At 37.0% G+C, this 57671-nt stretch carries 47 protein-coding genes, 4 tRNA genes, 1 rRNA gene and 4 pseudogenes (1 of these 56 running past the window's edge); 13 read left to right on the top strand and 43 right to left on the bottom strand.

All coding sequences use genetic code 11. The features are described from left to right. From ACFFIX_RS16965 to ACFFIX_RS16950, 4 genes and pseudogenes are all read right to left on the bottom strand, one after another. A protein-coding gene (locus tag ACFFIX_RS16965; protein ID WP_378936062.1) for an Alp7A family actin-like protein crosses the window boundary here: on the bottom strand, positions 1–87 show its beginning. 1098 nt of this gene lie to the left of the window's left edge; the window shows 87 of its 1185 coding nt (coding positions 1–87); its start codon is at positions 85–87; the stop codon falls past the left edge of the window. Between the two features lie 431 nt (positions 88–518). Then, a pseudogene (locus ACFFIX_RS16960) lies at positions 519–752 on the bottom strand (substrate-binding domain-containing protein); the annotation flags it as partial. Beyond that, positions 738–935 (bottom strand): annotated as a pseudogene (locus ACFFIX_RS16955) (terminase large subunit); the annotation flags it as partial. The pseudogenes ACFFIX_RS16955 and ACFFIX_RS16960, both read right to left, overlap by 15 nt. Positions 936–1007: 72 nt before the next feature. Further along, positions 1008–1130, bottom strand: coding sequence for a hypothetical protein (locus ACFFIX_RS16950; RefSeq protein WP_378936060.1), 123 nt, complete (start codon positions 1128–1130; stop codon positions 1008–1010). 305 nt (positions 1131–1435) lie between these two features. Between ACFFIX_RS16950 and ACFFIX_RS16945 the strand changes: the two are divergent. Continuing rightward, positions 1436–2743 (top strand): annotated as a pseudogene (locus ACFFIX_RS16945) (alkaline phosphatase family protein). A gap of 88 nt (positions 2744–2831) precedes the next feature. Continuing rightward, positions 2832–4112: an MFS transporter gene (locus ACFFIX_RS16940; protein WP_378936058.1), complete on the top strand. Its 1281-nt coding sequence runs from the start codon at positions 2832–2834 to the stop codon at positions 4110–4112. 36 nt (positions 4113–4148) lie between these two features. On the opposite strand, the gene cydC is transcribed toward ACFFIX_RS16940, so the two are convergent. Both cydC and cydD read right to left on the bottom strand, forming a co-directional pair. Beyond that, positions 4149–5867, bottom strand: coding sequence for a thiol reductant ABC exporter subunit CydC (cydC, locus tag ACFFIX_RS16935; RefSeq protein WP_378936056.1), 1719 nt, complete (start codon positions 5865–5867; stop codon positions 4149–4151). Continuing rightward, on the bottom strand, positions 5864–7597 hold the full coding sequence (gene cydD / locus ACFFIX_RS16930) for a thiol reductant ABC exporter subunit CydD (RefSeq protein WP_378936156.1): 1734 nt from the start codon (positions 7595–7597) through the stop codon (positions 5864–5866). Before cydD ends, cydC begins: the two co-directional genes overlap by 4 nt. Positions 7598–7924: 327 nt before the next feature. On the opposite strand from cydD, the gene ACFFIX_RS16925 reads away from it, so the two are divergent. After that, the gene (locus ACFFIX_RS16925; RefSeq protein ID WP_378936054.1) at positions 7925–9409 is read left to right on the top strand and encodes a peptide MFS transporter; all 1485 of its coding nucleotides are present in this window, start codon (positions 7925–7927) and stop codon (positions 9407–9409) included. A 111-nt stretch (positions 9410–9520) separates the two neighbouring features. On the opposite strand, the gene rlmH is transcribed toward ACFFIX_RS16925, so the two are convergent. The 26 genes and pseudogenes from rlmH to ACFFIX_RS16795 form a co-directional block, all read right to left on the bottom strand. Then, complete coding sequence (rlmH, locus tag ACFFIX_RS16920; RefSeq protein ID WP_378936052.1) at positions 9521–10000, bottom strand: 23S rRNA (pseudouridine(1915)-N(3))-methyltransferase RlmH; 480 nt, start codon at positions 9998–10000, stop codon at positions 9521–9523. Positions 10001–10150: 150 nt separating this feature from the next. After that, complete coding sequence (locus ACFFIX_RS16915) at positions 10151–10306, bottom strand: CxxH/CxxC protein (RefSeq protein WP_378936050.1); 156 nt, start codon at positions 10304–10306, stop codon at positions 10151–10153. Positions 10307–10397: 91 nt separating this feature from the next. Further along, positions 10398–11627: a S1C family serine protease gene (locus ACFFIX_RS16910; RefSeq protein WP_378936048.1), complete on the bottom strand. Its 1230-nt coding sequence runs from the start codon at positions 11625–11627 to the stop codon at positions 10398–10400. Positions 11628–11739: 112 nt separating this feature from the next. Next, complete coding sequence (gene yycJ, locus ACFFIX_RS16905) at positions 11740–12534, bottom strand: exodeoxyribonuclease YycJ (protein ID WP_378936046.1); 795 nt, start codon at positions 12532–12534, stop codon at positions 11740–11742. A 22-nt stretch (positions 12535–12556) separates the two neighbouring features. Next, positions 12557–13372, bottom strand: a complete 816-nt coding sequence (locus ACFFIX_RS16900; protein WP_378936044.1) for a two-component system regulatory protein YycI — start codon at positions 13370–13372, stop codon at positions 12557–12559. After that, positions 13359–14708 (bottom strand): YycH family regulatory protein, encoded by a 1350-nt coding sequence (locus tag ACFFIX_RS16895; protein ID WP_378936042.1) that lies wholly within the window; start codon positions 14706–14708, stop codon positions 13359–13361. The genes ACFFIX_RS16900 and ACFFIX_RS16895 overlap by 14 nt, the downstream gene beginning before the upstream one ends. Further along, positions 14705–16534, bottom strand: coding sequence for a cell wall metabolism sensor histidine kinase WalK (gene walK / locus ACFFIX_RS16890; protein ID WP_378936040.1), 1830 nt, complete (start codon positions 16532–16534; stop codon positions 14705–14707). Before walK ends, ACFFIX_RS16895 begins: the two co-directional genes overlap by 4 nt. A gap of 5 nt (positions 16535–16539) precedes the next feature. Further along, positions 16540–17247 carry a response regulator YycF gene (yycF, locus tag ACFFIX_RS16885; RefSeq protein ID WP_378936154.1) on the bottom strand — a complete coding sequence of 236 codons (708 nt, stop codon included), beginning with the start codon at positions 17245–17247 and terminating at the stop codon, positions 16540–16542. A gap of 179 nt (positions 17248–17426) precedes the next feature. Next, the gene (locus ACFFIX_RS16880; RefSeq protein ID WP_378936038.1) at positions 17427–18872 is read right to left on the bottom strand and encodes a peptidoglycan DD-metalloendopeptidase family protein; all 1446 of its coding nucleotides are present in this window, start codon (positions 18870–18872) and stop codon (positions 17427–17429) included. A 296-nt stretch (positions 18873–19168) separates the two neighbouring features. Further along, positions 19169–19241 (bottom strand) — tRNA-Phe (locus ACFFIX_RS16875). Positions 19242–19411: 170 nt separating this feature from the next. Then, positions 19412–19488 (bottom strand) — tRNA-Asp (locus tag ACFFIX_RS16870). A gap of 14 nt (positions 19489–19502) precedes the next feature. Continuing rightward, positions 19503–19574, bottom strand: a tRNA-Glu gene (locus ACFFIX_RS16865). Between the two features lie 15 nt (positions 19575–19589). Beyond that, positions 19590–19665 (bottom strand) — tRNA-Lys (locus ACFFIX_RS16860). A gap of 179 nt (positions 19666–19844) precedes the next feature. After that, entirely contained in the window at positions 19845–21131 is a 1287-nt protein-coding gene (locus ACFFIX_RS16855; RefSeq protein WP_378936036.1) for an adenylosuccinate synthase, read from the bottom strand. A 627-nt stretch (positions 21132–21758) separates the two neighbouring features. Further along, the gene (gene dnaB / locus ACFFIX_RS16850; protein WP_378936034.1) at positions 21759–23114 is read right to left on the bottom strand and encodes a replicative DNA helicase; all 1356 of its coding nucleotides are present in this window, start codon (positions 23112–23114) and stop codon (positions 21759–21761) included. Between the two features lie 338 nt (positions 23115–23452). After that, positions 23453–23899, bottom strand: coding sequence for a 50S ribosomal protein L9 (gene rplI, locus ACFFIX_RS16845; protein WP_378936032.1), 447 nt, complete (start codon positions 23897–23899; stop codon positions 23453–23455). Beyond that, on the bottom strand, positions 23896–25875 hold the full coding sequence (locus ACFFIX_RS16840) for a DHH family phosphoesterase (protein WP_378936030.1): 1980 nt from the start codon (positions 25873–25875) through the stop codon (positions 23896–23898). The genes rplI and ACFFIX_RS16840 overlap by 4 nt, the downstream gene beginning before the upstream one ends. A gap of 36 nt (positions 25876–25911) precedes the next feature. Then, positions 25912–26844 (bottom strand): YybS family protein, encoded by a 933-nt coding sequence (locus ACFFIX_RS16835; protein WP_378936028.1) that lies wholly within the window; start codon positions 26842–26844, stop codon positions 25912–25914. 189 nt (positions 26845–27033) lie between these two features. Beyond that, the gene (gene rpsR, locus ACFFIX_RS16830; protein WP_378936026.1) at positions 27034–27273 is read right to left on the bottom strand and encodes a 30S ribosomal protein S18; all 240 of its coding nucleotides are present in this window, start codon (positions 27271–27273) and stop codon (positions 27034–27036) included. Between the two features lie 99 nt (positions 27274–27372). Next, the gene (gene ssb, locus ACFFIX_RS16825; RefSeq protein ID WP_378936024.1) at positions 27373–27912 is read right to left on the bottom strand and encodes a single-stranded DNA-binding protein; all 540 of its coding nucleotides are present in this window, start codon (positions 27910–27912) and stop codon (positions 27373–27375) included. 40 nt (positions 27913–27952) lie between these two features. Continuing rightward, positions 27953–28240, bottom strand: a complete 288-nt coding sequence (gene rpsF / locus ACFFIX_RS16820; RefSeq protein ID WP_378936022.1) for a 30S ribosomal protein S6 — start codon at positions 28238–28240, stop codon at positions 27953–27955. 109 nt (positions 28241–28349) lie between these two features. Continuing rightward, on the bottom strand, positions 28350–29450 hold the full coding sequence (gene ychF, locus ACFFIX_RS16815) for a redox-regulated ATPase YchF (protein ID WP_378936020.1): 1101 nt from the start codon (positions 29448–29450) through the stop codon (positions 28350–28352). A gap of 224 nt (positions 29451–29674) precedes the next feature. Next, a pseudogene (locus tag ACFFIX_RS16810) lies at positions 29675–31684 on the bottom strand (molybdopterin-dependent oxidoreductase). A gap of 31 nt (positions 31685–31715) precedes the next feature. Continuing rightward, positions 31716–31916, bottom strand: a complete 201-nt coding sequence (locus ACFFIX_RS16805) for a DUF951 domain-containing protein (RefSeq protein ID WP_378936018.1) — start codon at positions 31914–31916, stop codon at positions 31716–31718. Between the two features lie 14 nt (positions 31917–31930). Beyond that, positions 31931–32800: a mechanosensitive ion channel family protein gene (locus ACFFIX_RS16800; RefSeq protein ID WP_378936016.1), complete on the bottom strand. Its 870-nt coding sequence runs from the start codon at positions 32798–32800 to the stop codon at positions 31931–31933. A 120-nt stretch (positions 32801–32920) separates the two neighbouring features. Beyond that, positions 32921–33937 (bottom strand): YkvI family membrane protein, encoded by a 1017-nt coding sequence (locus ACFFIX_RS16795; RefSeq protein ID WP_378936014.1) that lies wholly within the window; start codon positions 33935–33937, stop codon positions 32921–32923. Positions 33938–34033: 96 nt separating this feature from the next. Here ACFFIX_RS16795 and yyaC point away from each other — a divergent pair, with 96 nt between their 5' ends. Next, entirely contained in the window at positions 34034–34654 is a 621-nt protein-coding gene (yyaC, locus tag ACFFIX_RS16790; RefSeq protein WP_378936012.1) for a spore protease YyaC, read from the top strand. Between the two features lie 215 nt (positions 34655–34869). Here yyaC and ACFFIX_RS16785 read toward each other — a convergent pair whose 3' ends face one another. From ACFFIX_RS16785 to rpmH, 11 genes are all read right to left on the bottom strand, one after another. Then, positions 34870–35571, bottom strand: coding sequence for a DUF554 domain-containing protein (locus ACFFIX_RS16785; RefSeq protein ID WP_378936010.1), 702 nt, complete (start codon positions 35569–35571; stop codon positions 34870–34872). A gap of 85 nt (positions 35572–35656) precedes the next feature. Continuing rightward, positions 35657–36493 (bottom strand): ParB/RepB/Spo0J family partition protein, encoded by an 837-nt coding sequence (locus ACFFIX_RS16780; protein ID WP_378936008.1) that lies wholly within the window; start codon positions 36491–36493, stop codon positions 35657–35659. Then, positions 36486–37247 (bottom strand): ParA family protein, encoded by a 762-nt coding sequence (locus tag ACFFIX_RS16775; RefSeq protein WP_378936006.1) that lies wholly within the window; start codon positions 37245–37247, stop codon positions 36486–36488. The genes ACFFIX_RS16780 and ACFFIX_RS16775 overlap by 8 nt, the downstream gene beginning before the upstream one ends. A gap of 471 nt (positions 37248–37718) precedes the next feature. Further along, complete coding sequence (gene noc, locus ACFFIX_RS16770) at positions 37719–38597, bottom strand: nucleoid occlusion protein (RefSeq protein ID WP_378936004.1); 879 nt, start codon at positions 38595–38597, stop codon at positions 37719–37721. A gap of 104 nt (positions 38598–38701) precedes the next feature. Continuing rightward, positions 38702–39418 carry a 16S rRNA (guanine(527)-N(7))-methyltransferase RsmG gene (rsmG, locus tag ACFFIX_RS16765; protein WP_378936002.1) on the bottom strand — a complete coding sequence of 239 codons (717 nt, stop codon included), beginning with the start codon at positions 39416–39418 and terminating at the stop codon, positions 38702–38704. Between the two features lie 65 nt (positions 39419–39483). Beyond that, complete coding sequence (mnmG, locus tag ACFFIX_RS16760; RefSeq protein WP_378936000.1) at positions 39484–41373, bottom strand: tRNA uridine-5-carboxymethylaminomethyl(34) synthesis enzyme MnmG; 1890 nt, start codon at positions 41371–41373, stop codon at positions 39484–39486. A gap of 18 nt (positions 41374–41391) precedes the next feature. Beyond that, positions 41392–42777, bottom strand: a complete 1386-nt coding sequence (gene mnmE, locus ACFFIX_RS16755) for a tRNA uridine-5-carboxymethylaminomethyl(34) synthesis GTPase MnmE (protein ID WP_378935998.1) — start codon at positions 42775–42777, stop codon at positions 41392–41394. A 373-nt stretch (positions 42778–43150) separates the two neighbouring features. Further along, positions 43151–43768 (bottom strand): RNA-binding cell elongation regulator Jag/EloR, encoded by a 618-nt coding sequence (gene jag / locus ACFFIX_RS16750; protein ID WP_378935996.1) that lies wholly within the window; start codon positions 43766–43768, stop codon positions 43151–43153. Then, on the bottom strand, positions 43765–44544 hold the full coding sequence (gene spoIIIJ, locus ACFFIX_RS16745; RefSeq protein WP_378935994.1) for a YidC family membrane integrase SpoIIIJ: 780 nt from the start codon (positions 44542–44544) through the stop codon (positions 43765–43767). The genes jag and spoIIIJ overlap by 4 nt, the downstream gene beginning before the upstream one ends. Before the next feature lie 140 nt (positions 44545–44684). Beyond that, a complete protein-coding gene (gene rnpA / locus ACFFIX_RS16740; RefSeq protein WP_378935992.1) occupies positions 44685–45032 on the bottom strand; it encodes a ribonuclease P protein component in 348 nt (115 codons plus the stop codon). A gap of 304 nt (positions 45033–45336) precedes the next feature. After that, the gene (gene rpmH, locus ACFFIX_RS16735) at positions 45337–45471 is read right to left on the bottom strand and encodes a 50S ribosomal protein L34 (protein ID WP_378935990.1); all 135 of its coding nucleotides are present in this window, start codon (positions 45469–45471) and stop codon (positions 45337–45339) included. 839 nt (positions 45472–46310) lie between these two features. Between rpmH and dnaA the strand changes: the two genes are divergently transcribed. From dnaA to ACFFIX_RS16690, 9 genes are all read left to right on the top strand, one after another. Beyond that, positions 46311–47660 (top strand): chromosomal replication initiator protein DnaA, encoded by a 1350-nt coding sequence (gene dnaA / locus ACFFIX_RS16730; protein WP_378935988.1) that lies wholly within the window; start codon positions 46311–46313, stop codon positions 47658–47660. A 215-nt stretch (positions 47661–47875) separates the two neighbouring features. Beyond that, on the top strand, positions 47876–49012 hold the full coding sequence (gene dnaN / locus ACFFIX_RS16725) for a DNA polymerase III subunit beta (RefSeq protein WP_378935986.1): 1137 nt from the start codon (positions 47876–47878) through the stop codon (positions 49010–49012). Between the two features lie 274 nt (positions 49013–49286). Then, positions 49287–49502 carry a ribosome maturation protein RlbA gene (rlbA, locus tag ACFFIX_RS16720; RefSeq protein ID WP_378936152.1) on the top strand — a complete coding sequence of 72 codons (216 nt, stop codon included), beginning with the start codon at positions 49287–49289 and terminating at the stop codon, positions 49500–49502. A 15-nt stretch (positions 49503–49517) separates the two neighbouring features. After that, positions 49518–50636: a DNA replication/repair protein RecF gene (gene recF, locus ACFFIX_RS16715; RefSeq protein ID WP_378935984.1), complete on the top strand. Its 1119-nt coding sequence runs from the start codon at positions 49518–49520 to the stop codon at positions 50634–50636. A gap of 10 nt (positions 50637–50646) precedes the next feature. Further along, entirely contained in the window at positions 50647–50895 is a 249-nt protein-coding gene (remB, locus tag ACFFIX_RS16710) for an extracellular matrix regulator RemB (RefSeq protein ID WP_378935982.1), read from the top strand. Positions 50896–50960: 65 nt separating this feature from the next. Continuing rightward, the gene (gene gyrB / locus ACFFIX_RS16705; protein ID WP_378935980.1) at positions 50961–52889 is read left to right on the top strand and encodes a DNA topoisomerase (ATP-hydrolyzing) subunit B; all 1929 of its coding nucleotides are present in this window, start codon (positions 50961–50963) and stop codon (positions 52887–52889) included. Between the two features lie 323 nt (positions 52890–53212). Next, a complete protein-coding gene (gene gyrA, locus ACFFIX_RS16700; RefSeq protein ID WP_378935978.1) occupies positions 53213–55753 on the top strand; it encodes a DNA gyrase subunit A in 2541 nt (846 codons plus the stop codon). A gap of 215 nt (positions 55754–55968) precedes the next feature. Next, on the top strand, positions 55969–57072 hold the full coding sequence (locus ACFFIX_RS16695; RefSeq protein WP_378935976.1) for an HD-GYP domain-containing protein: 1104 nt from the start codon (positions 55969–55971) through the stop codon (positions 57070–57072). 283 nt (positions 57073–57355) lie between these two features. Further along, positions 57356–57671, top strand: a 16S ribosomal RNA gene (locus ACFFIX_RS16690); the annotation flags it as partial.

The following is a 57671-nucleotide window of genomic DNA, read 5'->3' as shown; positions in this document are numbered from 1 at the left end:
TATGTATAACTCATGATCTAACTTTCCAAATAAAGCCTTAATCGAATCGTTTCCTACATCAATAGCAGCAATTCTAGAATTATTCATCAAAACAACCCCTCACATTAATTTAATATATTCAATATATAATATTACCACTTAAGGAAAGATTATAGAAGTTTGATAGATACGTCAATGAGACCATAGTTGTGTTCAAAAGCGTAAACATGTCTGCATATTTGTGTACAATTATACAAAAGTGTACACATGTTGATATTAAGGGATGCACACACGATTGTACACTTGTATACACTTTTGTAAACTTAATGTATACAACTTGTTTACTTGCACACATTTTGAAAACATAGGGAAAATGTAGTGTGAAGTTCTTCTATTGTGTTGGGAAAGTCTATTAATTCATAACAAGCAAATAGAAATACAAAAAAAATACCCCTACGCAAATAAGTAGAGGCTCTGGGGACAAAAGTAAAAAACTTAGTCCTTTATTTCTTTACACATTGGAAAAAGAGGTGTTCCTTTTATATATCACGAACTGATTCCCCATCTACAAGACTTACATTAATTCGTTCGTGCTCAACTTCTTGTTTTCGTATCAGTTTTAGCAAAAGTTCCGAAGCAAGTGCACCCCACTTATGCTTGGAATAATTGATTGTTGCAAGTCGAGGCTGAATATACTGCGAAATTTCGATATTATCGAATCCTATCACGTGAATATGCTCACCTACCGATAGATTAGTTCTTTTTAAGTCGTTGATAGATATAAATTCTATATTACCCTCATCCTTAGGTTTGGTTAAAATTTTCATTACCTCTGTATGAGAATTCAAAAAGACCGCAAACCCATCTATTTTTCTATAACGGTTCTGTTTCTGTGGAAGCCAGCTACCGTTTTCGTGCTTTTTAAGCTATACATTATTGATATACCATCTTAATAATGTAACTTTTCATTGGCCGTTGTAAACCGATTGATCATCGTGTTATACGATTTTTGCGATGGGTTTTTACATTCATTCTTCTGAGAAATATCTATTTTCTTCTAGGCTTTCATTAACACCAGACACATAATCCTTGGCAGCATCAATACCTTTACCTAATTTAAAATGGTAGAGTGCCCTTTGAGTGAAATTCATATTTTTAGTATATCTTTCATACTCTCTTTTTTTTACGTCCTCTGGAATTAATTCGGGCTTCCTTGAATGCCTCTTAAATAAACAATATTGCTATCAGAGGAATCTTTTTGAAGAGCAATCTCAATGTACTTGTCTCTCAATTCGTAAATACCAAGTGAATCATATAGAGAAATCAACAAAGAATATTGTTCTCTTTCTCTATAACTTTCTGCAACAGTTGTTACGTAAAGTTCAGCTTTTGTTCCTTAAAGATCAATATCAATTTACTTTACTTTACGAATACAATCTCAAGACTGGAGGTCGCGATGAACCGTTTAACAAACTATTTACTTGTAATTTCCTTTGATTGTCTCTCTTCGTTAGATTTCCCTATGCTTCAAGAGCTTCCAAATTTTCATGAGCTTTTGCAACGTGGCTCATATTGCAAGAATGTAAAGACAATTTATCCTTCTGTTACATACCCTTGTCACGCCACGATTGTAACGGGGAAATATCCTAAGAATCATGGTGTGATTAACAACACGTTTCTTCAGCCAGGTAGGCCTTCTCCAGATTGGTTTTGGCACCGTCTTCATGTGATGGGAACTACTTTATATGATGAGGCGAAAAAAAAGGGAATGACAACGGCTGCACTTTTATGGCCTGTAACAGCGAAAGCTGCAATAGACTATAATATGCCTGAGATTTTTGCTAATCGCCCCTGGCATCATCTAGTTGCCGTTTCCCTTTGGAATGGCAGTCCACTTTACCAACTAGACATGAATCGTCGGTTTGGTCATATTCGAAAAGGACTTAATCAGCCTGAGCTCGACGACTTCGTGTTAGAGTCAACTGTTTCAACGATTAACACAAAGCAACCTAACCTGTTACTTGTTCATTTCACAGATCTTGACACACAGCGTCATTACCATGGCTTTTCATCTGAACAAGCACTTGACGCCCTCCGGCGACATGACAAGCGACTCGGGCGAATTATGCTTGCATTGAAGGAACGTAACATTTTTGATCAGACCACAGTTGTTGTACTAGGTGAGCACAGTGCGCTTGATGAATCAAAAGCAGTTAAGCTAAATGTTTTACTAAAGGAACGTGGACTAATTCATGTAAACGATCGCGGCAAGGTAGTTGATTGGAAAGCATACTGCAAAAGCTGTGATGGATCAGCTTATATTTACTTGAAAGATAAAGCTGACAGTGCAACGAAAAAAGTCGTCCAAGAGTTGCTTCTGGAACTATCCCGCGATAAACAGAATGGCATTGAAAGAATTCTCTCTTCTGAAGAAATTGGAGCCATGGGTGCAGATGAGAATGCTGCCTTTATGATTGAGGCTCGTCTAGGATACTAGTTGAAGGAGAACTTAGAAGGAGAGTTTATTGATTCGATAACAGCTGAAGATGTTAAGGAAAAGCGCTACACACTAGCGTCCCATGGGTATTCACATGAAAAAGAAAACTATACAACCATACTCATGGCGGCGGGTAAAGGAATTAGTGAAAAAGTTGTCATCCCTTCTATGAATCTCGTGGATGAAGGCCCGACGTTCGCTCGGTTATTAGGTCTTGATCTTGGAGGTACAGATGGGAAGGTAATCGATGAATTGTTAAAAATGTAAAGCTAATGTTAAATTTTGGAACCCTCAATTTTTATAAACTATTTTTCTTGTACAATGAAAGAGAGCATTTACTAGGGAGGCCACATTCATGAAACGTCTTACAAAGGAAGAAAATAGCTGGATTTTCTATGATTGGGCAAATTCTGCTTATTCTATCATTATTTCAACAGCTGTTTTTCCACTATTTTATAAAGCAGCTGCAACGGATGCTGGAGTCAGCGCATCCAATTCGACTGCCTATTTAGGCTACACCATTGCGATTGCAACGTTTATTCTAGCAATGCTTGGTCCTATTTTAGGTACGATAGCAGATTATCAAGGGTTTAAAAAGCGCTTTTTCACATTCTTCTTTGGATTAGGTGTGACATTTACTGCTTTATTAGCATTTATACCTAGTGATAATTGGTTGCTCTTATTGGTAGTTTATACAGTAGCCGCAGTAGGATCTGCAGGAGCAAATGTGTTCTACGATGCGTTTCTCGTTGATGTTACTACAGAGGAACGGATGAATCGAATTTCCGCTCGTGGCTACGGATTTGGTTATATAGGTAGTACGATCCCATTTATTATTAGCATAGCCATTATTATTTTGGCTCAAAGTGAGATCATTCCAATTACGACTGCAATTGCAAGTAAAACTGCCTTTCTTATAACAGCGGTTTGGTGGGGACTTTTCACCATTCCTATGTTTAGAAATGTTCAGCAGCGTCATTATATTGAACGTGAGCCCAAGCCTATTTCTAATAGTTTCAAACGTCTTGGCAACACACTAAAAGAAATTCGGAAATATCGTGCATTATTTTTATTTCTACTAGCCTATTTTTTCTATATCGATGGCGTAGGAACAATTATCACAATGTCGACTGCCTATGGAACTGACTTAGGAATCAGTTCTACTAATCTGTTAATCATTTTGTTTGTAACGCAAGTTGTTGCAGGACCGTTTGCTATTCTATACGGTAGACTTGCAGAGAAATTCACCGGGAAAAAGATGCTTTATGTTGGAATTATCGTTTATATCATTGTTTGTATTTATGCCTATTTCTTGGAAACAACGATGAATTTCTGGATACTAGCCATGCTCGTCGCCACCTCACAAGGTGGAATACAAGCCTTAAGTCGTGCCTATTTTGCCAAGCTTGTTCCAAAAAAAAAGGCGAACGAATTTTTTGGATTTTACAACATATTTGGGAAGTTCGCCTCGATTATGGGTCCTCTATTAGTAGCTGTCACAGCTCAACTAACTGGCAATTCAAGCAGTGGTGTGTTTAGTTTAATTGTCCTGTTTATTATTGGTATTGTCATCCTCGCATTCGTTCCAGAACCAAAAGGAGAATTACCTGATTCTGAAGGACTGAAAACGGTATAAGGAAAAAGGCTTGGCTGACCGCCAAGCTTTTTTAAGTTACACCATTATACTCTTTTCAATTTGCTTTAATTCATAGAAGTAGCCCTTCATATCCATCAGTTCATTGAAAGTACCAGATTCAATAATTGTTCCGTTTTCCATTACTAGTATTTGATCCACTTTTTCGAGACCCGTTAAACGATGACTGACAAGAATGAGTGTGTCGTCCTTAGCTTGCTGAAATAGCTGGTCATAAATTTCCTTCTCCGTTAATGCATCAATCGAAGATGTTGGTTCATCTAGTAACCAGACTCTTTCATCTTTTAGCATCGCTCTCGCTATTGCTAAGCGTTGTTTTTCCCCACCTGATAGGTTTTCACCTTTTTCTAAAACGAGATCGGATAAAGAAAAGTGAGAGAGCTTTACTTTTTCAAGCATATCATTCATTTCAGCGTCACTCAGTTCATCTTTTGAAAGCAAAAGATTTTCTCGAATCGTACCATAGAAGAAATGATTTTCTTGTAATACGACATTGGTTTTATTCCAAAGATCTTCCTGAGTTATTCCATCAATTGAATGTCCATCTATGCTGATTTTACCCTGATAACCTTCATGAACTTTAAGCAATAACTGTAGCAAAGTAGATTTTCCTGAACCACTTGGACCTACGATCGCCGTTTTTGTACCAGAAGGGATACGCAAGTTAAGTTTGTCGAGTGCTAGTCTCTTTTCTTCTGGAAATGCGAAGGTCACATCCTCCACGTCAAAGGACAGCGCCTGCTGAGGAAGAAGTCGAAAAGTAGGCTCTAAATCATCATTCTTTTTCTTATCTTCTACGACAGCGTAGAGGCGCGAGGCAGCTTGTCGACTATCCTCTAAATGATATGGTAAAACCGCCATTGGGGTTGCATTTTCAAAAACAGTCAGTGAAATCATTACAAGCATTGCTAGAAAAAGACCATCGAATTGGTTTTGCACCACTAAATACGAGCCTAATGTGAGCACAAACCAAGAAATAATAAGTGAAACCATTGTGTTAAGTGATTGATTAAAAATTGCCTGAATTCCTTCTCGTTCTTGCTCTTGAATGTAAGCATTTGATGAAGCGGTCAACAAACGCTCCTTCTCTTCTAACTTCTGGTAGATTTTCAGATCACGGAAGCCATATAGAAGTTCGGTCACCTCTATGGATAAAGCGCCCCTTCCCTCTCTCACCGTGCTATCAATCTTCTTTTGTCTCACTGCAAAAAAAGCAGGAACAACAAATCCCGTTAATATGAGACCCGTTAGTAGAATGAGCGCAACATAAATTGAATAAAAAGACGTGAAGACAATCGTACTTAAAAACACAATAACAAGCACAATCGGCGGATAATACACACGTAAAAAGAAATTCTGTAAACTTTCTACATCACCAACAATTCTTGCAAGAAGGTCGCCACTTCGATATTTGGTATAAATTCGTGGTGCTAGTGGTTCAAGTTTCTCATAAAATGAGACACGTAAATTGCTTAGTATTGTAAATGTCGCACGGTGTGAAAAATATCGTTCTGCATAGCGGCTCAACGCTCTAGCAAATCCTATTAGCTTTAACAATGCAATCAACACAGTCAGCGCATATAAAGGTGTGGCAAGCGCAGCTTTCGAAATAATATACCCGCTTGACGCAAAAAGACCGACTGCTGATATACCCGCAAGAAATCCAAAAAGAATTGAATAAAACACATCTTTTTTTTCATTCATCATCAGCTTAAGAACTGGACCTAAGACTCTCATAATGTCACCCCTCTTTGTTGCACATAAATCATTTCACGATAATCTGGCACGGTTGCAAGCAAGTCATGATGTGTGCCTGATGCTACCAGCTCCCCATCTGCTAGAAACAGTATTTTGTCTGCATTTTTTATTGTATGAAGACGATGTGCAACTGTAATAACAGTTGAAGTTTGCGACAACTCTTTAATGGATGACTGCAATACTCTTTCTGTGTGAAGATCAAGCCCTGTTGTCGGCTCATCAAATAATATGATCGAAGGCTGCTTTAAGAAGGCTCTCGCAATCGCAATACGCTGCTTCTCTCCACCTGAAAGACCTCTTCCCGCTTCACCAACTGGAGTATCATAACCGTTCTCAAGAGAGTTAATTAGTTCATCAATCCCTGCCTTCTTTGCCGCAACTTCCACTTCTGTTGAAAGTGGATCAGTTGTTCCACCAATCGCAATATTTTCCGCAAGCGTTCCAGAGAAAAGATAAGGATTTTGAGAAATATAGCTTAATTGATCAAACCAATCACTTTCTTTGTGATCAAACAATGAGGTTCCATTAATGAAGATCTTCCCTTCGGTTGGACTCAGAAGTCCCGCAATTAAGTGTAAGAGCGTCGTTTTTCCTGAGCCACTTTTCCCGACAATTGCAACCTGTTCGTAAGGTTCAATGACTGCTTTAATATTCCGTAATGAAAAACCTTCTTGCGAATAATGAAAGCTAGTTCCATTCAGTTCAATAGTTGGCGGTGATCCTTTACCATTTAGGCTTTTCGCTCCCCACTGAATTGCTTTATCTTTTTCCGCTAATTCCTCTGTGACTTTATTCGCTGCACCCATACTCCCTCTTCCCGTGTGAAATGCACTGCCTAGATCTTTTAGTGATAAGTAAAATTCCGGTGCAAGAACGAGAATAAAGAAAGCTGTAAAGAACGTAATGCTTTCAAATACGACTAAACGAATGCTCGCTTCGAGAGCAATTAAACCCATACTGAGCATTGAAATGAACTCTAGCATTAAGGACGACATAAAGGCAATTTTCAATATTTCCATTGTAGCATCCCTAAAATTGAGGCTGTTTTTTTGAATCAATTCCTTCTGATGAGAGGATCGACCGAACAATTTAAGAGTTGTTAGCCCTTGTAGAGTGTCTAGGAATTGACCAGAGAAAGCAGACAACTTCTCCACTTGTTCTTCTGACTTTTTTTGAGTCTTCATTCCTATAATCGCCATGAATAATGGAATAAACGGAGCTGTAATCACCATGATAAGCCCTGAATAAATATGCTGTGTAAAAACAACCACTAAAATCATTAGCGGCACGATCGATGTTTGAATTACCTGGGGAATAAATCGACTAAAGTAGCTATCAATACCATCCACCGCATCCATCATGACACTTACCTTTTGACCTGACTGTCCCTGCAAAGCAGACTGCATCGGATTACTTGAGATTTTATTTAAAAGCTTTTTCCTAAAATCACGCTTTACCTTTGAGGCCATTAGAACACCCGCTCGGCCACTTCCATAAGTTAAAGCACTTCTTGCAATAAGCACGATCAACAAGCCAGCTAGAAATGGCACGATCTCTTGGATGGAATGCCCACGCAAAAAGACGCGATCCACGATTGTCACAAAGAAGTAAGCCTGACCAATGACCGTTGCTCCCATCAGTACGGACGAAAAAATTAAAAACATCCTGGTACTTTTATGCGTCTTTGCTATATTTTTTAGTTCATTCATAATCACGATCAATCTCCCAACATGAAATGACGTATTTAAACCGAGAACTTCGGAATTATATAAGTTTAAGTTAGTGAAATGTTTCACAATGTTACATCTTCATTATACGTGATAGTAACAAAACATGCTTTAATTGAGATTGAACGTTTTATGACATTTACATTGTCTTTATTACAATGAAGAGTAGCATGTTGATGCTATTTTAAAAAAGATTATTTTATACTATTTTTATTTAAAAAGTATCTTCTACCAACGACTCCATTTATTTTTTTTGACATTTTTGTTCTATTAAAAGTATCATAGTATAAGTATATGGGAGGTATAATTATGTTAAATAAGCAGAAGATTGTATCAAGTGTCCCTCAAACTGGCTTTTTCGGTCATCCTAAGGGGTTATTCACTCTTTTCTTCACAGAGTTTTGGGAGCGCTTTTCCTACTATGGAATGAGGGCTATTCTAGTCTTTTATATGTACTATGAAGTTTCAAAAGGCGGGTTGGGACTTGATGAACCAACTGCACTAGCGATCATGTCTGTTTATGGTTCCTTAGTGTACATGTCCGGAATCATCGGTGGCTGGATGGCTGACAGGCTGTTCGGAACCTCAAAAGCCGTGTTTTACGGTGGTATTTTGATCATGTTTGGTCATATTGTTTTAGCAGTACCTGGAAGCCTCACCATGTTCTTTATTTCAATGGTTCTTATCGTTCTTGGGACAGGTCTCTTAAAGCCCAATGTTTCAACTATTGTAGGTGATATTTACAGTGAGGGAGACAATCGCCGTGATGCTGGTTTTAGTATTTTCTATATGGGGATTAACCTTGGAGGGTTTATAGCTCCACTTATCGTTGGAGAAGTCGGGTTAAAACATGATTTCCATTTAGGTTTTGCAATTGCTGCTGTCGGTATGTTTTTTGGCTTACTGGTTTTTGTTTTAACCAAGAAGAAAAATCTCGGCTTGGCTGGTACATATGTAGCTAACCCATTATCGCCTGCTGAAAAGAAGAAATACTCGATTATTTTTGGTTTGAGTGCAGTTCTAATTGCAATCATAAGTGTTGTAATGATTTCATTAGGTATTTTAACATTCGCAAGTTTCATTGCCCTTGTTGGTATTTTAGGGATTACGATCCCTATAGTGTACTTCACTCGAATGTACCGCAGTCCTAAAACTACGGAAGTAGAACGTTCCAGAATTTTAGCTTATATACCATTATTTATTGCGTCTGTTATGTTCTGGGCAATTCAAGAGCAAGGTTCTACCATCCTTGCGAACTATGCAGATAAACGTACACAATTAAGCTTTGCTGGTATTGAGATCTCACCAGCGTGGTTCCAATCGCTAAATCCATTATTCATCATCTTTTTAGCACCTGTATTCGCTTGGGCTTGGGTTAAGTTAGGGGATCGACAACCAACAATCCCACAAAAGTTCTCACTTGGTTTGCTGTTTGCCGGGTTATCATTCCTTGTAATTCTTCTGCCATCCTACTTTGGCGGAGATTCACTCGTAAACCCATTATGGCTTGTTCTAAGTTATTTCATAGTCGTGCTCGGTGAACTATGCTTGTCACCTGTAGGTCTATCAGCAACAACTAAATTAGCACCTGCAGCCTTCTCGGCGCAAACAATGAGTTTGTGGTTTTTATCAAACGCTGCCGCTCAGGCTATTAATGCTCAGATCGTTCGCTTCTACACAGCCGAAAACGAGATGGAATACTTTGGTGTGATTGGTGGAATATCAATCCTTCTTAGTATTTTACTATTCTTAATTGCACCTAGAATTCAAAGGTTTATGAAGGGTGTTCGTTAATCGTTTACGTTTGAAAAAATCATTACTTTGTAAAAACAAAAGAAACACCGAATATTTTATACTCGGTGTTTCTTTTTTGTATGTTGTGCTAGAACAGGTATTTCATGACTATTACTTATGGTAAGGTCCTCCCCCATTAATACGAAACGCCCGATAAATCTGTTCAACTAATATTAGTCTCATCAACTGATGTGGAAATGTCATTTTTGAAAAAGACAAAGTATCATTTGCTCTCTTCATTACTACTTCGCTTAACCCTAACGATCCACCAATTACAAAGGCAACTTTACTTTTGCCATAGGTCGCGAGCTTGTCTAAATCTTTTGCAAGCTGCTCTGATGATTTCATGTTCCCTTCAATAGCAAGAGCTATAACATGTGTGTCTTCTGAAAGCTTTGCAAGAATACGTTCACCTTCTTTATTCTTCACTTGTTCCATTTCAGTGCCACTTAAATTTTCTGGTGCCTTTTCATCTGCTAATTCAATAATTTCTACCTTAGCATGGACTGTTAATCGTTTTAAATACTCATCGATCCCATGCTTCAGATATTTCTCTTTTAATTTGCCAATTGACACGATTGATATATTCACAGATGTCCCCCCTTTACATACTTGTATCTATAATTTCTTGCGAATAAAAAAGATTAAATAATTTGAATAATTAAGCATTTTTCACGCATTCTCTCTAATAATAACTTATCCACAAATGGGCAATAGTTATCCACATTCAGTGTGCGAATATTAGTTCCCCACTATATATACAGCAGGCTTTTCACATAATTCACAACTTGTGGATAACTCTGCCTTTTTTTGAATTTTTTCAATTTCTGGAGCTAGCTCTTTCTCATCAACATACATATCAATTGCTAATTCAATATGTTCTTCACAACAAAACATTCTTTGAACCTCCTTGTCCACATGTGGATGATTTTTATAGTTTCGCCAGATTTTTAAGTTATCCACTGTTAATCACAAAAAAAGAGAGCATTTAGCTCCCTATCAAATCTTGCTCAGCCAGTTTCATGGAACCTTGTTGTTTTTCGCCATTGCTATAAAAGGTAAAATCAACGGTATCTCCTATTTCTTGCGTGTAGAGCACTTTTCGTAAGTCAATGATATCGACTACATTCTTGCCACCAAATTGTGTGATTACATCAAATTCTTTTAATCCCGCTTGACCAGCCGGTGATAATTGATCAACACTCATCACGACTACACCTGATGTGACTTCTTTTGGTAGCTTTAGTGTTTGTTCCCAATGATAGCTAGAAACTTCGCTTAATGATTGCATCCCAATTCCTATATAAGGTCGACGTACTTCACTATATTTTTCTAAGTCCTCAATGATTGGTCTTGCTAAGTTTGTGGGAATGGCGAGTCCTATTCCTTCAACAGCTGATTGGGCAATTTTCATTGAGTTAATACCGATTACTTTTCCATCAATATTCACAAGTGCTCCGCCACTGTTACCTGGGTTTATTGCAGCATCCGTTTGCATAACCTCTGAATTCCAATCAATCTGTCCATCCTGATTTGAATCAATCGGTATTGCTCGTTCCGTCCCTGAGATAATTCCTTGTGTAACGGAACCAGAAAATTGCAAACCTAATGGATTTCCAATTGCAATAACAGGCTCACCTGGTTTTATTTGATCAGAATCACCAAATTCAGCCACTTGCTTAATATCTTGGCTATTTACCCTTAAAACAGCTAAATCTGTTAATTGGTCAGTTCCTAGAATTTCAGCTGGAACTCTTTTACCGTCACTTAAACTAATTTCAATTTGTGTGGCACCAGCAATTACATGATGGTTAGTGACAACAAAGGCATTTTCGCCCGATTTCTTGTAAATGACACCTGAGCCAGTTCCTGCTTCACCCTTTTCGTTCCAAAAGCCTGCTTGTTGAATGTTAATAACACCCACGACAGCATCAGAAACATTATCTACAGCTTGGGTAACTGCTGTGCTCACGTCCACTGACACACTCTTTGTTGGGCCTGCTTGTTGATTTTCTGGATCTCCTTGGTTTTCATCACTTTCACCAAGCTCCATGTTATATGGCAAAATATTAAGGTTTGAGAGCGCAGGCACTGCAAAAAGCATCAATAATACCCCAAGTACTGCACCAACTAAACCCGCTAAAAACCAGCCACCACGATTTCCTTTTTGCTTTTTTCGATTATACTTTTCATCATAATCTTGATCATAATATCCCATATTTTCACCATCCCTTTCAAAACAACCTAACGACTGCTTTATGAATAGTGTGTAACTCTCATCAGTATTATAGTCAATTACGTTAAAAAAAAGCCGCTTTACCTAACTTTTCTTAAACGAATACTAACGGTGTCGGTGCTTTAGGATCTGTATCATAAAGCTCAAATTGCTCACCAGCAATAAACCCTTTACTTGCTAACGTTTGCTCAACCGACATTCTTGCTAAATCCTTCATATTGTTATCAAGACTTAAATGTGCTAAGTAAATTCTTTTTGTTGTGTCACCAATAACATCAATCATTGCTAGTGCAGCATCCTCGTTTGAAACATGTCCTACATCACTTAAAATCCTCCGTTTAATGCTCCATGGATAATGTCCCATCCTTAACATAGAAACATCATGATTACTCTCAAACACATATGCGTCAGCATCACGTATAGTCCCCTTCATACGATCACTCACATACCCTGTATCAGTAATTAGCGCAAGCTTCTTTCCGTTATAATGAAACACATAAAACATCGGTTCTGCAGCATCATGTGAAACACCGAAAGATTCAACATCTAGCGAGCCAAAGCTCCTAACCGTATTCGTTTGGAAAATGAACTTCTGATCAGAATGAACTTGCCCAATTAAACCTTCCATCGCATTCCAGGTTTTTTCATTCGCATATACGGGCACTTTATATTTACGGGCAATAACACCTAATCCCTTTATATGATCACTATGCTCATGTGTCACTAAAATTCCAGAGAGCTTGTTCATGTCTCTCCCTATTTGCTGAAATAACCCAGCTAGTTGTTTCCCACTTAAGCCAGCATCAATTAGCAATGAATGCTGATCATTCTCAACATAAATTGCATTCCCCGTACTCCCGCTTGCAAGTACACTAAACTGCAAGCTCATATCACTCACTCTCCTATTTCCCTTAGTTATTCGATTGCAAAACGTCTCCCTCTAATGCATTTACATAAAAATCTTCTCTCTGTTCTTCACTTGTTTCTACTACAATATGCCAAGTTGGGGCAAGTATTTGCTGAGTTGATAATGGATACTGCGTATAGTAACCATAGTTAACTTCCTTAACATCACTATTTGATTTTAAATAATTTTTGTTATATAAAGCCTCAACTGCCTTTATTGCAGGTATCGTTTCCTCTTTTTCACCGAACTCTTTAATATCCTCTAACATTGTTTGCTCATAGCCATAAATTTCGTTTTTGTCATTAACATACAAACCAATCATACCAATGCTGTTTACTTGGTTTTGGAAAATCATCTTTCCTTTGTATTGCTGAACATAAATAATTGAGTTTGTACTTTCATCTTGATGCCAGTAACGGTAATCACCACCAGATAATACCTTTTCCCTCATTAGCTGATTTAGCTTGCTCTGTCTATTTGATTCTGGTAGTGGAACTGGTTTATCGAACTCCATTTTTATCCTTAGAAAGGCTGACTGTTTTTTTTCTGAATCTTGCTCGATAATTTTCTGCTCTTTTAACTCTCCTACACTTTCAACGGTAAATTCATGACTTTTCGCCGTAATATAGGAGCCTTTTTCAGTCTCATTCGGCATTTCAATATAGGTAATATTTTCAGCTGCAAGTTGTTCTTCGAACGGTGTGTTCTGAATTACAGGATAATTGCTACTATTTCTCTTACTATAAAACTGCACTACAAGCAGCGTATCTAGGACGAGAAAGGCAATAATGAAGATTGTTTTCGTTTTATTCCAATCCACTACTTCCACCCCCAAGGACGTCTTGTTTTGATTGAAGTTTTACAAATGATCCATCTCGCATTTGCAAACACCAAATCGGAATGATCTCGACTAACTGGGGGTCACTCTGAGATTCTCCTAGCTCATAGGCTGGGAATATATTCTGTATATGATTTAATTGAATTTGTTGGTTTTTCTTTATTAAATTAAGTAGTTCATCACCTGAAGGAAGCGTTATATCTTCGGGTGGAAAATCAGAGCTTAATGAATATAAAGGTCTTTCGTAAATAGCAATCTCGTTACGTCCCCATATTTGTCGTATAACTGTTGGGCCAGAGCCATTTTCAAATGATTCAAAAACCGGTATAGAATTGATAGATAATCTGAAGGAAACCTCTTGATTCATCTCATCTAAATTAAAAAAATGGTAATCGTCGGTCCAGCCTCCATGATTATTTAAGAAACCAATGCTTTGTTCAATTAAAAGATCGGGCTCTACTGGTGCAGTATTGCGAATCGTCGGGTTTACATACCGAAGTTCCTGTCGATTAGGAAAAACATTTAAAACTCTTGTTCCATCTGTGTAAGTATTTTTAGAAATACTAATTTCTCTTCTTACACGGCTTGGGTTTGAAAATAGAGCCTGTTTAAATTTTTCACCATCAATTTTATCTCTAAGATACTTAACTTTTTTTATCGAGAAATTGCCCTCTGGTAATAAGATGCTATTTCCTTCACCGATTTCGTAAATATTATACGTGTAGAAATCCTCTTTATCTGTAAACTGAGCTTTAATAAAATCTCTTGAAATTGAATTATCAACTTTAGTTTCAATTACCTTCTTCTCATCATAGGAAACAAAGTAGATTTTTTGCTCTTCACTATCCGACACTGCTGGAATAATCATGCGGTCAAATCCCGTATAGCTCATTCCATCAGTCTCCCAATTCAAAATTGATTGAAAGGTTTTCATCGGTATTTCATCTGAAAAGACAATCTCCACCTTATTCTTACCATCTTCACCATGTACCCAGTTTAAAAACTCATCTGCAGAATATAGATTTGATTGGTCAATGGCACCGGTAATTTCCCACTTACGTATTTCTTTCCAGGTATCTTTCAAATATTGAGCTTTAAAGCTACTATAATGATTTTTTTCTTCATGAAAATAAATTTGCTGTGGTTTTATCGCTTGATAAACTTCTCTTTTTTCAACACTAATAGGTTCATTCTCAAAGTAAGTACTACTCTGAATTTCTTCATAGGAAGGTTGAAATGTCCAAATACCCCAAGTTAACAAAATACTAATCAAGACAAGTATTGTTAAAACAACACTTTTTACATTTTCTTTGTTCATTCCCAATCATCCTCTTGATCCGGGTTATAAGGTAACGTAAAATAAACATTTGTTCCTTTTCCTTCTCGACTATCAGCCCAAATATAGCCACCGTGCGCATATACCATTTCTTTCGCAATTGCTAGTCCAAGTCCTGTTCCACCCAGTTTCCTCGTCCTAGCTTTATCCACACGATAAAAACGCTCGAATATTTTATTCACACTATCCTTTGGAATTCCAACACCTTCGTCTTTTATAAGAATTTGTATCTGTTCTGCCAACACATCAACCTTAAATGTAATTAACCCACCCTCTGGCGAATATTTCATTGCATTTGAGATAATGTTATCTAAAACCTGAGTTACTTTATCCGGATCTATCTCAACATAAAGAGCTTCGTTAGGGATAACCCTTAAAAAGGAGATGTGATTGGGCATTGTCATTTCAAATCGATCAATAACTTTATTGAAGAATTCTGTGAAGTTGACCCAAACTTTATTCAATCGATAGTCTGTACTATCAAGTTTTGACAATTGTAATAAATCGTTAACAAGACGAATCATTCGCTCTGTTTCATCCTGAGTAACCGTTAAAAACTGTGGAGCAATCTCTTTGTCTTCCCAAGCTCCATCAGCTAATGCTTCTAAGTAACTGCGCATCGTTGTTAAAGGTGTTCTTAATTCGTGAGAAACATTTGCTACAAATTCTCTTCTTTCTTGATCAATCTTTTCTTGTTCAGTAATATCGTAAACGACTGCAATAAGTCCCTCGAGTTTGCCTGCCTCTTTTTGGATAGCCGAAAAGTTAATTCGAAGTATAAGTGGTTTTTCAGTTGTACTTATATCTAGAACCAAGGATTCTTGTTCCTCTATTAGACCAACAAAAGTATACTGGTCTTGAATTCCTAACAGCTCTGTAATTTGCATATCTTTTATTGTTTCACGTGAAACATTTAGCATATTTAATGCTGGATTGTTCACTAGTATGACTCGACCATCTGGGTTTGTTGCAATGACCCCATCTGTCATATATACGATTACAGATGCAAGCTTCTTCCGTTCACCTTCTGTCGTTGCCTGTGCTTCCTCAAGCTTTTCAGTCAGGTTATTAAAGGTGACAGCTAGTTGACCAATTTCATCTTCCCCATAAACCTTTACTTTACGTGTGAAGTTCCCTTTTGCTAGCTCAATCGCTTGTTTTCTCATATCTTTCATGGGCCTAGTTATGGTCCTCGCAAGAAATATCCCTAATGCAGCAGTAATAGCTAATGACATACCAGTACCAGTGGCTAGAATACCATTAATAATACGCATTTGTGCAAATACTTCTTCCATCGAGGCAACAACATAGATCGCACCAATTGTTTGCTCATTAATACCTTTATTAATAGGGAAAGTCATAATGCGTACTCGATTACGAGTTTCAGGCTCGATGAATACGCTCCCCCATTCCTGACCGACTAATGCTCGCAGTATCATCGCTTCTGTCGTTCTTTTCCCAACGATATCTTGATTTGAATCTGAGGTTGCAATAACAGTTTTACTTTTATCTATTACACGTACTTCTTGAATTTCATCCCTTGCAAAATCTCTTAGTAGTGAGGAAACATCACTTTCTAGCGTTTTATCATCAGTACGTTCCTTAGGATCTCGAGACATTTCTTGCTCAACGCTATACGCAAGCAAATTTACTCGTTGCGTTAAAGAAGTTTCAAAGTTATCCTTTAAAGAATCTTCAAGTTTACCAACAAAGTAAATGCCAATTATTTGCATAGCTAATACGATCAATAACATATAGATCATCACAAATTTAAAGTGAATAGATCTGAAAAACCTTACTTTCTGCATTTCCTCTACTCCTGTTCAGGATTACGCAAGTAGTACCCAACACCACGTCTAGTAACAATCCATGTTGGATGGCTAGGACTATCTTCAATTTTCTCTCTTAATCTTCGTACTGTTACGTCTACTGTTCGAACATCACCGAAATAATCATAGCCCCATACTGTCTGCAGTAAATGTTCTCTCGTCATAACTTGACCGATATGCTTAGCTAAGTAATGGAGAAGTTCAAATTCTCGATGAGTTAGTTCTATTGTTTCACCACGTTTTGAGACAACATATGCATCTGGGTGAATAACAAGTGAGCCCACTGCAATTTCATTTGAATTCGGAACGGTACCATTTGTTCCAGCAACTTGCTGTCTACGCAGGTTTGCCTTTACTCGTGCTAGTAACTCTCTCGTACTAAAAGGCTTTGTTACATAATCATCTGCCCCAAGCTCTAACCCTAACACCTTATCAATTTCAGAGTCCTTAGCTGTAAGCATTATTATTGGCATCTCATGCCTTTTTCGAACCTCACGGCAAACTTCCATACCATCACGGCTTGGAAGCATAATATCTAATAAAATTAAATCCGGTATAATCTCATCAACCATTTCTAGAGCGCGATTTCCGTCATATGCACAGTGGACTTCATAGCCCTCTTTTTTTAAATTAAATTGTAATATATCTGCAATTGGTTTTTCATCATCTACGACTAAGATTTTCTTGTCCATGTTTTTCGCCCCTTTTAAGTAAGCTGTTACGTACATACTGTTTAATTTACCACGTTCTACAAATAGATTCATCTATTGGCACTAAATATAAAGTGGTTTAATTGGGTTTATACTGGGTATAAAGGTAATAAGATGATATTAATAAGAAAACCTCTAGCGGATGCTAGAGGTACGAATGCTTATTTTAAGTAGTCTAATGGATTTTTTAAGGTACCGTTTTTATATACTTCAAAGTGTAGGTGAACACCTGTTGAATTTCCAGTTGACCCCATTACACCAATCTTCTGGCTTTTAGATACCGTTTGACCGGGTGAAACAGATATTGAGTCGAGATGTGCATATATCGTTTTTAATCCATTGTTATGATTAATTACAACTTTATTTCCATAACCACCATCATATCCTGCCGAGGCAATTGTTCCATTGTCAGCAGCATTTATCGTTCGATTACTTGGTCTAGCGATATCAATACCTTTATGCATTTTACCCCAACGATTACCCTGTTTACTTGATATATACCCACCGACAGCAGGCCAAGAAAGAGTGCCACTACCTCTAGAAGGGATAACTTTAGTACCTTTTACAAGGATCTCTTTAACTGGTTCTTGTAAAACTTCTTCTTTTGTCATTTCCCGTTTCATTTCCGAACCATTTTCTTTAAAAATTACGTAGTTCAGCAGCTTTTCTCCATCTTTACCTTCTTGTTTTGTCTTCTTTTCTCCTTTAAGCATGGACGCTTCTTCGACAATATCAGTTTCGAATGATACTGTTTCTTTCTTAGAGACTTCTTCTTTTACTAATATTTTTATAAAAGGCTTTTGTTGCTTTACATTTAAGAATTCACCTGGCTTAATTAATGAGTCTTCCTTTAAACCCGGGTTACTCTCTATAAGCTCATCTAATGTTAAATTATGATTCGAAGCAATCTTTCCTAGAACATCTGAATCTTTAATTTGGTATTTTTTATCCTCAAGAGTACCTTTTTCTAGTAGCTTAACGGCATTTTCAACGGATAAAATTTGATCTGGAGAAACTTTTTCTGATGAAAGTGAAACTTCTTCTGAAAGAGTTACGTCTATAATACGAGACTGACCTTCCTTGACGGGTTCAAGTGGCTGTCCACTGTTTTTTTGAGCTTCCAATTGGTTTAGGACATCTTCAGATACATATTTCATCTTGTATTGTCTTAATGTTTCTTCTGCATCCTCTTTGCTTTTAAAGAAAGCAACTTTTTTGTTATTAATTGTAAGAGTTGAAGATACAACAACCACATCGAGCTCTTTTTCTAGTGTGGCTAGTGCTTCTTCATTATTTGATACGGGACGAAACATTTGCTCTGGAATAATTTCTAGATCTTCAACCGTTAATTGATAATCTTTATACTGATCTTCAACTTTGTCTACTTTTTCTTGTGAAAGATCCTCAATTAACTTTTGATTATCTACTGTTCCTATATGCTTATTGTCTAAATAAACATGATAAACCGTTTTCAAGGATTCTTCAGCTGAAGCCTGAGTGAATCCTAATGTAAAAGTAGCAGCAAATGCAGCACCGATTGTTAACTTTTTAAGTAAAGATCGCTTTGGTAAGCATAGGTCTACCAATCTATTAGCATGCTTTAACACAATTATTTTCCTCCTAAGTATGTAATATAAGAAGATATCACCCCTCTTATATAAGGAAAAAGATCTATTTCGACATTTTTCTGACTTTTTTCCACTCTACTAATTTATCATATTTTCAGAATAGTACCTAGTTCAATAAATAAACTGTAATAAAACTGTATTATTCGTTACATATTTTAGAGTTTTTTGTAATATTTTGTCTAAATTGTGACAATTAAGACCTGTAAGATAAATGATTCTTTTGGTAGAAAAGAAAAAAGCATGATCCTAAAATAGAATCATGCTTTTTTCCTGAGTGGCTCAGGACGGAATCGAACCGCCGACACAAGGATTTTCAGTCCTTTGCTCTACCGACTGAGCTACTGAGCCGTGATAAGTATAGTTAATTATTTTAAGATTCCTGTCGAACCTTCGCCCAAATCTCAGGAAGCTTATTCAAGGAGCAGCTCGATTTGTACGCTGAAGTAACGCTTCGGAGCTTACTCGGACGTGCTCTACCGACTGAGCTACTGAGCCAAATTAAGTATTCAAAATAAAAATGGCGGTCCGGACGGGACTCGAACCCGCGACCTCCTGCGTGACAGGCAGGCATTCTAACCAACTGAACTACCGGACCAATATTTATAGAAGTGACCCATACGGGATTCGAACCCGTGTTACCGCCGTGAAAGGGCGGTGTCTTAACCGCTTGACCAATGGGCCATATATGTTGAAAAATGGTGAGCCATGAAGGATTCGAACCTTCGACCCTCTGATTAAAAGTCAGATGCTCTACCAACTGAGCTAATGGCTCGTCTTAAAGACAAATAAGTCTTTTACAGAACGTTTTCTATCATAACATACACATTGAATATAAGACAACATATTTTTATAGATTTTAAAAATTTTCTAAACATCTTCTAAAAGTTAGGGTTCTAATATGTTGAAACGATACAAAATAAAAGGGAGCCCTTAAAGCCCCCTTACACGTGATTAGCTATATACGCTTCTCACTACATTTGTTTGTGTACGATCTGGCCCTACTGAGAAAATTGATAATGGAATACCTGTTAATTGTGAAACTCGTTCAATGTAATGACGAGCATTTTCTGGTAGCTCTCCAAGACTGCGTACTCCTGTGATATCTTCTGTCCAACCCGGAAGCTCTTCATATACCGGCTCACATTCTGCTAGCACTTTAAGGCTGGCTGGAAAGGATTCAATCACTTCACCTTTGTATTTATATGCCACACAGATTTTTAATTTTTCAATGCCTGTTAACACATCGATTGAATTAAGTGATAGGTCCGTTAGCCCGCTTACTCTTCGTGCATGACGAACGACAACACTGTCAAACCAACCAACACGACGTGGACGACCTGTTGTTGTTCCATATTCACGCCCCACTTCACGAATCATGTGGCCAATTTCGTTGTCTAATTCAGTTGGGAAAGGGCCATCTCCTACACGAGTCGTATATGCTTTTGAGACACCGACAACGTGTTTGATTTTTGTTGGACCAACACCAGAACCAATCGTAACGCCTCCAGCGACTGGGTTTGATGAAGTTACAAATGGATATGTTCCTTGATCAATGTCCAACATAACCCCTTGTGCGCCTTCAAAAAGTACCCGACGACCCTCATCAAGTGCATCATTTAAGACCACTGATGTATCGCATACATATTTCTCAAATTGTTGTCCATATTCATAATATTCTTCTAGAATTTCTTCTACTGTAAATCCTTCTACTTCATAGAATTTTTCTAGCATACGGTTTTTCTCTTCTAAATTTCGAATAAGTTTCTCTTCAAAAATTTCACGATCTAATAAATCAGCAATACGAATTCCTACACGAGCAGCTTTATCCATATATGCTGGACCGATTCCTTTTTTAGTCGTTCCAATTTTATTTGCACCTTTGCGTTCTTCTTCAACTTCATCTAATTTAAGGTGATAAGGAAGAATAACATGTGCGCGGTTACTAATTTTCAAATTATCCGTACTTACTCCACGTTCATGTAAATAAGCTAATTCCTGTATTAGCGCTTTAGGATCCACAACCATACCATTACCGATAATGCATTCTTTTTGATCATAAAAAATTCCAGATGGAATTAAATGAAGTTTATATGTTTCGCCACCAAATTTAATTGTATGTCCTGCATTATTTCCACCTTGATAACGTGCAATCACTTCTGCGTTTTCAGAAAGAAAATCTGTTATTTTACCTTTTCCCTCGTCGCCCCATTGGGTTCCAACAACAACTACTGAAGACATATCCGAGCACCTCCATAATTTCGCACTTTCAAGCAAGTCCTATTTTATCAATGCATTCAATCAAAGTCAACGAAAATACGAACAATAGCAAACTTTAAAATTTCTTTGTTCGTAAAAACCACAATAAATAACTTTATTAAACAAATAATCTTGTAAAATCATAAAAAAAGCGCAAGCGCCTTGTTCAGCCCCGACAAGCATAAGGCGCTCTGAAATAGAAGGCGCTCTTTGCCTTCAATTTCAGAGTGACTTATGACCTCGAGGCAGTCAAGAACGCGACGTCCTGTCGCATTGACTGCACTAGCACGTCCTGTGCGTCGGGGCTAGGCGCTGGAGCTGGATTCAGAAACGCATTCCATGTAAAAAATTTATACTTTCTTATCTAATAAAAAAAGCGCAAGCGCCTAGGTCAGTCTCAGGCATAGCATAAGGCGATTCTAAATAGAAGGTGGTCTTTGCCTTCAATTTAGAATTGACTTATGACCTCGAGGCAGTCAAAAACGCGACGTCCTGTGCGTCAGGGCTAGGTGTCGGATCTGGACTTGCGAAACGCTTACTGTGTCTTAGAATTATATAAATTTTGGTGATAGTATCAAAAAAAAAAGACCGATTGCATTTGCAACGGTCTTACGCACCTGGGGCATCCTCAAATCGCCGCTCCAAGTTTACAAATTTATTGTATTCTTTTACAAACGCAAGCTGTGCAGTACCTACTGGACCATTACGCTGCTTAGCAATGATAATTTCAATAATGTTTTTGTTCTCTGATTCTTTATCATAATAATCATCACGATATAGGAAAGCAACAATATCAGCATCCTGCTCAATACTTCCAGACTCACGGATATCTGACATCATTGGACGTTTATCTTGACGTTGTTCTACTCCACGGGATAACTGTGACAAAGCAATAACTGGTACTTTTAATTCACGAGCTAATTCTTTAAGTGAACGAGAGATTTCAGAAACCTCTTGTTGACGGTTATCCTTACTTCTACCGCTACCTTGGATTAGCTGCAAGTAATCGATGAGAATCATGCCAAGACCCATTTCTTGGTGTAAACGGCGACATTTCGCTCGAATTTCACTTACACGAATACCTGGTGTGTCATCAATGTAAATTCCGGCATTTGACAGACTCCCCATAGCCATCGTCAGCTTTCCCCAATCCTCAGTTGTTAAGTTACCGGTTCTTAAGTTTTGCGCATTTATATTTCCTTCTGCGCAAAGCATCCTCATGACAAGTTGATCGGCACCCATCTCAAGACTAAATATCGCGACGTTTTCATCTGTCTTGGTTGCAACGTTTTGAGCGATGTTTAAAGCAAATGCTGTTTTACCAACAGAAGGTCTGGCAGCAACAATAATTAAATCGTTACGCTGAAATCCTGCTGTCATTTTATCCAACTCAGAGAATCCTGTGGGAATTCCCGTTACTTCACCTTTATTATCATGAAGCAATTCAATATTATCGTAAGTCTGAACGAGGACGTCTTTTATATTTTGGAAGGCTCCAGCATTTTTACGATGTGCAACTTCCATGATGTTTTTTTCAGCTTCGTTTAAAAGAACTTCAACCTCATCTTCACGGCTGTAACCGTCTTGGGCAATTGTAGTGGCAGTTCGTATTAAACGTCTAAGGATTGACTTTTCTTCAACAATTTTTCCATAATACTCAATATTTGCTGCAGTTGGAACAGAGTTGGCTAGGTCACTTAAATATGAGACTCCTCCAACTTCATCTAAAAGGTTTGCATCAGCTAGATCTGAGGTAACTGTCACTAAATCAACAGGCTCACCCTTGTCAGAAAGACCGAGCATGACGTTATAAATCTTTTGATGTGCAGCACGGTAAAAGTCCTCAGGTATCAACAACTCTGATGCAAGAGTTAAGGAGGAAGGTTCTAGAAAAATGGCTCCTAAAACGGCTTGTTCCGCTTCTATATTTTGTGGTGGAATACGATCACCTAGTAATTCATTCATTGATGATCACCGTCCTTAAAGCTATTAAGCTTTTATTATATTAAAAAATATGCCAGCGCCTTGGTCAGCCTTAGCTAGGCGCTGGCAGTCAAAAGCGCGACGCCAATCGCCATGACTACACTTGCACGTCCTGTGCGTCGGAACTGGACTTGCGAAACGCTTACTGAGTTTTAGAATTATATAAATTCCGGTATATAAAAAATTTATTTATCTTCTACTAAAGTGATACTCAAGTTAAGTATAAATAGTTCTCTCTAATTAATAATCATATGAAAAAAGTGACCTTGCTTCAAGATATATTTCACTCTTTCCACAAAATCACAATTTAATCCAATATTTTACTGTTCCGTTACATTAACCTTTACGGTTGCGGTTACTTCTGGATGGAGCTTAACAAGGACATTGGTGTAGCCAAGTGCACGAAGGCCATCTGGTAGCTCTATTTTACGCTTGTCTAGTTTGATATCATGTGATTTTTTTAGTTCATCTGCGATTTGTTTGCTTGTGATTGAACCGAAAAGACGTCCACCTTCACCTGATTTTGCTTTTAACTCAACCGTTATTTTTTCTAGTGTTTCTTTTAAGTTTTTAGATTGTTGTAGTTCTTCTTCTAATTCTTTTTGCTCTTTCTTTTTCACATTATCTAATGATTTAATGTTTGCAGGTGTTGCTTCAACAGCCAGATTTTGTTTTAGAAGAAAGTTATGTGCATACCCTTCTGCTACATTCTTCACTTCACCTTTTTTTCCTTTTCCTTTAACATCTTGCAAAAAAATAACCTTCATAATTTTGTTCCTCCTTCAAGATATTCTTCTATTGCACTTTTTAATTTTTCTTCAACTTCTTCAAGTGATGTCTCATGAATCTGTGTGGCTGCATTTGTTAAATGCCCGCCTCCATCTAGCGCTTCCATGATCAGTTGTACGTTAATATCACCGAGTGACCTTGCACTAACCCCTACAGTCGTCTCACTTTTCCTTGCCATAACAAACGAAGCAATTACCCCGTTCATCGTGAGCAAAGTGTCCGCAGCTTGAGCAATGATCACTTGTTCAAAGTGCTCATCAATTGTTGAGTCTGCCCTAGCTATTATAATGCCGTCTTTGTACATCACTGCATTTTGTATTAACTTTGCACGTTTTACATAATGGTCGATGTTTTCCTTCATAAATTTCTGTACAAGTACGGTGTCTGCACCCTTTGCTCTTAAGTAAGAAGCTGCATCAAATGTTCTCGAGCCCGTTCGCAATGTAAAACTCTTTGTATCAACAATGATACCTGCTAATAAGGCTGTAGCTTCAATCATATTCATCTTTAAGCGCTTAGGCTGATACTCTAGTAGTTCAGTAACTAACTCTGCTGTAGAGGAAGCGTAAGGCTCCATATAAACAAGCAAAGGATCCTTTATAAACTCTTCCCCTCTGCGATGGTGGTCAATTACGATGACATTCTCACTTTTCGTTAGCAGTCTTTCATCGATAACAAGTGATGGTTTATGAGTATCAACAATAACTAATAACGTGTCATCTGTTGAGATCTCGTATGCCTGTTCTGGATTAATAAAACGTGACCACAAATCTGAATGTTGCCTTACTTCTTCTAGAAGCCTTTGAACTCCTGAATCTAACTCCTTTGGATCGAGGACAATATAACCGTCTTTTCCATTCGCTTGTGCAACCTTTAAAATTCCTAAAGCAGATCCAATTGCATCCATGTCAGGAAATTTATGACCCATAATAATCACTTTATCACTCTCTAAAACAAGTTCCTTGAGCGCATGTGATATGACACGAGCACGAACTCTTGTCCTTTTTTCCATTGGGTTCGTTTTACCACCATAAAACTTTACTTTTCCGCTCGGTTGTTTAATCGCGACTTGATCTCCACCACGTCCTAAAGCTAAATCTAGACTGGATTGAGCTAGGTCCCCTAGTTCAGGTAGGGAGGATACGCCTGTTCCAATTCCAATACTTAATGTTAACGATACATTGTTTAGTGTAGTCTTTTCACGAACTTCATCTAAAACAGAAAACTTTGATTTCTCAAGCTTCGTTAAAATATTTTCATTTAATACAGCTAAAAATCGTTCTGAATTAATTCGTTTTAAAAAGACACCATTATCAGTCGCCCATTTGTTCAATAATGATGTAACCTCACTGTTTATCGAACTTCTTGTTTGGTCATCTAAACCCTGTGTTACTTCATCATAATTATCTAAGAAAATCAGCGCTAGGGCTGATCGTTCATCTTCATACTGCTTTTCAATTTCAATTTGTTCTGTGACATCAAAGAAATATAATAAACGCTCATCTCGCTTAATAATCACTTTGAATTTCCGATCGTGTAGGGTTATTGTTTCAGTTTCAACTTCCTGTTTAATTAAAGGTACGATTGCATCCGCAACATCATATAATGAACGTCCCACTAGTGTATCCTCGTCAAAACACGAAGCAATAAAGGGATTGGTCCATTCAATATAATACTGGTCATTAAAAAGCATAATACCAATTGGCATTTCCATTAATGCTTCCTCGCCGACTTTTTTGAGTCGATAAGAAAGTGTAGAAATATAAGTTTCCATCTCTGACTGCATATTTAGGTCAGCTCTTTTTAAGAAAAACAAAGTCACTCCTAAAATTAACACACCAACTACTCCAATAATCCAATTGAAAAATAAGAGAAACAGGATGGAAATCACTGTGACACAAATTAATGCAAAAATAGGATAACGGAATAAAGGCTTTTCATAAAAACTCGGCAATTTATTCTCAACTCCTCGCGTGCAGTAAATCCAGACTTACTTTTTCGTTAATCGTTCACGCATACTAAAGCCTAAATCAATTATACCTAAGATTCTTACAAGATAAAGTATGATTGGAAGAAACAGGCTCGAAATCACCACTATGATGGGTAATGTCTTTGAGAGTTTCTTTACATACGTATAATAAAAAACAAATGAAATTCCTTGAATGACTAATAACAATTGCAAAATATAAAATATGTTATAAACCGCTAAATGCCCAAAGCTACCTGGTTCTAATTTTATGAACATGAATAAAGACACACCTAAGTAATACCAAATAAGACTTTTAGGTAACATCCATTCGCGAAACGGTTTAATTGAATTAACTTTGATGTTTAAACGCCTCATAATTGGCACTGAAACTACATGAAATAAAAAAGGAAACAACGCCGCTATACTTGCAATTATACTTGGGATTAAATATTGCATATTAGCAAGCTGTTCCTCAAACTCGTTAATTGCCTCTTTATTTGCTTCCTGACCCAATGAGGAAAGGAGTGACTGAGATTGCTCTGAAGAATTCTTAAATAAAGCAATTGCCTCTTGGAATGGGTCGAATGAAAAAAAAGCAACAGCCGCTATATAGACGAGAACAATACTAATTAAAAAAGCAATTGCTCCTCCAATTATAGCCCCACTTGATTGGTTTTTTTCATAAAAGTACCCCATCACAATCCCACAAATAGCACAAATTATTGCAAGTGGTAAAGCAACTAAAGAACCAACTAATATGGTAAGTAAAATTCCTCCAATAAGTAAAGTAAGGGACAGTTTAACACCATGCCTTATGGTAAATAAAATAAAAGGCAATGGTAACACGAACATTAACAAGCCACCGATAATTGGAACATACAGGGTTATTAACAGAAATAGTGTGAATAAAGCCAATAAAATAGCACCTTCTGTTAGAACATGTGCCTTCTTCAAACTTTCACCTCATTCTTCATCATCATGCCTATTTTAACAACAAAGTCTTTAAAATTAAAGTACCCTCTAAGGTGAGACGGCTTAACATCAAAGTCTCTTGCTATTCTTTTCGGCATACATTTTACATTTTATGTGTAAATAAAAACGCAGTAAGGAGAACCTCACTGCGTTTTTTTGCATTTCATATGCTTATTCACCAGTAACGTATGGTAATAAAGCCATTGTACGAGAACGTTTAATTGCAACAGTTAATTTACGTTGGTATTTCGCGCTTGTACCTGTTACACGACGTGGTAAAATTTTACCGCGTTCTGATACGAATTTTTTTAGTAAGTCGATATCTTTATAATCGATGTGTGTAATGCCGTTTGAAGTAAAGAAACACACTTTACGACGTTTAGCACGTCCACCTCTGCGAGCACCTGCCATGAATTTCGCCTCCTCTGCTTCTAATTTTGTTAAGGATAAGAAAGGATATCTTTTTACCAAAATTAAATTTTGGCATTCAGATATACCCTTATGTTTAGTTTAGAACGGTAAGTCATCATCCGAGATATCAATAGGCTTTCCATCATTTGCAAATGGATCGTTATCAAAGCTTGTACGCTCTTGATTACGCTGACTTTGATTCTGATTCTGATTTTGATTCTGATCTGAACCGAAAGGATTTTGGCCGCCTTGGTTACCACCAAAGTTCGTATTGTTATTATTATTGCTATTGTAGTTGTTGTTACCTCCGCCGCTACTACCTTTTGGCTCTAAGAATTGGACGCTTTCTGCAACAACCTCTGTTACATAAACGCGCTTACCTGTCTGGTCCTCATAACTACGTGATTGCAATCGCCCATCAACACCTGCTAAGCTTCCCTTTTTCAAGAAATTAGCAACGTTTTCAGCGGGTCGGCGCCAAACTACACAGTTAAGAAAATCAGCTTCTTTTTCACCCTGATTATTTGTAAACGAACGATTTACAGCTAGTGTAAAAGTGGCAACAGCTACCCCACTTGGTGTGTAACGCAGCTCAGGATCTTTTGTTAGTCTTCCGACTAGTACAACTCGATTCAACATCAGAACCATCCTTTTCCAAATAACATTTATATCTAAAAGATTAGTTTTCTTTTTTAGTAACCATGTGACGAATGATATCTTCGCTGATCTTTGCTAAGCGGTCAAATTCTTGAACTGCTACAGCTTCAGAACCAACTTGTATGAGCATGTAGTAACCGTCACGGAAATCATTGATTTCATAAGCTAAACGACGTTTTCCCCACTCTTTTGCTTCTGTAACTTCCGCACCATTGTCGGCTAAAACGTTGTTAAAACGTTCTACTAAAGCTTTTCTAGCTTCATCTTCAATGTTTGGGCGGATGATATACATAATTTCGTATTTTCTCATCATCTTACACCTCCTTTTGGTCTAAACGGCCCGCATTTGGGCAAGGAGCAATTTATAAAATTACTCACAAGTTAGAATTATACTAAAAAAACCTAAAAAAAGCAAGAGTTTAAACATTAAATCGGAAATGGATTACATCTCCGTCTAGAACAAAATACTCTTTACCTTCAAGACGAACCTTTCCTGCCTCACGAGCAGCGCCCATTGATTGAGCAGATAGAAGGTCTTCATAAGAAACGATTTCTGCGCGGATAAAACCTCTTTCAAAGTCTGTGTGTATGATTCCAGCGCATTGCGGGGCCTTCATACCCTTTTTAAATGTCCATGCTCTTACCTCTTGCACGCCTGCCGTAAAATAAGTAGCTAAACCAAGTAAATGGTATGAGGCTTTGATTAATTGATCTAATCCCGATTCCTCGATGCCTAATTCTTCTAAGAACATCGTCTTTTCTTCGCCTTCTAATTCAGCAATTTCTGATTCGATTTTTGCACAGATAACAATTACCTCTGCACCTTCATTTGCTGCATATTCGCGAACTCGCTCTACATATTGGTTATCTGCTGCCTCAGCTATCTCATCTTCTCCAACATTGGCCACATAAAGAATAGGCTTACTTGTTAAAAGATGTAGCTGTTTCACAAGCTTTAATTGCTCTTCATTAAAGTCAACAGAACGAGCAGGCTGTTCCTCTTCGAAAGCATCTTTCAATTTTACTAGTATTTCATGTTCAGAAGCAGCTGCTTTATCCTTTTGTTTTGCTAACTTTGCAACGCGGTCTATGCGCTTCTCAACTGTTTCAAAATCAGCTAGAATTAGCTCTAAGTTAATCGTTTCAATGTCAGAGATTGGGTCAACTTTTCCTGAAACATGTGTAATATTATCGTCAGCAAAGCAACGTACAACATGACAAATTGCATCTACTTGACGGATATGAGAAAGGAATTTATTTCCTAATCCTTCACCTTTGCTTGCACCCTTTACAATTCCTGCAATATCGGTAAATTCAAATGCAGTTGGAACTGTTTTTTTAGGTTTTACTAGCTCGGTTAGCTTTTGTAAGCGATCATCAGGCACTTCTACAATTCCGACGTTTGGGTCGATTGTGCAAAATGGATAATTTGCAGATTCAGCACCTGCTTGTGTAATTGCATTAAATAACGTTGACTTTCCTACGTTCGGAAGACCAACTATACCAGCTGTTAAGGCCATACTTCCACTCCTACTCAATAACAATAAAGTTTGTCCGTTTTCTTATCAGTCTTCAACAATTATAGTTACTAATACATTAAAAAACAAGCTCAATTCCTGGATAAGAAAACAAGCGTTTTAGTTAATGAGTGAAAAGTTCCATAAAACTTTACTCCACTCACTATACAAGAGTTTATTTTTAAGTGCAAAAAGAGAAAATCAAGAAATGAAACTTGACTTTCTCTTTATTTTAGAATTTCTATGTTTACCAAGCAATCATATAAAACACTGCCTAAGCCATTGTCAGATTCTCCATCTGGCGTCAATAAATTGACAGTCCCTCCAAACTTATGCCACTGACCTTCATCAACATTGATTGTTCTCGGATGTGCTTGTTTTAACAATTTAGCAGTTCCTTCTAATCTACCTCGATCGTTAAAAATGAGAACTTTATCGTTTTCTGAAATTCCTTTTTCAAGAGCAATATCAGCTGAAATTTCAATTTTAACATTTTGCAAACTTTCTATTATCGGGTAATGCTGAGAGTGATTTGATCTCATCGGGTGTATCGAAAGCAAATTATATGGATATTTTTCTGAAAGAGAAGGATTCGAAAACCTAGACTCAGATGGAAGTAATAATTTTAATAACCCATCATATCCCTTTTTTACTGCCGTTTCTGATGTGAATTCATATTTCCCACTAGGAGTAAGGAATGTTTTGTTTTCCCATGGAACATGATCAACTGGAAGCGGTAGTCGCTTTTCCTTTTTAAGCCTTTCTAGTGTTAAGCCATGCTTTTCTAAGTCCTGTAAACCCATTCTTAGAAACTCATCACTAGTGTAATCAAATTCTTTTCCAAACCCCAGCCGTTTTGCAAGCTCTGTCCATATCCATTGATCAGATTTTGCTTCACCCTGAGGTTCAACTAGCTTTTCACCATAATTCATATAGTGATGATACATCGATGCGTAGTAAATATCCTCGTCTTCAAACACGGTTGTTGTAGGCAGAACGTAATCTGCCATTTCCGCAGTATCCGTTAAGAAGTGATCGACTACAACTAGGGTATCAACCGACTGAAATGCCTCTCTGACTCGATTAGAGTCTGGAACTTATGTGAGTGGATTTCCGCATGTCACAAAGATCATTTTAATCTCTGGATTTTTTGCACCTAGGATAGACTCCGCTTGTTTCATCATTGTGAAATGTCTAGAAGCCCATTTCCTTTTCGGCAAAGTAAGTTGTTCCATTTGAAAGCTTTGGCCAACTTGAAGGTTTCCAAAATTAGCTCCACCACCACGGATACCAAGGTTCCCACTAATTGCAACGAGTGCATCAATTAAGCGAATTGTATTTCCACCATTAGAGTAACGCTGCATTCCAAGCCCCATAAGAGTTGACACCGGTCGATCTTTATATATGTCTCTTAAAACAATAAAATCATCTATTGTTATTTCTGTTTTCTCTACTATTTCCTCTATCGAAATTGTCTGCATTAGGTCCAGTAAATCCTCGAAGCCAACTGTATGTTTCTTGATAAATTCTTGATCTTCTAACCCATCATTCACAAGTAGCTTCATAATCCCTAACGCTAGCAAACCATCCATTCCAGGTTTAAGAGAGATATACCGATCTGCAATTTTAGCTGTTGCGTTAAAAATGGGGTCAATTACAGTTATCGTCGTTCCCCGCTTTTTTACTTCTTGAAGATGATGAAATAAATGCATATTCGTTCTAGCAACATTTCTTCCCCATACCACCACATGCTTACTATGGTAAATATCGTCTGGTGCGTGACTGTAGGAGCTACCAAAGTCCCATGTTTGAGCTTCGATACCCGCTCCCCAACAAATACTGCCGATTAATTCTGTCCCTCCTCCATAACAATTGAAGAACCGCTTGTCTAAATTTTTAAGTAGTCCGCTATTTGCATAATCATGACTATGCAAAACAGCAGTTGGCCCATATTCATCTTTGATTATTGACATTTTCTGCGAAATTTCATCTAATGCTTGATCCCAGGAAATTTGCTGAAACACTCCATTTACTTTTTTCATAGGGTGTAAAAGCCGATCAGCTGAGTTTGTTTTTGCCTCTAGCATTCTACCTCGACCACAAATTTTCCCCTGAGTGATCGGGTGGTCTTGATCACCATCTATTTTTGTTACCTTATTGTCTTCCACAGTAACTTCAAATCCACAGCTATCCCAACAATTTAAAGGGCATGCAGATTTGTATACGATTTTACTCAACGTATGCTCACCCTTCTTCCCCAATGCAGATCTATTCCTCTATGTGTTTCACCAATATTTTTTTTATTTTTCTGGAAAATTCTCTTCTTGGGAGCATCACACTATGTCCGCATCCTTCACACTTAATTCGAACATCCATCCCCATTCTGATTACTTTCCAACAATTCACACCACATGGATGAGGTTTTTTCATCTCAACTACATCATTTAGACCAAATTCCTTTTCAATCATTAAAAAACCCCCTTCTAACTCACGTCTTCTTTTCGGTTAAACATCACAATTCGTGGATATGGAATTTCAATTCCGTGTTCATCAAGTCTAATCTTAACTTCCTTGCGAATCATACGCGAAATGTGGACGTGTCTCATTGGTTCAACTTCACAAACCACTCGAAGTACAACTTCAGAAGCTGCTAAGTTTTGTACACCTAATAGCTCAGGTGGAAGTACAATGTCTTCATACTTTTCTGGTAGTTCTAGTAATAACTCTCGAATGACTCTTTCGATCTCTGGAATGTTTCCTTCATATGCAACACTTATATCAACAACTGCAATACTATTATGAATGGAGAAATTTGTTACCTCTACAATACTACCATTCGGTAAAATATGAAGTTCACCTGTCCAATTTTTAATTTTTGTCGTACGGAGTCCAATTTCCTCTACATATCCTTCAAAGCTTCCCACTTTGATATAATCACCGACTGAAAATTGGTCTTCAAAAATAATGAAGAAACCGGTAATTATATCTTTTACAAGACTTTGTGCCCCAAATCCGATAGCTAATCCTAAAATTCCCGCTCCAGCTAGTAAAGCACCAATTTCTATTGTTAATGTTTCTAATGTCATAATGATGGCAATAAAAAAAATCACATACGTTAAGACATTTTCCAATAACTTTGATAACGTATTCTCTCTTCTTTCAGATACATTCAGTGGTGACTTTGTTCGAAACAAGAAGATGTTTTTTATCGCCACTTTTCCAATTCGAATAAAAAGACCTGATATCAGAATAATGAAGAAGATCTTTAGGATGCCTTGTCCAAGATTTATCCAGAGTTGGACATTGCTAATATAGTCATATAGTTGATTCCATAACTTCTCAATCAATTGCAAATTCTATCACCTTACTTTTCCTAATTTAACAATCTAACAACAATTCCTATTTATCCGAGCCAAATGGGAATAACCATAATGACTCCTTATCCACTCTATTTCTATATTAACAAGTTTTCACTAGCTTTTGTAGCGATTCGTGATTGGAAATAATAAGATTGTTACAAGCAAGTAGAGATTGATCAATCCATATAATGGATATAAAAAGGATACTAGCGTAGAAAAACCAAATTGTGTAAATGGAATCATCATTAGAACGAGAACTAGAGCCATAAGCCAGAATGGGACACTTAGAACTTGGTTAAACCTTGAAACCAGTCCAAATATTCCTGAGACGGCAGTTGTATATATGGCTAACCAAAGCATAAGTGACATAAATAGAAATACCGTAAATGGTGCACCCTTTAAAATAGCAAATAAGGGAATTTCATACTCTGAGAGATAGTCTGCCATTTGCACAAGAGTTTCATTATATATAAATGAAATGACACCAAGAACAATTCCACTCCCTATACTTGCAATCTTTGCCTCGCCTAACCCCTTTATTTCTTTTCCAATGGCTGACAAAACTGCTATCACAGGCAATATATTTAATGAAGTAAATGTAAGGGCTGCAGGCCAATTATACTGATTATTTAAATCTAACACCCATGCGTGATGATGTGAAAGATTAAAAGACATAAGTGCATAAAGCAATCCGAAAATCAGCATTGGAATGATTAGAGCATTTAATTGAATGATTCCCTTCGTATTTTTAAAAAACAAAGATACGAGTAAGATACAAAAAATGGTGATTCCCAACCAATAAGGCACTGTAAATACTTCTAAAGTAGCCCCTCCTCCTGCAATCATTACCACTGTCGTCGTAAAAAGATATAAAACAATTAGTATGTCATACACATATGCCAGCTTCGTTCCAACCAATCGATCGATCACTGGAAAAAAATTATCAGAACGCTCTTCATAGCTAATTTTCATAATAACATATGTTGCAATACTGAAGATTAACGTAAAGATAAAAATAGCTAGTCCACTTTCAAAGCCGAAGAATTGCCAGATTTCTCGTCCAGATGCATACCCTGCTCCAATAATTGTTCCTAATATCAAAAACATCCACTTAAATCCCGATTTAACCATTTTCCCACCTCTTTATTGCTTTCAATTAGAATCCGGATGTATAGAAATGAATATAGTTCCGTATACTGTTACTACTATGACGTGGGAGTGAATTCTATGAATCTGAAATCCGGGATTTTTCAAGCTGATAAAGAGCAAAATCGAATACATTATGAGAGCCACGATGCCGTTCAGCACTTATCTTCCTCGATCAATCAACATCTTCCTAGACTATTAGTAAGACCCATTGTCATTGTTTGTATCGGCACGGATCGCTCGACTGGGGATTGCTTAGGTCCATTGGTTGGTACCAACTTAAAAAGTCAACTTTCGCATTTTCATATATATGGAACCTTAGAGGAGCCTGTACATGCTGTTAATTTAGAAGAGACGTTAACACTTATCCAAGAGAGGTATCGGTATCCTTTTATCATTGCCGTTGACGCTTGCTTAGGAAGGATGAAAAGCGTCGGGTACCTTCAGGTCGGCCATGGACCAATCAAGCCTGGCGCTGGTGTAAATAAAGTGTTACCTGATGTTGGTGATATTCATATTACCGGGGTGGTAAATGTGAGCGGATTTATGGAGTTTTTTGTTTTACAAAACACTCGCCTTCACCTAGTCATGGGTATGGCAAATTCAATTTCTCAAGCGATAATTGAAGCCGAACAAACTTATTTAGAAAAACGGAGAACATTAAAAGAAAAATGGTTAATCCGAGTAGATGCACTGAATTAAATGAACAGCATTAAAAAAGCGCAAGCGCCTTGGTCAGCCTTATGACCTCGAGGCAGTTACAACCGCGACCGTCCTGTTGCTGTAACTGCACTAGCACGTCCTGTGCGTCGGAGCTGGAATTGCGATACGCAGACTTAGTATCAAATTTCATATACTATCTTATATGTTAAAAAAAACCACCTTACAGATGGTCCTCTGACTAAGTCGGTTATGTATTAAATAAAATATTGAAAAAGTACAATTACACACACAATGAGCAAGCTCGGTAATAAATTCGCTACACGAATTTGTTTAATTCCTAACATATTTATACCAATAGCAAAGATGAGCACTCCACCAGTAGCGGTTAGTTCTGCAATTAATCTTTCAAGTAAAGGTTCTGACAAGTATTGATGAATTACATTTGCAAAGATTGCAATTCCACCTTGGTAGAGAAATACAGGTACTGCGGAAAAAAGTACACCAACACCTAAAGTACTAGCTAAAACCATACTAGTAAAACCATCAATCATTGACTTTGTTAATAAAACTGAATGATCCTGTCGCAACCCGCTATCTAGAGCGCCAATTATAGCCATTGCACCTACTACAAAAATAAGAGTTGCGGAAACAAAGCCCTGTGCTATATTTCCATTCTGCTTGTTTCCCAATTTCCTTTCAAGGAAGTTACCAACTCCGTGAAGATGATCTTCTATTCTCATCCATTCCCCAATTACTGCCCCCACTACTAAACTAACAATAACAATAAAAAAGTCGTTACTCTTCAATGCCATGTCAAGACCAAGAACAATTACAGCCAAACCAATTGCAACCATCACCGTTTGTTTCATAGGATCTGGAATTCTTCTTAACAAAAGCCCAATTAAAGTTCCGATAACTATACCTATTGCATTAACCAAACTCCCAAATAAAACCAAGATATTCACACCTTTTCATTAAGAAAAACCACCTAGTTTCCAAGATGGTTTTCAATTTCCATATTTTCAGCAAGATACGTAAGATTTAACTTAATAATTCTAAAATACGTTCTAAGTCATCCTTCGAGAAGAACTCAATCTCTATTTTCCCTTTTTTCTTCTGCTGTTTAATCGTAACAGATGTTCCAAAATAGTCTCGTAGATGAGATTCACGATCTCTAATGAATATATCCTTTTCAACTTTCCTCTTTGTTTCACGTGAAACATTTTCGTTAAGTTGTTGAACAATTTGTTCTACTTGTCGAACATTTAATTGCTCACGAATGATCTTATCCACTAGTACATTTAATTTATCTTTTTTCTTTAAGCCAAGTAAGGTTCGTCCGTGACCCATTGTTAATTTACCATCAGAGATAAGAGTTTGTATAGGTAGTGGCAAGGTAAGTAGTCTCAAATGATTTGCAATATGGGGTCTACTTTTCCCTAATCTTTTAGCAAGTTCTTCTTGGGTAAAGTTTAATTGATGCAATAACGTTTGATAAGCTTGAGCTTCTTCAATTGGTGTTAAATCTTCACGTTGAAGGTTCTCCAACAAAGCCAGTTCCATCATTTGTTGCTCTGTTAACTCACGCACAACAGCTGGAATAGCTGCTAACTTTGCTTCTTTTGCTGCTCGAAAACGACGTTCTCCGACAACAATTTCAAAGCCCCTAATACTTTTCCTAACGATAATTGGCTGTAGAACACCATGTTGCAGAATAGACTCTTTTAACTCTGAGATAGATTCTTTATTAAAAGTTTTTCTTGGTTGATAAGGGTTTGGGCGTAAATCACCAATCTTAACTTCCTGAACGGCTTCTTCTTTGCCGACCTCAATGTTTGTAAATAAAGCATTAATCCCTTTTCCTAATCCTTTAGCCATTCACAACCACTTCCTTTGCCAAATCTAGATACACTTCTGCTCCTCTTGACCTTGGATCGTAAATAATAATTGGCTGTCCATGACTTGGTGCTTCGCTCAGTCGAATGTTTCGAGGGATAATCGTCTTATACACTTTGTCTTGAAAGTATTTTTTCACTTCTTCAATTACCTGAATACCAAGATTCGTTCGTGCATCAAGCATGGTTAAAAGTACGCCTTCTATCATTAAGTCAGTGTTTAAATGTTTTTGAACAAGTCTCACTGTATTTAATAATTGACTAAGTCCTTCTAACGCGTAGTACTCACATTGAACCGGAATAAGAACAGCATCTGATGCAGTTAAAGCATTAATTGTTAATAGACCTAATGATGGAGGACAATCTATAATCATGTAATCATATTGATGTTTTACTGTTTCTAATGCTCGCTTTAATCTAACCTCACGAGAAATAGTAGGAACAAGCTCAATCTCTGCGCCCGCTAATTGAATCGTTGCAGGAATTACATCTAAATTTTCGACTGCTGTCGGTTTAATAACTTTCTTTACGTCCACATCTTCTACTAAAATATCATAAATGCAATATTCCACATCTGCTTTTTCTACACCGATACCACTAGTAGCATTTCCTTGTGGGTCAACATCGACGAGAAGTACTCGTTTTCCGATATATGCTAAGCAAGCACCCAAATTGACAGATGTCGTCGTCTTACCGACCCCACCTTTTTGGTTTGCGATGGCAATAATTTTTCCCACGATGTCACCTGCTTTCATTAAACATGAAATCTATTATTTTTTTATTTTATCATGAAAAGAGTGGAAACGTTTGAACTTTTTCTTTTTTATCGAATATTGTCAAAAAAAGCGCGGGGCGCCTTGGTCAGCCTTAGGCATAGCATAAGGCGATTCTAAATAGAAGGTGTTCTTAGCCTTCAATTTAGAATTAATTTATGACCTCGAGGCAGTCAAAAACGCGAGTCCTGTCGCACTGACTGCACTAGCACGTCCTGTGCGTGGGAGCTTGACTTGCGAAACGCATACTAATTCTAAAATTATATAAGTTCTGATATTACAAAAGTAAAAATTTAAGAATCTCAAACTTCCTTAGAGGCTAGGCACGGAGCAACAAAGTTAAAGCCTTACAATTTTATATTTCAAGGTAAAAAAAATAGACTGCACCAAAAGTAACAAAATACTTTTACTACAATCTTCTATTAGCATATTAGTCTACTTTGGAATTTTAATTGTAAATTGAATATACTCTTCAAATTCTTCTTCTTCAGTATTTATTTTAACGCCGCTATCTACGACCATTGTTAAGGATTGACGAATTGTATTCATGGCAATCCGCGTATCACGACTGAATGCTTTTCGTTTAGGTTTAGGTTTTTCCTGTGTTTTTTCAAGTAAGCGAACAACTCTGTCCTCTGTTTGTTTTACATTCAAGTGCTTATCTATAATATCTTCCAATAGCTTAGTCTGAAGCTCTGGATTTTTTAGAGGAATAAGTGCGCGTGCGTGTCGTTCTGTAATTATCTTCTGCAATAATGCATCTTGAACGTCTTGAGGTAGCTTTAATAAACGCAATTTATTAGCAACGGTTGATTGACCTTTACCGAGCCGTTGTGCAAGTGCTTCTTGGGTTAACTCATGTAGTTCTAATAATTTTGCATAGGCAACCGCCTCTTCAATGGAAGATAGCTCTTCTCTTTGAAGGTTTTCAATTAATGCTACACTTGCTGTTTCTCTGTCATTAAAGTCTTTAACAATAGCGGGAATTACATCCCACCCTAACTTTGTTACAGCTCTCCAACGTCTTTCTCCTGCAATTAGTTCATATTTTTCATCAACTTTTCGAACAACGATTGGTTGGATAATTCCATGGGTATGAATCGTTAACGCTAGCTCTTCAATTTTTTCATCCGAAAAGATTGATCTAGGCTGAAAACGATTTGGAACAATATCTTTAATAGGAATTCTCTTAACTTCCTCTTGTTCTTCTTGTTCAGACTCTTCAACAACAACTTCTTGTTTTGCCTCTATAACTACTTCTTCTGCCTCTTCTTTTTCCCCCAAGCCAAAAAAACGAGAGAATGGATGCTTCATGAGCCTACACCACCTTTAGAAACTACCAATTTTATATTCTCCTTCACGATCCCTTTTTCCTGCTTCTAAGTAGAAAGTAACGATAAATGTTTCACGTGGAACATTTATTCAATAGGCATCTTGTTCGGCGTCCCTGGTTTACGTGGATATTTATTAGGAGTTGCCTTCACTTTATCAATGATTATAATTGATCTTTCGCTTTTTTCAATCGGTAATTCAAATGAATGAACTTCTTTTAGCGCTCCGCCTAATGTATTGACTGCTTTTTCAGCACCTGTTATCTCCTCTGATGCAGAGGCAGCTTTCATTGCAATGAAATGACCCTTTTGCTTCACGAGTGGTATGCATAATTCACAAAGAACAGATAGTCTTGCCACCGCTCTTGCTGTTACTACGTCATAAGACTCTCTATGTTCTTTATTAATAGCAAAGGTTTCAGCTCGGTCATGAAATAGAGAAACATTTTGTAGACCAAGTTGTCCTGATAAATGTGAAAGAAAGGTTATTCTTTTTTGCAAGGAATCTACGATTGAAATTTCTAAATGCGGAAAACATATTTTAATTGGTAAGCTTGGAAAACCAGCACCAGCACCAACATCGCACAGTGATAAAGGTTTCGTGAAATCAAAATAAAAAACTGCCGATATAGAGTCATAAAAATGTTTTAAATACACTTCTTTTTTCTCAGTAATAGATGTCAAATTCATTTTTCCATTCCACTCAACTAGTAAACGGAAATAAGTATCGAATTGATCCATTTGAGTTGGAGAAAGGATAATCCCCTTCTCCTCTAAACTAGATTGAAATAATTCTGTATCCATTTTCAGTACCTTTCTTTTATGACTTCATTCCTATCTTCTTGTTTACATTTAGATAGGGGAAAAATTTACTGATTCGATACACGTGCTATTTTTCCCTGTTCTATATAGACAAGTAATATTGATACATCTGCAGGATTCACACCTGAAATACGAGCTGCTTGAGCGACAGATAATGGTCTGACCTCTTTTAGTTTTTGACGCGCTTCGTTAGCTAAGCTCGAAATAGCATCATAATCAATATTTTCCGGTATTTTTTTATTTTCCATTTTTTTCACTTTTTCAACTTGTTGTAGTGATTTTTCGATATAACCTTCATATTTCACCTGAATTTCTACTTGCTCGGCTACATCTGGGTCCATCAGTTCTTCGGCTGGAACTAGTTGCTGAATGTGATCATAGTTCATTTCGGGTCTTTTTAATAAATCAGATGCTTTGATTCCATCTTTAAGCTCACTACCACCTGCAGAACGAATCAGCTCTTGTGTTTTCTCTGTAGGTTTAATAATGGTCATTGTTAATCGAATTTTCTCATTTTCTATTGCTTCTTTTTTAAGTAAAAATCTATTATACCTCTCTTCAGGTATAAGACCGATCTTCTTACCTACTTCTGTTAATCGCAGATCAGCATTATCATGGCGAAGTAGTAAACGGTATTCAGCGCGAGACGTTAATAGACGATATGGTTCATTTGTACCTTTTGTGACTAAATCATCTATGAGTACACCGATATAAGCGTCAGATCGACTTAAAATGAGTTCTTCTTTTCCAAGTGCCTTCCTGGCTGCATTAATTCCTGCCATAATACCTTGACCAGCTGCTTCCTCATAGCCAGACGTACCATTTATCTGTCCTGCAGAATATAATCCTGAGACTTTTTTCGTTTCTAAAGTTGGCCAAAGCTGCGTGGGAACAATTGCGTCATACTCAATCGCATAGCCCGCCCTCATCATTTGCGCATTTTCTAGACCAGGAATACTTCTCAAAATTTCATGTTGTACTTCTTCAGGTAGACTTGTTGACAGTCCTTGAACATAGACTTCCTGAGTATTTCTTCCTTCTGGTTCTAAGAAGATTTGGTGCCTTGGCTTATCGTTAAAGCGGACTACCTTATCTTCAATGGATGGACAATAACGAGGACCCGTACCTTTAATCATTCCTGAATACATTGGTGAACGATGAAGGTTATTATCAATAATTTGATGTGTTTTTTCACTCGTATAGGTTAACCAACAAGGTAATTGATCTGTAATGTATTTAGTCGTTTCATACGAAAATGCTCGAGGCTTTTCATCGCCTGGTTGAATCTCCGTTTTACTGTAATCAATAGAGTGACTATTTACTCGTGGTGGAGTTCCTGTTTTAAACCGCACTAAGTCAAAACCTAATTCACTAAGGTGTTCAGATAACTTAATGGAAGGTTGTTGATTGTTTGGACCACTTGAATAATTTAATTCACCAAGAATAATTTTTCCTTTTAAGAAAGTACCAGTTGTGATGACAACGGTTTTAGAGTGGTATTCTGCACCTGTTTGTGTAACAACACCCTTACATACGTTTTCTTCTACAATTAAGTTCTCAACCATTCCTTGTAATAGAGTAATATTCGGTTCATTTTCAAGTGTTTTCTTCATTTCATGTTGATATGAGAATTTGTCAGCTTGTGCTCTTAGGGCTCGTACAGCTGGACCTTTCCCTGTATTCAACATTCTCATCTGAATATGTGTTTTATCAATATTTCTTGCCATTTCTCCGCCTAAAGCATCAATTTCTCTTACCACGATGCCTTTTGCAGGACCTCCTACTGAGGGGTTACAAGGCATAAATGCAACCATATCTAAGTTAATAGTTAATACAAGTGTTTTTGCACCAATTCTTGCCGAAGCAAGCGCTGCTTCACAGCCTGCATGACCAGCACCTATAATGATGACATCAAAATTTCCTGCATGATAGCCCATTTTATAACCTCCTTCTCTTTACTTTCCAAGACAAAACTGGGAGAACAATTGATCAATTAAACTTTCATGAACAGAATCCCCAATTATTTCACCTAGTAATTCCCAGCATCTTGTTAAATCAATTTGAACGATATCTATTGGTATGCCCGCTTCAATACCCTGCAACACTTCATCAATTGCTTTGCTCGCACTTGTTAAAAGAGCAATATGCCTTGAGTTTGAAACATATGTCAAGTCATGACTTTGTATATTTCCCTTGAAAAAAAGAGCTCCAATTGAATCTTCTAATTCATCGATTCCTTTTTCCTCTAGTAAAGAGGTCGTAACTATTGGTCTTCCTTTAGCATATTCTTTTACTTTTTCTATATCTATTTTTCGACTTAAATCTGTTTTATTTATAATAACAATGACATCCATATCTTTAATTACTTCAAATAACTTAATATCTTCTATTGTTAGCTCTTCATGATGATTTAAGACGAGTAATATAAGATCGGCTTCTTTTAGTACTTTTCGTGATCGCTCAACACCGATTCTTTCAACAATATCTTCTGTTTCTCGAATACCGGCTGTGTCCACTAATCGAAGCGGGACTCCACGTACATTCACATATTCTTCGATTACATCACGAGTTGTACCTGGTATCTCCGTAACGATTGCCTTATTTTCATGAACCAAACTATTCAATAAAGAGGATTTTCCAACATTAGGTCTACCTATTATAACAGTTGATAGTCCCTCTCTTAAAATCTTACCTTGCCCGGATGTAACAAGGAGATTATCTATTTCCTTTTTCACAACAGTTGCTTTCTCAACTAACATACGATGGGTCATTTCTTCAACATCGTCATATTCTGGATAGTCAATATTTACTTCTACATGTGCTAGGGTTTCTAGAATTTCCTGACGTAATTTCTTTATCAGTTTTGATAAACGACCTTCCATTTGACCAAGTGCAACATTCATCGCACGATCTGTTTTGGCTCGAATTAGATCCATAACTGCTTCAGCTTGGGAGAGATCAATTCTTCCATTTAGAAATGCACGTTTCGTAAACTCACCCGGATCTGCTAATCGTGCACCATTTTGCAATACAAGTTGAAGGACGCGATTTACAGTAACTAGTCCACCATGACAATTGATTTCCACAACATCTTCACGAGTGAACGTTCTTGGTCCCTTCATCAACGACACCATAACTTCTTCAACTTTCTGATCTGTTTCTGGTTCAACTATATTTCCATAATGTATGGTATGTGACTGTACATCCCTTAATCGTTTAGAAGATGGCGATCGATATACCTTGTCGGCGATTGCAATCGCATCGTCTCCACTCAACCGCACGATAGCAATTGCTCCCTCACCCATCGGAGTTGATATTGCAGCGATCGTATCAAATTCCACTGTTCTCACCTCTCTTATCAGCTTCCTTATCTATATAGAGCACTTACGTTTGTCTTTTAGAGCTTAACCAAAATTTAAACATAGCATAATTTTTTCTTGATAGAAAGAAAAATAGTTACTTTTTATCCACAGTTTTATCCGTACTTTTTATCCTACTTATTATTTTAACTTATCCACATGTTAATAACAATATTTGTAGAGTTGATATGAAACATTGAGTAAAATAATTCACTTAATATGTTCTCGTAAAAGAACGTTTTCCTTCTTCACATATAAAAATGCTAGGCAACAGTTCTGCAAATAGCTGCAAAATATTCGTTTTTTCACAACAAAAAAAACCGTTGCTCCTAATGGAACAACAGGTTTGAGATACTTATTTAGGAGTGATCACTATGTGACGGTTTGGTTCTTCTCCAACAGAGTAGGTTTTTATGCCTCTTATTTTTGTAAGCTCTGCATGTATAATTTTTCGTTCGTATGAAGGCATTGGCTCTAATGAGACCTCCCCAGATGTACGAATAGCTTGATGTGCTAATCTCTGAGCCAATTGGGAAAGGGTTGTTTTTCTTCGTTCACGGTAGTTTTCTGCATCGACATTAATCTGAAGATAGTGTGTAGCATATCGATTTGCAACCAGCTGTGTTAAATATTGAAGGGAATTTAACGTTTGTCCTCTTTTTCCAATCAAAAGAGCAATTTTTTCCCCCTCTATATTAAAGGTGGCTGACTTACTTTCCTGTTCAACAGTAATGGTTGCAATAACTTTCATCTTTTCAATAACATCTGCTAGAAACTTCCTGGCCTCTTCGATTGGATTAGCAATCACACTTACCTTAACAATTGCCGGTTTTTTACCAAAAATCCCGAAGAAACCTTTCTTTCCTTCATCAATAATACTTATATCTACTTCGTCTTTTCTGACATTTAAGTCAGTTAAAGCTGCTTGTACTGCTTCTTCAACGGAATGTCCGGCAGCAGTTAGCTCTCTCACTTTTTCTTTCCTTCTGATAATTTTTCAGCAGAGGCTGCTTTCAAATCAGGACCTTTAATTAAAAATGTTTGAACAATCATGAAAAGGTTACCAACAACCCAGTATAATGACAGTGCAGCTGGGAAGGTAATTGCAAAAACAACAATCATTACTGGCATAATCCACAACATCATTGCCATTTGTGGATTTTGATTTTCAGTACCAGCCATCATCATCTTTTGTTGAATAAACGTTGTGATACCCGCGATGATTGGTAATATAAAAAACGGATCTTTTTCACCTAAATCAAACCATAAAAAATTATGTTCAGCAATTTCTTCCGTTCTCATAATCGCATGGTAAAAACCGATTAAAATTGGCATTTGAACTAATAAAGGAAAACAGCCTGCTAGAGGATTAACACCATGTTTTTGGAAAAGCCCCATTGTTTCTTGCTGTAATTTTTGTTGTGTTTGTTGATCTTTTGAACTGTATTTCTCTTTAAGTTTCTTCATTTCTGGTTGTAGTGCCTGCATTGCTTTTGAATTTTTCATTTGTTTAATCATAAGAGGTAAGATTGCTAACCGTATCACAAGCGTAACAACAACAATCGATAATCCGTAGTTATTCCCAAAAAGTTCTGCAAAATATATAATCAGCCAAGATAATGGGTATACAAAATATTTATTCCAATAGCCTTCAGATTCCGCTGTTATCGGTACGTTAACTTCTGTACACCCCGATAGTAGGGTAAGAATACTGACTAAACCGATAACTAGTAAAATTCGCCTTTTCAACCGATTTTTCCTCCTAACAAATATAAATACCTCGTTATTTGAAGATTTATTGTTTCATACAAAACATTTTATCATCTTTTATCGTATTTTTCTAAATTCTATGTAAGATTTCATTAGTTGAATTTCAACATATTTCTTCATTATATTTTATAACGATAGAGTTTTGCCTTTTTAAAGATATGTTTTAAGCTGCTTTTCACTTCATGATAATTCATCTCTGCAGCTGGTTTTCTTGCGATTACTACAAAGTCTTTTCCTTTTATAATTCGATCTTTTTCCTCTAAAAAAACTTGTCGAATTAAGCGCTTAACTCGATTTCTCGTAACGGCATTCCCTACTTTCTTACTAACGGAAAGTCCAATTCGAAACTCTGATTCTTCAGATTGTTCGAGAGTATAAATAATAAATTGACGGTTTGCCATCGATTTACCATGTTTAAACACTTTTTGAAAGTCATTATTCTTCTTTATTCTATATTTCTTTTTCATTTTGTTCACTCCGGTTGTGATCTGCTTTTTAATCATGCAGAAATCTCACCATCATTATATCTTTAATAATGTCTATTTAAACAGTTCATCTGCGTTTGTCATACTATCTATATATTTTAAAAGCCAACATTTGCACTACAAGTAATGCCTTTAACAATAAGACGCTCCTTAACAGAAGGTGGTTCCTTCCGTTAAGGAGTGGCTTATCCCTTAATGGCTGAGTACTAGAAATCAAAAAGTCAGCTACCTTAGACGTTTTTCCTGAATTACCCTTAAAAAAAGACCACTGACATTTTTCAGTGGCCTATGCTGATAAAACTTTTCTTCCCCGACGACGACGACGAGCAAGAACTTTACGTCCGTTTGCTGAGCTCATTCGACTACGAAAACCATGAACTTTACTACGCTTACGTTTATTTGGTTGATAAGTACGTTTCATTATATGACACCTCCCTGAGGAATTGCTGTTACAGACAGTCTTATTAATTATAGTGACCTACTATGTAAATTGTCAACCTTACCTTGGAAAGAAACTATTTCATACGTTTTGTAAGTCTCTATTTAGCTTAAAGAAATAAAAAGAAATTTTTTTGTACTACGCTTTTTTGTCAAGCTCCTATGAACGGGACGTGCTAGTGCTTCTTTCGATTGACGTCACGATCTCGACTGCCAGCCCAACGACTAATGTACTTTCTGCTCCTTTTATACCTAATTACATTGAATCGACATCGTTCTTCATGTTTCCTATCTCATAGGGAGGCCTGCAGGATACAGGTCAGAAAGGCGTTGCGACAGACGTCGCGGTTGTATCTGCCTCGAGGTCTGGCTATGCCTGAGGTTGAACACGGAGCTTGCACTTTTTACTGTGGATAGATTTTCGACACATTTTTTATTATCCACAACAGTTATCGACAAGTTTTTCACAAGTTAGCTATCTGTGGACAATTATTTTCAACAAATACATTGTTATGTGGATAAGTTTTGAAAAACCATTGCAACACCTCGTTTATTTTGGTATCATATTTGTGTTTTCACTCTTAATAATAGAATTACGAATTGTCGTTATCCACAGACTGTGGATAAGGTGTGGAAAGTTTATAAACAGCATCTTTAAAGTGTTGTCCACATTCGGAAAAAAATGTCGAAAAGATGTTTTTCTACTATATTATATATTTATACACATTTGGTCTTTTTGTATGTTTATACATTTATATTTTGCGCTTGTACAAATCTTATACAAAAGAAGGAACTTTGAGAAAAGGAGGGACAAAACACTTAATGGAGAATATTTCAGAACTATGGAGTAAAGCTTTAACTGAAATAGAAAAAAAGATAAGCAAACCTAGTTTTGAAACGTGGCTGAAATCAACCAAGGCTCATGCTTTACAAGGTGATACATTGACGATTACAGCACCAAACGAATTTGCTAGAGATTGGCTTGAATCGAGATATTTGCATCTCATCGCTGATACGATCTATCAGTTAACTGGAGAGGAATTAATGATTAAATTTATTATTCCTCAGAATCAACAGGATGATCACTTTATGCCAAAGTCTCCTATTAAACAGGTAAATAGGCATGATGAAGATCAAACAGATTTACCACAAAATATGTTGAATCCTAAATATACGTTTGATACATTTGTCATCGGTTCTGGCAACCGATTTGCACATGCAGCTTCTCTTGCTGTCGCAGAAGCACCAGCAAAAGCATATAATCCTTTATTTATCTATGGTGGCGTTGGATTAGGGAAAACCCATCTAATGCATGCTATTGGTCATTATGTAATCGATCATAATCCATCAGCAAAGGTTGTATATCTCTCATCTGAAAAATTCACTAACGAATTCATCAATTCCATACGTGATAATAAAGCAGTAGATTTTCGCAATAGATACCGAAGTGTTGATGTTTTATTAATCGATGATATTCAGTTCCTAGCGGGAAAAGAACAGACCCAAGAAGAATTCTTCCATACTTTTAATACATTACATGAAGAAAGTAAGCAAATAGTCATATCAAGTGATCGTCCACCTAAAGAAATTCCTACTCTGGAAGATCGTCTACGCTCCCGCTTTGAATGGGGCTTAATTACTGACATTACGCCACCAGACCTTGAGACAAGAATTGCCATTCTACGTAAGAAGGCAAAAGCTGAAGGATTAGACATTCCAAATGAAGTCATGCTCTATATAGCAAATCAAATAGATTCTAATATCAGAGAACTAGAAGGAGCACTTATTCGTGTAGTTGCCTACTCTTCACTGATTAATAAAGATATAAATGCAGACTTAGCTGCCGAAGCATTAAAAAATATCATCCCTAGCTCAAAACCAAAGATTATCTCAATCGGAGAAATTCAAAAAACGGTTGGGCAACACTATCATGTGAAACTAGAGGACTTTAAAGCAAAAAAACGAACGAAATCTGTTGCGTTTCCTAGGCAAATTGCAATGTACCTATCACGTGAGTTAACAGATTACTCCCTTCCAAAGATTGGTGAAGAATTTGGGGGACGCGATCATACAACGGTCATTCATGCTCATGAAAAGATTAAAAAGCTTCTCCTAATTGATGAGCAGCTTCAAAAACAGTTAAAAGAGATCAAAAGTTTATTACAAGGGTAAACTTTTTATTTTCTAGTAGTTAATAATGTGAATAACTAGTACACATTCATACACAGTCTATCCACATGTAGATAGACTGTGTTTCCTGTCTTTTTATCGGTTATACACATATCCACAGGCCCTACTAGTACTTCTACTAAGTTTTTATATAAATAATATATATATGCAGCTGAGAAAAAATGATGATAACTAAAATATTAAGAGGAGGATTTCTCATGAAATTTATCATTCAACGAGACAGGTTAGTTCATAGTGTTCAAGAAGTCATGAAAGCTGTCTCTTCTCGAACTACGATCCCCATTTTGACAGGAATAAAAATGGTTGCTACCGAAGATGGTCTCACTTTAACAGGTAGTGATTCTGATATCTCAATTGAATCGTTTTTGCCAACAGAGGAAGACGGAACGGAGATAGTTGAAATACAACAATCAGGAAGTGTTGTGTTACAAGCTCGTTTTTTTAGTGAAATTGTAAAGAAACTTCCTAGGGATATAGTTGAGATTGAACTAGCTACTAATCATTTAGTTATCATTCGTTCAGGTAAAGCTGAATTTAATCTAAATGGATTGGATGCAGAAGAATATCCTCACTTACCTCAAATATCAGAGGAAAATATGTTTAAAGTCCCTACAGATTTATTAAAAACTATGGTCCGTCAAACCGTTTTTGCAGTCTCAACCTCTGAAACAAGACCAATTCTGACAGGGGTTAACTGGCGACTTGAAAACGGTGAACTAATATGCATCGCAACAGATAGCCATCGTCTTGCATTGCGAAAAGCAAAGATAGACACTGAAAATCAAGAAACATACAGCGTCGTGATTCCTGGGAAAAGCCTAAATGAGCTCAGCAAAATACTAGATGACACAAATGACTTGGTTGATATCGTTATTACAGAGAACCAGGTTCTGTTCAAAGCAAAAAATTTACTGTTCTTCTCTAGACTTCTTGATGGAAACTATCCTGATACATCGCGTTTGATCCCAACAGAAAGTAAAACAGATATAATTGTGAATACGAAGGAATTCTTACAAGCTATAGATCGCGCGTCATTGCTTGCTAAAGAAGCAAGAAATAACGTAGTAAAATTCTCAACTCTCACAGATGGGATGATAGAAATCTCATCAAATTCACCTGAAATCGGGAAAGTCAGTGAAGAAATTCAAACTGAAGAAGTCAGAGGAGAAGAATTAAAAATATCGTTTAGTGCTAAGTATGTAATGGATGCATTAAAAGCGCTTGAAGGAACTGAAATTCAAGTAAATTTTACAGGAGCAATGCGCCCCTTCATCATTCGCAATACAAGTGATGATACGATACTGCAACTGATTCTACCTGTAAGAACTTACTAGAGAATTAAGTATTTATTTCAACTCAATAAAGTATATTCTCCACTATGTGAGAGAATACTAAAAATATATAAACCTAGTGCAGAAGAAAAGCTAAAAGGACGTTCGGAAAGAGATTCCGACGTCTTTTTCGTACTTTTGGACTAGTAATCGCGAAGGAAGTTCGGAAAGTGTCCTCTTGAGACGGACATAGGTAAAAAGACACCTAAAGGTTGTGCTTAGGAGCTATTATTTAGTACAATTACTAGTTAGAGACTATTGAAAGAAGGGATTCAAAATCGCAAAGCCTATTTTAATTGAAAGTGAGTTCATAACACTAGGGCAATTCTTAAAGCTTGCAGAGGTCATCCAGTCAGGTGGTATGGCAAAATGGTTTTTACAAGAATATGCCATTTTCGTTAACAATGAACCTGAAAATCGCCGGGGGAAAAAATTAAGAGATGGTGATTTGGTGGAGATACCTGATTTCGGATCCTTTGTCGTGAAAAACTAAAGTTGGTGTACCTAATTGTTTATTAAAGAGCTAACCCTAAAAAACTATCGAAACTATGATGAGCTTGATATCCACTTTGAAAATAAAGTGAACGTAATTTTAGGAGAGAATGCACAAGGAAAAACAAATGTCATGGAGGCTATTTATGTTTTAGCCATGGCGAAGTCTCACCGAACTTCAAATGACAAAGAACTTATTCGTTGGGATCAGGAATATGCTAAAATAGAAGGTAGAGTTGAAAAATATAATACATCTTCATCATTACAATTGGTTATTTCAAAAAAAGGAAAAAAAGCTAAGTTGAATTTTTTAGAACAGCAAAAGTTAAGTCAATATGTTGGCGCAATGAACGTGATTATGTTTGCGCCTGAAGACTTGAACTTAGTTAAGGGCAGTCCACAAGTTCGAAGAAGGTTTATTGATATGGAAATCGGTCAGGTTTCCCCTATCTATCTTCATGATTTAAGTCGCTACCAAAAAGTCTTACAGCAACGAAATCATTATTTAAAGCTTTTACAGATTCGTAAACAAACCGATCAAGCAATGCTTGATGTACTGACAATTCAGCTTTGTGAAGTAGCAGCTAAAATAATAAAAAAGAGATTACAGTTCATCAATCAGCTTCAAAAATGGGCCGAACCAATTCACTCGGGAATTAGTAGAGGGCTCGAATCTTTAACAATTCAATACAAACCATCTGTTGAGGTATCAGAAGATCAGGATATGTCGAAAATGATAGAAGTACTTCACCTGAAATTTGATAAAATAAGAGAGAAAGAAATTGATCGTGGAGTAACTCTTGCAGGACCACATCGAGATGATCTTGAATTCTTTGTAAATCAGAGAGATGTACAAACGTATGGCTCTCAAGGACAACAACGCACGACCGCTCTTTCTTTAAAGTTGGCAGAAATTGAATTAATTCATGCAGAAATCGGGGAATATCCAATTCTTCTTCTTGATGACGTATTGTCTGAGTTGGATGATTACAGACAATCTCACTTGTTAAATACAATTCAAGGCAAGGTACAAACCTTTGTAACAACAACAAGTGTAGAAGGGATCGACCATCAAACGTTAAACGAAGCAGCAACTTTTCATATTGAAGCCGGAAAGCTTGCAGTCGATAAATGAGGTGATTCACTTGTATATTCATTTAGGAGAAAATTTTGTTGTTCCTTCAAAAGAGGTTGTTATGATTTTAGATCGACAATCTTCTCAAGAATCAGCAATTGTGGGTGAGTTTTTGGCGAAACAACAAAAAAAGATTATTCAGCTTACACAAGGTCAAGCGAAGTCAGTCATCATCACTAAAGACAACATTTATTTTTCCCCGTTAGCTTCTAGTACTTTAAAAAAAAGAGCACAAATTGCTTTTAACATAGATATCTAAATTTACCGGTATAAACGATAAATCATGATCGATATTAGGTTTTAGGAAAAGTGTAGGTGATTCTAATGACGATGGAACAAAAACAAGTGGAACAACAATCATATGATGAAAATCAAATTCAAGTATTAGAAGGCTTAGAGGCAGTTCGTAAACGTCCAGGGATGTACATTGGATCTACCAGTTCAAAAGGACTTCACCATCTTGTGTGGGAAATTGTTGACAATAGTATTGATGAAGCAATGGCTGGCTTTTGCGATGAAATCAATGTTCTGATTGAAGAAGATAATAGTATAACCGTTATTGATAATGGTCGAGGTGTTCCTGTAGGTATTCATGAAAAAATGGGAAGACCGGCTGTTGAAGTTATTATGACTGTGCTTCACGCAGGAGGTAAGTTTGGCGGCGGTGGATATAAAGTTTCCGGTGGATTACACGGAGTTGGAGCATCTGTTGTTAATGCTTTATCAGCAGTTCTAAATATCACGGTTTACCGTGAAGGGAAAAAGCACTTTCAAAAGTTTGAACGCGGAGTACCGAGTGGAGATTTAGCAGTTATTGGTGAATCAGATCAAACTGGGACAACAATCCACTTTAAGCCTGACTCAGAAATTTTCACTGAAACGACAATCTATGAATACGATATTCTCGCTAACCGTTTGCGGGAGCTAGCGTTCTTAAATCGTGGACTTAAAATAACGATTGAGGATAAACGTGATGAAAAACGCCAAAATGAATATTTTTTTGAAGGCGGAATTAAATCGTATGTCGAGCATTTAAATCGTACACGCGAGGTTATCCATGATGAGCCTGTCTATATTGAGGGTGAAAAGGATGGCATTACAACAGAAGTTGCCATTCAATATAACGATAGCTACACAAGTAATATTTACTCTTACGCTAATAATATTCACACACACGAGGGTGGAACACATGAAGTTGGTTTTAAAACAGCCCTGACTCGTGTAATCAATGACTACGCAAGAAAGCATAATATCTTTAAGGGTGATGATGCTAATTTATCTGGTGAAGATGTACGCGAGGGAATTACGGCAATTATCTCCGTTAAACATCCCGATCCACAATTTGAAGGGCAAACAAAAACAAAGCTAGGAAATTCAGAAGTTCGAACTGTAACTGATCAAGTATTCTCTGAGGCATTTGATAAGTTTTTACTTGAGAATCCTTCAACTGCAAGAAAGATCGTTGAAAAAGGACTTATGGCTGCTAGAGCCCGCCTTGCTGCTAAAAAAGCACGTGAGTTAACAAGAAGGAAAAGCGCATTGGAAATCTCAAATCTACCAGGTAAATTAGCAGATTGCTCATCAAAAGATCCTTCGATTGGCGAATTGTATGTCGTTGAGGGTGACTCTGCAGGTGGTTCAGCAAAACAAGGCCGAGACCGTCATTTCCAAGCCATTCTACCTTTACGTGGAAAAATCATTAATGTTGAAAAAGCAAGATTAGACAAAATCCTCTCAAATAATGAAATTCGTGCAATTATTACGGCACTTGGAACAGGTATTGGAGAAGATCTTGATATTACAAAAGCACGTTATCATAAAATTGTTATTATGACAGATGCGGATGTCGATGGCGCCCATATTCGCACATTGTTACTAACGTTCCTTTATCGTTATATGCGTCAAGTTTTGGAAAAAGGGTATGTTTATATAGCGCAGCCACCTTTATACAAAATTCAGCAAGGTAAACGAATTGAATATGCATACAACGATCGTCAACTTGAGGAGGTCCTTGCACAGCTTCCTCAGATTCCTAAGCCAGGTATTCAACGCTATAAAGGTTTGGGAGAGATGAATCCAACCCAATTATGGGAAACAACAATGGACCCAGAAACTCGTACATTGCTCCAGGTGACATTACAGGATGCAATTGAAGCGGATGAAACATTTGACATTCTAATGGGGGACAAAGTTGAACCACGTCGTAACTTTATCGAAGAAAATGCACGCTATGTTAAAAATTTAGATATCTAACCAATAGTAGAGAACACTCCGTTAGTGAGAGGTGTTCTCTTTTTTAAAAATCAAAGTAAAAGAAGATTCAAATTACCAAAAGCATATCTTCATTAAACTTAATCGAAAAAAACTAAAAGATTCTGCCTATGATAGAGGAATTCTTTTATTTCCGCTTATTTATTTAGAATACACGTGTAATGTCCTTCTATTATTGATATAATGGAGAGTAGGCTATTCTGTTAAATTTTTCACGAATTAAGAAAAACTGATCAATATTTCATAGAATCAAACTGCTCTCCCAATTTATTAAGTGGATAGCACTAAGGGAGGTTACATATAAGATGTCGGAAAATCAAAACTCTCATGTAGTAGAAATAAATATTAGTAAAGAAATGCGCTCCTCTTTTTTAGATTATGCGATGAGTGTTATTGTTTCACGTGCATTACCGGACGCACGCGATGGACTAAAACCAGTTCATCGTCGGATTCTTTATGCAATGAACGATTTAGGAATGACTTCAGACAAGGCTTATAAAAAATCTGCACGTATCGTTGGGGAAGTTATTGGGAAGTATCATCCACATGGTGACTCGGCAGTCTACGAAACAATGGTGCGTATGGCTCAGGACTTTAACTTTCGATATATGTTAGTTGATGGGCATGGTAACTTTGGGTCTGTAGATGGCGATGCTGCAGCTGCAATGCGTTATACAGAAGCACGTATGTCCAAAATAGCCATGGAATTAGTCCGTGATCTTAATAAGGATACAGTTGATTATCAAGAAAACTATGATGGCTCTGAGAAAGAACCAGTTGTTTTACCAGCGCGCTTTCCAAACCTACTAGTAAATGGATCTACAGGTATTGCTGTTGGTATGGCGACGAATATTCCACCACATCAATTAGGAGAAATTATTGACGGTGTTCTTGCATTAAGTAAAGACCCTGAAATTTCTATTCCAGAATTAATGGAGATTATTCCAGGGCCGGATTTTCCTACATCTGGACAAATTATTGGTCGAAGCGGCATTCGAAAAGCCTATGAATCGGGTAGAGGTTCTATTACTATTCGTGCAAAGGTAGAAATTGAGGAAAAAGCTTCTGGTAAACAAGTAATCATAGTGAATGAACTACCTTTCCAAGTAAATAAGGCAAAATTAATTGAGAAAATTGCTGACCTTGCTCGTGATAAAAAGATTGAAGGAATAACGGATCTTCGTGATGAATCGGATCGTAATGGGATGCGTATTGTTATTGAAGTACGAAAAGATGCTAATGCTAATGTCCTTTTAAACAATCTTTATAAACAAACAACTCTTCAAACAAGTTTTGGAATTAACTTGCTTGCACTTGTAAATGGACAACCAAAAGTTTTAAATTTGAAGCAATGTTTATACCACTACTTGGAGCATCAGAAAGTAGTAATTAAACGTAGAACTGCTTTTGAATTGAGAAAAGCAGAAGCACGTGCACATATTCTTGAAGGATTACGTATTGCATTAGATAATTTAGATGCAGTAATTTCATTAATTCGTAGTTCACAAACTGCAGAAATTGCTAGAAATGGATTAATGGAGAACTTCTCATTAAGTGAAAAACAAGCTCAAGCGATCCTAGATATGCGTTTACAGCGTTTAACCGGACTCGAAAGAGAAAAAATTGAAGAAGAATATCAAGCGCTTGTGGAATTGATTGCAGAATTGAAAGCAATTTTAGCGGATGAAGAAAAAGTACTTGAAATCATTCGTGAAGAGCTATTAGAAATTAAAGAACGCTTTAACGATAAACGCCGAACAGAAATCATTACAGGCGGAATTGAGAATATTGAAGATGAAGATTTAATTCCAAGGGAAAATATCGTCATTACGTTAACTCATAATGGCTATATTAAACGCTTGCCTGCTTCGACTTATCGCAGTCAAAAACGTGGTGGTCGAGGTATACAAGGAATGGGTACAAATGAAGATGATTTCGTAGAGCAGCTTCTAACGACATCCACTCATGATACAATCCTATTCTTCACCAATAAGGGGAAAGTATATAGAGCGAAGGGTTATGAGATTCCTGTTTACAGCAGAACCGCTAAGGGTCTCCCTATTATAAATCTCTTAGGTGTAGAAAAGGGAGAATGGGTGAATGCGATCATTCCAGTTTCAGAATTTGTGGATGACTGGTATCTTTTCTTTACAACAAAGAAAGGTATATCTAAGCGATCTCCTTTATCACAATTCGCTAATATTCGTAATAATGGTTTAATCGCTGTTGGTTTACGCGAAGATGATGAACTTATTTCTGTTCGATTAACCGACGGTTCGAAGCATATGGTTATTGGTACGAAAAAAGGAATGTTGATTAGATTCCAAGAAACGGATGTTCGTTCGATGGGACGTACAGCTTCAGGTGTTAAAGGAATCACACTTGATGAAGATGATGAAGTTGTAGGTATGGAGATCATCGAAGAAAGTGTAGACGTATTGATTGTGACAAGAAATGGTTATGGTAAACGAACACCATCAAGCGAGTACCGTATTCAAAGCCGCGGTGGTAAAGGGTTAAAAACGTGTAACATAACTGATAAAAATGGTCCTGTTGTTTCAGTCAAAGCAGCTACAGGTGAAGAAGATTTAATGCTAATTACGGCTAGTGGTGTGCTAATTCGTATGGCTGTCGACACAATCTCAACAATGGGCCGTAACACTCAAGGTGTAAAATTAATTAGATTAGATGAAAATGTTTTTGTTTCAACCGTTGCACTAGTTGAAAAAGCAGAAGATGTTCCCGAGGATTATGAAGATGATAACGAATCTTCAGAAGTTATCTCGCCTAGAGATGATAATGAATCGTCAGAAGTTATCAATCCTTCAGACGATTCTGAGGAATAAACTATAGAGGGTGACTCATTACCGTGTGTTGACCACTCTAACATAAGATATAGTTTCTTTATTGAGATAAGATACTATATAACTTAGGTTAGAGTGGTCACACGAGGCTGAGTTACTCTTTTTTTTGTGCCATTTTTACAAGAATAGGTCGATTCTCTTAAAAAAAGAAACACTCACATATTTTCTCGTATATAATTAAAGCGGGAGGGATACCAGTGAAAATTGATATTAGTCAGCTAAGAAAAGGATGTATCTTATCTACAGATATTTTATCTGTTACAAATAGACCATTAGCCTTAAAGAAAACGGTTGTTAATGAACAAACAATAGAGGCTCTGCGTGCATTCTTAGTAAAGATTGTCGATGTGGAACCTTTGCTCCAAGATGGTAAGCTATTTCAGCCACAGTACATACTTGATGATGCGAAGACGCAGAAAAAACCAGGAAAAGAAGAAACTGGTATACTGTCAAATCATACTTCCTTTTATCAATTATATATGGAAGCTGTTAAAGGATTTAAACAGTTATACATAGGGTGGCAGTCTGGTGCTACAATTGACATCGGAAAAGTTAGAAAGGTAATTTTACCACTCATTGAAGAATCGATTGATCAAACGGGTGAGATTTTTAAAATTTATCATTATTGTAAGGTTGAGGAATACCATTTTCACCATCCGATTACAGTCTCCTTATTAAGTTCATATTTAGCTAGAAAGTTAAACTACAATCAAGGAGATATTAATCAAATTGCAATTGCGGGTTTACTTAGTGACTGTGGAATGGCCAAGGTGAATCCCTTAATTCTTACTAAAAAAATAGCATTAACAGAAAATGATTATAAAGAAGTAAAGCAACACCCAGTACATAGCTACAATATGTTAAAGAATATCATGTCCATAAAAGAGGGCGTAAAAATGGGTGTTCTACAGCATCATGAACGGATTGACGGCAGTGGTTATCCACTAGGAGTAAGGGGTGAACAACTTCATCCATATGGAAAAATAGTCGCTCTCGCCGACACGTATCAAGCGATGGTGTCAATTAGACCATATCGAAATAAACAATCACCATTTAAAGTTTTAGAGCAAATAATGAAAGACGAATTTGGAAAGTTTGATTTAACAGTATTGGTTGAATTAAAGAAGGGAATAGCTAACTTTTCTTCCGGAACAAAAGTGAGGTTGTCAAATGGTGAAACAGCTGAGATCGTTTTTATTGATGAACAATACCCAACAAGACCAATGGTGAAGTTAGATCAAACAGCGGAAATTATAGCTTTAAAAGACAAAAATACAATTTATATAGAAGAACTTATCTAGAGCAAAAAGAATTGCTCTTTTTTTATTGCTTTTTATTAATTAAGCTGATATAATTCTAAAAGTCAGCAAAACAGTTGTTGACAACCGAAAAAATAAATAAAATATGTTCTTGACATTACGTTAAGATTAATGTTATATTTAAGAGGTCGCTTTTGGGCGATGAAATATTAAAAAGTTCTTTGAAAACTAAACAAAACCAAGCGTGCCAACGTTGATTTAATCAACAAAGCAACAAAGTTTTTTTCGCACATTTGTGTGCAAAAGAAGAGCTAGTCAAACAATCTTATTGGAGAGTTTGATCCTGGCTCAGGACGAACGCTGGCGGCGTGCCTAATACATGCAAGTCGAGCGGACATTTGAGAGCTTGCTCTCAAATGTTAGCGGCGGACGGGTGAGTAACACGTGGGTAACCTGCCTGTAAGATTGGGATAACTCCGGGAAACCGGAGCTAATACCGAATAACATTTTGAACCGCATGGTTCAAAATTGAAAGATGGTTTCGGCTATCACTTACAGATGGACCCGCGGCGCATTAGCTAGTTGGTGAGGTAATGGCTCACCAAGGCGACGATGCGTAGCCGACCTGAGAGGGTGATCGG

It is taken from the genome of Metabacillus herbersteinensis, assembly GCF_042433335.1.
GTDB lineage: Bacteria > Bacillota > Bacilli > Bacillales > Bacillaceae > Metabacillus > Metabacillus herbersteinensis.
Note: the sequence above shows the minus strand (reverse complement) of the source record. Positions and strands in the feature narration are given on the sequence as shown.

Coding starts and splice junctions, on each gene's coding strand:
- ACFFIX_RS16950 (WP_378936060.1), bottom strand. CDS start 1,130: ATGAATTTCACTCAAAGGGCACTCTACCATTTTAAATTAGGTAAAGGT.
- ACFFIX_RS16940 (WP_378936058.1), top strand. CDS start 2,832: ATGAAACGTCTTACAAAGGAAGAAAATAGCTGGATTTTCTATGATTGG.
- cydC (WP_378936056.1), bottom strand. CDS start 5,867: ATGAGAGTCTTAGGTCCAGTTCTTAAGCTGATGATGAATGAAAAAAAA.
- cydD (WP_378936156.1), bottom strand. CDS start 7,597: ATGAATGAACTAAAAAATATAGCAAAGACGCATAAAAGTACCAGGATG.
- ACFFIX_RS16925 (WP_378936054.1), top strand. CDS start 7,925: ATGTTAAATAAGCAGAAGATTGTATCAAGTGTCCCTCAAACTGGCTTT.
- ACFFIX_RS16915 (WP_378936050.1), bottom strand. CDS start 10,306: ATGTTTTGTTGTGAAGAACATATTGAATTAGCAATTGATATGTATGTT.
- ACFFIX_RS16910 (WP_378936048.1), bottom strand. CDS start 11,627: ATGGGATATTATGATCAAGATTATGATGAAAAGTATAATCGAAAAAAG.
- yycJ (WP_378936046.1), bottom strand. CDS start 12,534: ATGAGCTTGCAGTTTAGTGTACTTGCAAGCGGGAGTACGGGGAATGCA.
- ACFFIX_RS16895 (WP_378936042.1), bottom strand. CDS start 14,708: ATGAACAAAGAAAATGTAAAAAGTGTTGTTTTAACAATACTTGTCTTG.
- walK (WP_378936040.1), bottom strand. CDS start 16,534: ATGCAGAAAGTAAGGTTTTTCAGATCTATTCACTTTAAATTTGTGATG.
- yycF (WP_378936154.1), bottom strand. CDS start 17,247: ATGGACAAGAAAATCTTAGTCGTAGATGATGAAAAACCAATTGCAGAT.
- ACFFIX_RS16855 (WP_378936036.1), bottom strand. CDS start 21,131: ATGTCTTCAGTAGTTGTTGTTGGAACCCAATGGGGCGACGAGGGAAAA.
- dnaB (WP_378936034.1), bottom strand. CDS start 23,114: ATGAATGAATTACTAGGTGATCGTATTCCACCACAAAATATAGAAGCG.
- rplI (WP_378936032.1), bottom strand. CDS start 23,899: ATGAAGGTTATTTTTTTGCAAGATGTTAAAGGAAAAGGAAAAAAAGGT.
- rpsR (WP_378936026.1), bottom strand. CDS start 27,273: ATGGCAGGTGCTCGCAGAGGTGGACGTGCTAAACGTCGTAAAGTGTGT.
- ssb (WP_378936024.1), bottom strand. CDS start 27,912: ATGTTGAATCGAGTTGTACTAGTCGGAAGACTAACAAAAGATCCTGAG.
- rpsF (WP_378936022.1), bottom strand. CDS start 28,240: ATGAGAAAATACGAAATTATGTATATCATCCGCCCAAACATTGAAGAT.
- ychF (WP_378936020.1), bottom strand. CDS start 29,450: ATGGCCTTAACAGCTGGTATAGTTGGTCTTCCGAACGTAGGAAAGTCA.
- ACFFIX_RS16805 (WP_378936018.1), bottom strand. CDS start 31,916: ATGATTGAAAAGGAATTTGGTCTAAATGATGTAGTTGAGATGAAAAAA.
- ACFFIX_RS16795 (WP_378936014.1), bottom strand. CDS start 33,937: ATGGTTAAATCGGGATTTAAGTGGATGTTTTTGATATTAGGAACAATT.
- yyaC (WP_378936012.1), top strand. CDS start 34,034: ATGAATCTGAAATCCGGGATTTTTCAAGCTGATAAAGAGCAAAATCGA.
- ACFFIX_RS16780 (WP_378936008.1), bottom strand. CDS start 36,493: ATGGCTAAAGGATTAGGAAAAGGGATTAATGCTTTATTTACAAACATT.
- noc (WP_378936004.1), bottom strand. CDS start 38,597: ATGAAGCATCCATTCTCTCGTTTTTTTGGCTTGGGGGAAAAAGAAGAG.
- rsmG (WP_378936002.1), bottom strand. CDS start 39,418: ATGGATACAGAATTATTTCAATCTAGTTTAGAGGAGAAGGGGATTATC.
- mnmG (WP_378936000.1), bottom strand. CDS start 41,373: ATGGGCTATCATGCAGGAAATTTTGATGTCATCATTATAGGTGCTGGT.
- rnpA (WP_378935992.1), bottom strand. CDS start 45,032: ATGAAAAAGAAATATAGAATAAAGAAGAATAATGACTTTCAAAAAGTG.
- rpmH (WP_378935990.1), bottom strand. CDS start 45,471: ATGAAACGTACTTATCAACCAAATAAACGTAAGCGTAGTAAAGTTCAT.
- dnaA (WP_378935988.1), top strand. CDS start 46,311: ATGGAGAATATTTCAGAACTATGGAGTAAAGCTTTAACTGAAATAGAA.
- dnaN (WP_378935986.1), top strand. CDS start 47,876: ATGAAATTTATCATTCAACGAGACAGGTTAGTTCATAGTGTTCAAGAA.
- gyrB (WP_378935980.1), top strand. CDS start 50,961: ATGACGATGGAACAAAAACAAGTGGAACAACAATCATATGATGAAAAT.
- gyrA (WP_378935978.1), top strand. CDS start 53,213: ATGTCGGAAAATCAAAACTCTCATGTAGTAGAAATAAATATTAGTAAA.